This window comes from Shewanella algidipiscicola (assembly GCF_003605125.1).
GTDB lineage: Bacteria > Pseudomonadota > Gammaproteobacteria > Enterobacterales > Shewanellaceae > Shewanella > Shewanella algidipiscicola.
The window spans coordinates 57,672-115,342 of record NZ_QPQT01000002.1 but is presented as its reverse complement, the minus strand read 5'-3'; the positions used below and the strand labels follow the sequence as shown (position 1 = coordinate 115,342).

At 48.4% G+C, this 57,671-nt stretch carries 53 protein-coding genes (1 of these 53 only partly in view); 10 read left to right on the top strand and 43 right to left on the bottom strand.

The features are described from left to right. From arsB to pmbA, 3 genes are all read right to left on the bottom strand, one after another. Window positions 1-498 carry the start of an ACR3 family arsenite efflux transporter gene (arsB, locus tag DVO77_RS02635; protein ID WP_119977165.1) on the bottom strand. The gene continues 546 nt to the left of window position 1, outside the view, so 498 of the gene's 1,044 nt are visible here — the first part of the coding sequence; it begins with the start codon at window positions 496-498; the stop codon falls past the left edge of the window. Window positions 499-550: 52 nt separating this feature from the next. Beyond that, window positions 551-892 carry a metalloregulator ArsR/SmtB family transcription factor gene (locus DVO77_RS02630; RefSeq protein ID WP_119977164.1) on the bottom strand — a complete coding sequence of 114 codons (342 nt, stop codon included), beginning with the start codon at window positions 890-892 and terminating at the stop codon, window positions 551-553. A 169-nt stretch (window positions 893-1,061) separates the two neighbouring features. Next, window positions 1,062-2,402, bottom strand: a complete 1,341-nt coding sequence (gene pmbA / locus DVO77_RS02625; protein ID WP_119977163.1) for a metalloprotease PmbA — start codon at window positions 2,400-2,402, stop codon at window positions 1,062-1,064. A gap of 140 nt (window positions 2,403-2,542) precedes the next feature. Here pmbA and yjgA point away from each other — a divergent pair, with 140 nt between their 5' ends. Then, a complete protein-coding gene (gene yjgA / locus DVO77_RS02620) occupies window positions 2,543-3,082 on the top strand; it encodes a ribosome biogenesis factor YjgA (RefSeq protein ID WP_110455716.1) in 540 nt (179 codons plus the stop codon). Between the two features lie 134 nt (window positions 3,083-3,216). Here the strand turns inward: yjgA and DVO77_RS02615 are convergent, their stop codons facing one another. From DVO77_RS02615 to DVO77_RS02445, 35 genes are all read right to left on the bottom strand, one after another. Continuing rightward, entirely contained in the window at window positions 3,217-4,359 is a 1,143-nt protein-coding gene (locus tag DVO77_RS02615) for an ABC transporter permease (RefSeq protein ID WP_119977162.1), read from the bottom strand. Window position 4,360: 1 nt separating this feature from the next. Next, complete coding sequence (locus DVO77_RS02610) at window positions 4,361-5,533, bottom strand: ABC transporter permease (RefSeq protein WP_119977372.1); 1,173 nt, start codon at window positions 5,531-5,533, stop codon at window positions 4,361-4,363. Between the two features lie 5 nt (window positions 5,534-5,538). Beyond that, entirely contained in the window at window positions 5,539-6,510 is a 972-nt protein-coding gene (locus DVO77_RS02605) for an HlyD family secretion protein (protein ID WP_119977161.1), read from the bottom strand. 2 nt (window positions 6,511-6,512) lie between these two features. Further along, window positions 6,513-7,865: a TolC family protein gene (locus tag DVO77_RS02600; RefSeq protein WP_119977371.1), complete on the bottom strand. Its 1,353-nt coding sequence runs from the start codon at window positions 7,863-7,865 to the stop codon at window positions 6,513-6,515. A gap of 369 nt (window positions 7,866-8,234) precedes the next feature. Further along, entirely contained in the window at window positions 8,235-9,683 is a 1,449-nt protein-coding gene (gene tldD, locus DVO77_RS02595) for a metalloprotease TldD (RefSeq protein ID WP_110455713.1), read from the bottom strand. A 64-nt stretch (window positions 9,684-9,747) separates the two neighbouring features. After that, the gene (locus DVO77_RS02590) at window positions 9,748-10,578 is read right to left on the bottom strand and encodes a carbon-nitrogen hydrolase family protein (protein WP_110455712.1); all 831 of its coding nucleotides are present in this window, start codon (window positions 10,576-10,578) and stop codon (window positions 9,748-9,750) included. Then, the gene (locus DVO77_RS02585) at window positions 10,502-14,764 is read right to left on the bottom strand and encodes a YhdP family protein (RefSeq protein ID WP_119977160.1); all 4,263 of its coding nucleotides are present in this window, start codon (window positions 14,762-14,764) and stop codon (window positions 10,502-10,504) included. The genes DVO77_RS02590 and DVO77_RS02585 overlap by 77 nt, the downstream gene beginning before the upstream one ends. Further along, entirely contained in the window at window positions 14,764-16,266 is a 1,503-nt protein-coding gene (rng, locus tag DVO77_RS02580; protein WP_119977159.1) for a ribonuclease G, read from the bottom strand. The genes DVO77_RS02585 and rng overlap by 1 nt, the downstream gene beginning before the upstream one ends. Window positions 16,267-16,333: 67 nt before the next feature. After that, window positions 16,334-16,915, bottom strand: a complete 582-nt coding sequence (locus DVO77_RS02575) for a Maf family protein (protein WP_119977158.1) — start codon at window positions 16,913-16,915, stop codon at window positions 16,334-16,336. A 2-nt stretch (window positions 16,916-16,917) separates the two neighbouring features. Beyond that, window positions 16,918-17,406, bottom strand: coding sequence for a rod shape-determining protein MreD (gene mreD / locus DVO77_RS02570; protein WP_110455708.1), 489 nt, complete (start codon window positions 17,404-17,406; stop codon window positions 16,918-16,920). Beyond that, window positions 17,403-18,278 carry a rod shape-determining protein MreC gene (gene mreC / locus DVO77_RS02565; protein WP_119977157.1) on the bottom strand — a complete coding sequence of 292 codons (876 nt, stop codon included), beginning with the start codon at window positions 18,276-18,278 and terminating at the stop codon, window positions 17,403-17,405. Before mreC ends, mreD begins: the two co-directional genes overlap by 4 nt. A gap of 123 nt (window positions 18,279-18,401) precedes the next feature. Then, a complete protein-coding gene (locus DVO77_RS02560; RefSeq protein WP_110455707.1) occupies window positions 18,402-19,451 on the bottom strand; it encodes a rod shape-determining protein in 1,050 nt (349 codons plus the stop codon). A 220-nt stretch (window positions 19,452-19,671) separates the two neighbouring features. Continuing rightward, on the bottom strand, window positions 19,672-24,318 hold the full coding sequence (locus DVO77_RS02555; RefSeq protein WP_119977156.1) for a DUF6701 domain-containing protein: 4,647 nt from the start codon (window positions 24,316-24,318) through the stop codon (window positions 19,672-19,674). Then, window positions 24,311-24,739, bottom strand: a complete 429-nt coding sequence (locus tag DVO77_RS02550; protein WP_119977155.1) for an MSHA biogenesis protein MshP — start codon at window positions 24,737-24,739, stop codon at window positions 24,311-24,313. Before DVO77_RS02550 ends, DVO77_RS02555 begins: the two co-directional genes overlap by 8 nt. A gap of 61 nt (window positions 24,740-24,800) precedes the next feature. Continuing rightward, window positions 24,801-25,625, bottom strand: coding sequence for a PilW family protein (locus DVO77_RS02545; protein WP_119977154.1), 825 nt, complete (start codon window positions 25,623-25,625; stop codon window positions 24,801-24,803). Between the two features lie 19 nt (window positions 25,626-25,644). Next, window positions 25,645-26,163, bottom strand: coding sequence for a type II secretion system protein (locus DVO77_RS02540; protein ID WP_119977370.1), 519 nt, complete (start codon window positions 26,161-26,163; stop codon window positions 25,645-25,647). A gap of 121 nt (window positions 26,164-26,284) precedes the next feature. Then, on the bottom strand, window positions 26,285-26,731 hold the full coding sequence (locus DVO77_RS02535; RefSeq protein WP_119977153.1) for a pilus assembly FimT family protein: 447 nt from the start codon (window positions 26,729-26,731) through the stop codon (window positions 26,285-26,287). 173 nt (window positions 26,732-26,904) lie between these two features. Further along, window positions 26,905-27,435 carry a type II secretion system protein gene (locus DVO77_RS02530; RefSeq protein WP_119977152.1) on the bottom strand — a complete coding sequence of 177 codons (531 nt, stop codon included), beginning with the start codon at window positions 27,433-27,435 and terminating at the stop codon, window positions 26,905-26,907. A 17-nt stretch (window positions 27,436-27,452) separates the two neighbouring features. Beyond that, window positions 27,453-27,971, bottom strand: coding sequence for a prepilin-type N-terminal cleavage/methylation domain-containing protein (locus tag DVO77_RS02525; protein WP_119977151.1), 519 nt, complete (start codon window positions 27,969-27,971; stop codon window positions 27,453-27,455). Window positions 27,972-28,030: 59 nt separating this feature from the next. Next, window positions 28,031-28,663: a type II secretion system protein gene (locus DVO77_RS02520; RefSeq protein ID WP_211328753.1), complete on the bottom strand. Its 633-nt coding sequence runs from the start codon at window positions 28,661-28,663 to the stop codon at window positions 28,031-28,033. Between the two features lie 75 nt (window positions 28,664-28,738). Beyond that, complete coding sequence (locus tag DVO77_RS02515) at window positions 28,739-29,230, bottom strand: hypothetical protein (RefSeq protein WP_119977150.1); 492 nt, start codon at window positions 29,228-29,230, stop codon at window positions 28,739-28,741. Between the two features lie 48 nt (window positions 29,231-29,278). Then, window positions 29,279-30,496: a type II secretion system F family protein gene (locus DVO77_RS02510; protein WP_119977149.1), complete on the bottom strand. Its 1,218-nt coding sequence runs from the start codon at window positions 30,494-30,496 to the stop codon at window positions 29,279-29,281. Between the two features lie 2 nt (window positions 30,497-30,498). Beyond that, window positions 30,499-32,256: a GspE/PulE family protein gene (locus tag DVO77_RS02505; protein WP_119977148.1), complete on the bottom strand. Its 1,758-nt coding sequence runs from the start codon at window positions 32,254-32,256 to the stop codon at window positions 30,499-30,501. Then, complete coding sequence (locus tag DVO77_RS02500; protein ID WP_119977147.1) at window positions 32,253-33,437, bottom strand: tetratricopeptide repeat protein; 1,185 nt, start codon at window positions 33,435-33,437, stop codon at window positions 32,253-32,255. Before DVO77_RS02500 ends, DVO77_RS02505 begins: the two co-directional genes overlap by 4 nt. Further along, entirely contained in the window at window positions 33,434-34,342 is a 909-nt protein-coding gene (locus DVO77_RS02495) for an ExeA family protein (RefSeq protein WP_119977146.1), read from the bottom strand. Before DVO77_RS02495 ends, DVO77_RS02500 begins: the two co-directional genes overlap by 4 nt. Window positions 34,343-34,348: 6 nt before the next feature. Beyond that, window positions 34,349-36,034, bottom strand: coding sequence for a pilus (MSHA type) biogenesis protein MshL (gene mshL, locus DVO77_RS02490; protein ID WP_119977145.1), 1,686 nt, complete (start codon window positions 36,032-36,034; stop codon window positions 34,349-34,351). Beyond that, complete coding sequence (locus DVO77_RS02485) at window positions 36,035-36,376, bottom strand: MSHA biogenesis protein MshK (protein ID WP_308444025.1); 342 nt, start codon at window positions 36,374-36,376, stop codon at window positions 36,035-36,037. Then, the gene (locus DVO77_RS02480) at window positions 36,363-37,013 is read right to left on the bottom strand and encodes an MSHA biogenesis protein MshJ (RefSeq protein WP_110455692.1); all 651 of its coding nucleotides are present in this window, start codon (window positions 37,011-37,013) and stop codon (window positions 36,363-36,365) included. The genes DVO77_RS02485 and DVO77_RS02480 overlap by 14 nt, the downstream gene beginning before the upstream one ends. Next, the gene (locus DVO77_RS02475; protein ID WP_119977144.1) at window positions 37,010-37,615 is read right to left on the bottom strand and encodes a PilN domain-containing protein; all 606 of its coding nucleotides are present in this window, start codon (window positions 37,613-37,615) and stop codon (window positions 37,010-37,012) included. The genes DVO77_RS02480 and DVO77_RS02475 overlap by 4 nt, the downstream gene beginning before the upstream one ends. Continuing rightward, a complete protein-coding gene (locus DVO77_RS02470; RefSeq protein ID WP_119977143.1) occupies window positions 37,616-38,500 on the bottom strand; it encodes an MSHA biogenesis protein MshI in 885 nt (294 codons plus the stop codon). A 230-nt stretch (window positions 38,501-38,730) separates the two neighbouring features. Then, window positions 38,731-40,677 carry an RNase E specificity factor CsrD gene (csrD, locus tag DVO77_RS02465; protein WP_119977142.1) on the bottom strand — a complete coding sequence of 649 codons (1,947 nt, stop codon included), beginning with the start codon at window positions 40,675-40,677 and terminating at the stop codon, window positions 38,731-38,733. A gap of 228 nt (window positions 40,678-40,905) precedes the next feature. Next, complete coding sequence (locus tag DVO77_RS02460) at window positions 40,906-42,153, bottom strand: malic enzyme-like NAD(P)-binding protein (protein WP_110455688.1); 1,248 nt, start codon at window positions 42,151-42,153, stop codon at window positions 40,906-40,908. Window positions 42,154-42,332: 179 nt separating this feature from the next. After that, window positions 42,333-43,115, bottom strand: coding sequence for a thermonuclease family protein (locus tag DVO77_RS02455; protein ID WP_110455687.1), 783 nt, complete (start codon window positions 43,113-43,115; stop codon window positions 42,333-42,335). Between the two features lie 229 nt (window positions 43,116-43,344). Beyond that, the gene (rpmE, locus tag DVO77_RS02450; protein WP_110455686.1) at window positions 43,345-43,557 is read right to left on the bottom strand and encodes a 50S ribosomal protein L31; all 213 of its coding nucleotides are present in this window, start codon (window positions 43,555-43,557) and stop codon (window positions 43,345-43,347) included. Between the two features lie 235 nt (window positions 43,558-43,792). Continuing rightward, window positions 43,793-44,530 (bottom strand): FimV/HubP family polar landmark protein, encoded by a 738-nt coding sequence (locus DVO77_RS02445; RefSeq protein WP_119977141.1) that lies wholly within the window; start codon window positions 44,528-44,530, stop codon window positions 43,793-43,795. A gap of 204 nt (window positions 44,531-44,734) precedes the next feature. Here DVO77_RS02445 and priA point away from each other — a divergent pair, with 204 nt between their 5' ends. The 9 genes from priA (at window position 44,735) to tsgA (ending at window position 54,621) form a co-directional block, all read left to right on the top strand. Next, a complete protein-coding gene (gene priA, locus DVO77_RS02440) occupies window positions 44,735-46,930 on the top strand; it encodes a primosomal protein N' (protein ID WP_119977140.1) in 2,196 nt (731 codons plus the stop codon). 125 nt (window positions 46,931-47,055) lie between these two features. Further along, window positions 47,056-48,801, top strand: coding sequence for an arginine--tRNA ligase (argS, locus tag DVO77_RS02435; protein WP_119977139.1), 1,746 nt, complete (start codon window positions 47,056-47,058; stop codon window positions 48,799-48,801). A 14-nt stretch (window positions 48,802-48,815) separates the two neighbouring features. Beyond that, a complete protein-coding gene (locus DVO77_RS02430; RefSeq protein ID WP_110455682.1) occupies window positions 48,816-49,394 on the top strand; it encodes an SPOR domain-containing protein in 579 nt (192 codons plus the stop codon). Between the two features lie 221 nt (window positions 49,395-49,615). Further along, complete coding sequence (gene hslV / locus DVO77_RS02425) at window positions 49,616-50,140, top strand: ATP-dependent protease subunit HslV (RefSeq protein WP_110455681.1); 525 nt, start codon at window positions 49,616-49,618, stop codon at window positions 50,138-50,140. Window positions 50,141-50,194: 54 nt separating this feature from the next. Then, on the top strand, window positions 50,195-51,520 hold the full coding sequence (gene hslU, locus DVO77_RS02420) for an ATP-dependent protease ATPase subunit HslU (protein WP_119977138.1): 1,326 nt from the start codon (window positions 50,195-50,197) through the stop codon (window positions 51,518-51,520). Between the two features lie 88 nt (window positions 51,521-51,608). Then, the gene (locus tag DVO77_RS02415; protein ID WP_119977137.1) at window positions 51,609-51,998 is read left to right on the top strand and encodes a gamma-butyrobetaine hydroxylase family protein; all 390 of its coding nucleotides are present in this window, start codon (window positions 51,609-51,611) and stop codon (window positions 51,996-51,998) included. A gap of 45 nt (window positions 51,999-52,043) precedes the next feature. Continuing rightward, the gene (locus DVO77_RS02410) at window positions 52,044-52,478 is read left to right on the top strand and encodes a DUF3859 domain-containing protein (protein WP_110455678.1); all 435 of its coding nucleotides are present in this window, start codon (window positions 52,044-52,046) and stop codon (window positions 52,476-52,478) included. A gap of 188 nt (window positions 52,479-52,666) precedes the next feature. Then, the gene (gene deoD / locus DVO77_RS02405; RefSeq protein WP_119977136.1) at window positions 52,667-53,371 is read left to right on the top strand and encodes a purine-nucleoside phosphorylase; all 705 of its coding nucleotides are present in this window, start codon (window positions 52,667-52,669) and stop codon (window positions 53,369-53,371) included. A gap of 80 nt (window positions 53,372-53,451) precedes the next feature. Beyond that, window positions 53,452-54,621, top strand: coding sequence for an MFS transporter TsgA (gene tsgA / locus DVO77_RS02400; protein ID WP_119977135.1), 1,170 nt, complete (start codon window positions 53,452-53,454; stop codon window positions 54,619-54,621). Between the two features lie 52 nt (window positions 54,622-54,673). Here the strand turns inward: tsgA and DVO77_RS02395 are convergent, their stop codons facing one another. The 5 genes from DVO77_RS02395 to DVO77_RS02375 all read right to left on the bottom strand — a co-directional run bounded on the left by DVO77_RS02395 (window position 54,674) and on the right by DVO77_RS02375 (window position 57,587). Further along, window positions 54,674-55,345: a Crp/Fnr family transcriptional regulator gene (locus DVO77_RS02395; protein WP_119977134.1), complete on the bottom strand. Its 672-nt coding sequence runs from the start codon at window positions 55,343-55,345 to the stop codon at window positions 54,674-54,676. A 34-nt stretch (window positions 55,346-55,379) separates the two neighbouring features. Then, a complete protein-coding gene (locus DVO77_RS02390; RefSeq protein WP_211328751.1) occupies window positions 55,380-55,688 on the bottom strand; it encodes a monooxygenase in 309 nt (102 codons plus the stop codon). Between the two features lie 63 nt (window positions 55,689-55,751). Further along, a complete protein-coding gene (gene cyaB, locus DVO77_RS02385; RefSeq protein ID WP_119977132.1) occupies window positions 55,752-56,306 on the bottom strand; it encodes a class IV adenylate cyclase in 555 nt (184 codons plus the stop codon). A gap of 184 nt (window positions 56,307-56,490) precedes the next feature. Then, window positions 56,491-56,997, bottom strand: coding sequence for a GNAT family N-acetyltransferase (locus tag DVO77_RS02380; RefSeq protein WP_162924128.1), 507 nt, complete (start codon window positions 56,995-56,997; stop codon window positions 56,491-56,493). A 134-nt stretch (window positions 56,998-57,131) separates the two neighbouring features. Continuing rightward, window positions 57,132-57,587: a hypothetical protein gene (locus DVO77_RS02375; RefSeq protein ID WP_162924127.1), complete on the bottom strand. Its 456-nt coding sequence runs from the start codon at window positions 57,585-57,587 to the stop codon at window positions 57,132-57,134. Window positions 57,588-57,671 lie beyond the last annotated feature (84 nt).

Below are 57,671 nucleotides of genomic sequence, written 5' to 3'. Positions count from 1 at the left end.
CAGAAAAGCGCAGATGGGGGCAAAGGCAAATACCATAATAAGATCGTTAACCGATACCTGTACCAAGGTGTAGTTAGGATCGCCTTTGGTCAACTGGCTCCACACAAACACCATTGCCGTACAGGGTGCAACGCCGAGCAAAATCATGCCTGCGATATACTCGCTAGCAGTTTGCGCATCCACTAAACTGGCAAAGAAAACCTTAAAAAACAACCAGCCAAGTAGCGCCATGCTAAAGGGTTTTATCAGCCAGTTAATCACCAGCGTCAGCACCAATCCCTTAGGGCTCTTACCCACATTTTTGACTGCCGTAAAATCAATTTGCACCATCATGGGGTAAATCATCAACCAAATTAGCAGCGCGATCAGCAAGTTGACCCTGGCATATTCTAATGAAGCAATAAGGGCAAACAGCGCCGGAAAAAAATGGCCCAACACCACACCACATCCAATCGCTAAACCAACCCACACACTTAAGTAACGCTCAAAGAGTCCCATGCTGTTCACCTATCTTGCTGTATTTAATCTTAACTTGCCTGACTCAGCTGATTTAACAGCATGCCTTAATACGTTCAGGACGTTGCCCCATCGCATCTAGACGGGCCTGTGCCGCCGCCACTAAGCTAGGGTTACCCTGCCAAGTTTGCTCGATAACATTATGCACCCATGGCTGCAATGCCGGATTGATACGGTAAAACACCCACTGACCTTGGCGACGAGAACTCAACAGTTCGGCTTTACGCAACTGGGCAAGATGACGCGATATTTTGGGTTGGCTCAAATTCAATGCGCAGATTAACTCGCACACACACAGCTCACCCTGACTGTAAATCAGCAGCAGGCTGAGTAATCGAGTTTCATCGGACAGCGCTTTAAAAATCCCAGTGGCCATACACGGCTCCAACACAGACAAATTACATACGTACAAGCATATATATGGATTTTCATATATTCAAGTTGGCAGTCGATTTATTCTGCGTTAGGGCCCTTTAGGCCAAAAAAAAGCGAGTGCCTTGGCACTCGCTGATTAATCGCTTGGGGCGAAATGGGCTGCGGATAAACTAGTTACCAGCTACCTTCATTTCGTCGAGTAAGATACCGCCGGTGCGGATAGACGATCGCATATCGCGATCTTTAGCCACCGCCACTATATTGCGGTACATATCTTTGAGGTTACCCGCGATAGTGACCTCTTCTACTGGGTATTGCACCACCCCGTTTTCGACATAGAAGCCGGCCGCGCCGCGAGAATAATCGCCCGTCACGCCATTCACCCCTTGCCCCATCACTTCGGTCACGATTAAGCCTGTGTCCATCTGCTTAATGAGTTCATCGAAGGTTTGCCCTGTGTGCCCTAGAGTCCAGTTATAGATACCGCCCGCATGGCCGGTATTGGTTAAGCCGAGTTTACGCGCCGAATAGCTGGTCAGCAGGTAGGTGGATAAATTCCCCTGACTGATAATATTACGCTCAATGGTCGCCACGCCTTCACTGTCATAAAAAGCACTGGCCAGCGCCCCTTTTAGATGAGGTTGCTCGGCAATGTTAAACCAATCGGGAAAAATTTGTGTGTCGATGGCGTCTTGCAAGAAGCTTGATTTACGGTACAAGCTGCCGCCACTGATGGCTCCGATGAGATGGCCCATCAAGCCAGTTGCCACATCGGGGGCAAACAGAATCGGTAACTTGGTGGTCGCTATCTTACGTGCGCCCAGTCGGCTAACGGTTTTTTCTGCCGCTTTTAGCCCGACAGTTTCTGGCGTCCACAGGTCGCTGAACTTGCGCGCTATGGTGTAATCATAATCACGCTGCATCTGGCCATCTTGCTCGCCGATCACTACACAGCTTAGGCTGTAACGCGAGCTGACATAGCCATTTAAGAAACCGTGGCTATTGCCATACACTTTGGCGCCAGTATGGGCATTGGCGCTGGCCCCGTCGGAGTTTTTTATGCGAGCGTCAGCGCTTAATGCGGCTTCTTCGGCGCGCGCGGCGAGTAACTCAAGCTCTGCTGGGGGCGTGTCATGCGGATAGTACAACTCAAGATCGTCAATATGTTTAGCCATTAAGTCGGCATCGGCAAGGCCATTGAAAGGATCTTCTGAAGTAAATTTAGCAATATCATCGGCGGCTTTAACCGCGCGGCGAATCGCTTCTGGACTTAAATCTGACGTAGATGAGCTGCCTTTGCAGCCGCCCCTAAACAGGGTGATGCCCAAGGCGCCATCTTTATTAAACTCAACAGTTTCAACTTCTTTTAGACGAGTCGATACCGATAAGCCTTGCTGCTTACTAATCGCGACTTCGGCACCTGTGGTACCCAATGTAGCGGCATACTCTAATGCCATAGCAACGGCGTCTTTTAATGAATCCAGTTCAAGTTCAATGCTAGAAGAAGGCACAAATCTACTCTTTCGTTGTCAATAATGGCTGTAGCATAACAAACCCGCTGGGCTTTCACATTAAATAACTGCCGTCCCCAATAGGCGATATTCCAATGAAATGGTATTATTAAGGGAGTTTTTGTTAGAGATTTTTGATTATGAATATTGTTGGTGACTCAGAACATTTTAAACAGCCCTTTGACCATGACGAAGAATATGTCAGTAGAGCTGAAACCAAGCGAGAAATCGCGATTTACCAAGAGCTTGGCAAACAGTTAGTTGCACTCAGTAAGAGCCAGATTGATAAGCTGGATCTAGATGAGTTGCTATACGACAACGTGCTTAAGGCTAAAACCATCCGTATCAATACCGAAGCCTATCGTCGCCATCTGCAATACATTGGCAAGATAATGCGTAATATCGATATTAATGTGCTGCAAAGCGATCTAAAAAACGTGCTTAACCAAAACCGCAATGAGAGTTCAAAAATCAATGTGGCCGAAAAGCTAAAAGATCAGCTGTTAACTGGTGGCGATGACGCCATTCAAGCCCTAATCGAGCAGCATCCGACGCTAGAGCGACAAAAGCTGCGCCAATTAGTGAGGCAAGCAAACAAAGAGTTAGCAAAGCAACCAGAGCAAGCCTCAAAGTCAGCCCTTGAGCTAGTGAAATATATCAAGGCTGAAACCGCCGAATAAGGGTGCGGTTTTGCTGACGTTTATCGCTCAAGCTATCCATATATCTTGAGTTATCATAGCCATATCATCTCTAGACTGATAAGCCCGCTTACTCGCGGGCTTATTATTTTTTACCACAGCCTAAACGATTTAGCTCAGTGAGCCACAGCGCTATTGAGTCGATAACGCACCCCAACATAGGCGAGCAGTAGATACCCTAACGCCAGCGCCCACAGTTGCCACCACAGATGCACTATATCAGTCCAACTGGCACCCATTTGATTAAGCTGCAATAAACCTTGGATTGACGGCACCGCCGGGATCAATTGCGATAACCCAATCAGCGGTGCGGGGATCAGCTCCAGCGGCCAAATAAACCCAGACAAAAATAGGATCGGCATCGAGATGAGTAGTAACACTTGGGTGGGGAGATCTCGCCGAACAAACAGACAACTAAACGCGACGCCTGCCATGGCGGTAGACAGAATAAAGGGGATCAAAAACAACATAACTTGAAGCATGTCGCCCTGAACACTGACACCATACCAATAATTACAAAATCCCACATAAAAACAGGTAAACAGACTATAAAGCAAGGCAAACACCATGGATCTAGCCAAAATCAATTGCATCACTGAAGCCCGATTCCAATATCCTTCTCGCCCCCATTGCCCGGCACCTAAAATACCTATGCCAATCAACATAGTCTGGTGCAGCACCAACAATAGCACCCCAGGAACCACATAAGGGGTGTAACCTAAACTAGGATTGAAGGCGGGTACACTATTGAGTTTAATCGGCTCTAAATCATGTTTAACCTGCTCGGCAGAGTTTCCCCTAGCGAGCAGACCATTAAATTGCACATATTTGCCCGCATCAATACCGACAGACATCAAGCCTTCGATAACGGCGGAATAGATAAGAAAATAATTAGCATCACCGGCATAAGCTAAAGTCACCCCCTCTTGACGGATTAAGTCACGCCTAAATCCGTCAGGAATAACCATTAATCCATGCGCTTTACCCGACTCAATCCAATGTTGTCCCTGCTCTATGGTGGCAAGCTCACTTACCACATCGAGCTTAGGGCTGGCATTGATATGACGTATCACTTGCCGACTTAGACTCGAATGATCACCGTCGATAACGACAATTTGTTGCTTGGTTGGCACTTCATTTAGGTACGGCAAAGGATAGAGCACAGAGTAAAACAACACGCCACCAAATATCGTTACTGCAATGGCCTTATCTGTCAGTATTGATTTTAGATCTGCCATCATTAAAGACCAAAAACTCATGCTAATTAACCTCGCTGCACTGTGTTTTACTTAACACAACTTGCGTATCACGTTTAACCTTACGAGCTAAAAATACGATAATAGGTATTAAGAATAAAAAGCCCCAATAACTGACAATTTGTTGAGTAAACGCGCTAAAGCTCTGCCCATAACTGACCACGCCGACATGGGTATCAATATAATGACTCGATGGCATCAACAACCGCCACCACTGAGCAAGTAAAGGCATTTCTTGAGTCGGAAACGTGATCCCCATAAAAGGAAAGGCGGGGGCAAACAATGCGGTACAAAAACTGATAACCCTTGCACTGTCTTGTAGTAAGAAAAATATCGTTAGCACCAACAACCATACCGCTAACAACATCACCACCTGAGCCAGTAACAATTGTCCAAACTGGCCTGCTAGTGGAAGCCCCAAGTATTGATAAAGCAGAGTTAAAATTAATCGGCCCTGTAACACGATTAAGGGGGTATAAACCAATATCTTGGCAAATAGTACACGCCGAGTACCTAGGGAAAACCACTCCTGTAAGGTATTGAGTCTGAGCTCTCGATTAAGGGAGTTAGCAAACACTAACATGGCTAAGAGCTGCCCTAGCGCCAACAAGACTGGCGGAAGTAAAAAAACAATATAATTACTATTGGCGTTATAAAGGGCGCTGATTTGTGTTTGAACTGGATTAATATTAACTTTCGCCTGAGCCATAGGTACGCCAGATGCAAGCTGCTTAATCAACGCTTTATGCTTTAATCCATCGGCCAAACTCAACTGGATCTGACTCGACAACAACTTACCAACCAATAAATATTGCGCGTTATAACGTATATCGATAATGGGTTGATGCCCCGTTAGCAAGTCGCGGTTTAATTGAAAGGGTAATACGACCACCGCATACGTTTCCGCCTTTTCCATCGATGCTTTGGCGCTACCCACATCCTGATAATGAATTGGCGAAATAACCGCATTGGCTTGTAGTTGCCTCACCAACATGCGGCTAAGCTGGCTTTTATCTTGGTCGACAATTGCCACGGGCAGTTCGCGTGGTAAGCCGGCGTTAAATAGCCACCACAAACTAAAAATCCCTATCAGTGGGATATAGCTGATCAGCGCCAGCTGCCATGGTTCATGCCACAGCGCATTTAACTCTCGTTGTAAAAGCTGCCTAAACGACATCACACTTAACGCGCCAACAGGGTGGTCATACCGACGCGCAAATCGGCAATCGGCTCAGTGGGTCGCAACTCCATTTCGAAGGTGCGCATATCAAAATCATGGCCACTCTCGGTCGAGCGCCACGTGGCAAAATGGCCCAGCACACTAATGTGATCCACAGTAAAGGGATAACTTGCCCCTAGCGCCGGGATCTGCACCTCTAGCTGTTGGCCGACTTTATAATCTTTGAGTTGATCTTCACGTACCTGAAAAATCGCCCACACATCTTGCATGTCGATAATGCTGACCACAGGAAAACCGCTAGGGGCCAGCTCGCCACTGTGCAGTAAGACCTCGCTGACTTCACCCGTCTTGGGTGAACGCATCTGGCTATCGGCTAAAATGGCACTCACCTCATTAACCGCCCCTTGGGCCATCCGCGCGTTGCCTTCGGCGGCCGCTTTGATCTCTTCACGCGCCCCTTCATCGGTCATCTGGTACATGGCATAAGCCGCTTGTTCGGTATACTTTGCCGCCTGCCACTGAGTAAAGGCTTCGTCACGTTTTTGTCGAGCCAATACGCCTTCGACAAACAGGGCTTCTACACGTTGATAAGTGGTTTGAGCGAGCGTTGCGGCGGCCTTGGCTTTAAGCCATTGCTCTTTAGCCGCGGTAATTTGCTGCTTACGTGCACCATTATCGGCTTCTTGCTGCTTAGCCTTAGCGGCATCGCGTCCACCTTGCGCCTGCATCAACTTGGCGTTGAGTTCTGGACTATCGATGGCAAACAATAGATCGCCGCTAGCCACCTTATCACCCCGGCGCACTAACACCTGTGACACTCGGCCCGGAACCTTAGAGGAGATATTGTATTCACGCGCCTCAATTTGTCCCTGCAAGCGCTCTGGCACTGGCGTATAAGCCAAGATCAATCCGTAAGCTAAAATAGCCACCAAGACCACTAACGCCACAATGGCTAAAATTCGATTGGTGCGCATGTTTATTTCTCCTGTGCGCCGCGTGCGCGACCGATAAATTCATCTAACTGACCACTGACCGCCATGAGCTTGGCATAGGCAACCACATAACGATAACGCGCCGCTAATTGCTGGGTGGCTACGGCGCTAAGCTTTAACTCGGCATCGACCTTTTCAATGGAGGTAGATAATCCTTGGCTAAAGGCTAAATCACGTAAGCGTTTATTTTCGTGCGCTAAAGACAAAGACAGATCTAAAGACTTCACCTCCTCTTCAGCCTGTTGCAGTTGACGATAGCTCTGGTCGAGCAGCAAGCTCAAATCTTGTTGCGTCTGTGCCTTGGTATAGCGCGCCTGTAATAGTGCGCTCTTGGCGGCTTCCACCTTGCCACTGCGACCATCACGGCTTAATAGCGGCACCTTCACCCCGACACCCACCATCCAGTCGGGTTCCACCTTGGCAAACAGGCTGTCATCTTCATACAGGGTGTAGTTACCGTACAAAAACACCGTTGGCCGATAGCCGCCTTTTTCCACATCGATAAGCCCTTGGGCCTGTGCTTCTTTGGCTTCGAGTAACTTCAGCGCCGGATGCTGAGTCAGCATCAGTTGACTTAATTGCGGTAAAGAGGGTGGCGTTGGCAGTAAAAACAAGGGCGATGCGGTATCGACCGAGGCCTGATGTAGCATGCGCGACAAGGCAATTTGGGTCATCTCTAACTGACGCCGAGCACTGGCGTGATCGACCTTGGCATTTTCTAATGCCACCTGGGCATTAAGGCGCTCAACCTTAGCAATTTGTCCTTGCTGCTCCAGCTTAATCGCATGATCAGCATGCTCGGTGAGCGACTCAACCAACTGCGCTTTAGTACTGGCTAACGCGTGGCTAACCGACACGGCGTAATAACGTTCCACCAGCTGCACAAACAGATCGCGAGTCGACAGTTGGTGCTGCTGCTGTTTTTCTATCACATGAGCAGCTTGAATCGCTTGCGCCGCACTGATGCGCCCACCGGTATAAATAGGCCACATCGCCTGTAGGCTAGCGCGAAAAATATCTTGTTCGGTAAAGGGGGTCACAAACAAAGAGCCGGGAATGGCACCGATCGCCCCGCCTAAGGCTGGCGGCAAACTGCCGGGGTCGAGGCTGGCCAGCGGATTAAGATCGCGCAAATCCAGTTCAATAGGTTGCTCTAACCGGGTATAGCTACCGTTAACAGAGAGGGAGGGAAAGTTCAGTGATTCTGTGGCGCTTTGCTGCGCGGTGGCGCGATTCACCTCTTGAACACTGGCTTGTAGCTTGTCGCTGACATTTAATAGCTGCTGCCACGCATCGGCGAATTTAAGCGCTGTGGTGCCGTCAACTTGGGTCGCCATTGGCTGAGGTGTGTGAGTTGGTGTAGTTTGAGTAAGTATAGCTCGAGCGGCAGCGTCTGACACTGAGCGCTCGGCTTGTGCCATAACGCTACTGCTCACGCACAGCGATAACAAGATAGTCGTAAAATATTTCATTGGCCCCTCTAGAGTTACAACTCTAATCCTTGGCAGATGTTAACACCCATCTCTTATAAGTAGTAGTGAGATGGGCACAAAGCGCGGTCGATAATACCCGTATCTGTGCTATCGCGTCATACTACGTATGACGCAGTATGAAGCAAAGCACAGAGTGTATTACGCTTTATCTATCCGATTGACCGGCTTGTGTTACTTGATGGCCAGACCCAAATAGCTCGCTTGGGTCATACCTTACGCGGTTCCCCCAACCGTTAACCGGTCGAGTTTAAGGCTAGGCTGCCCCACCCCGACGGGCACGCTTTGGCCATCTTTACCACACACGCCAACCCCTTTATCAAGGGCCAAATCATTACCGACCATAGAGATTTGCCCCATGGCCTCTGGCCCATTACCGATCAAGGTTGCGCCTTTAATCGCCTGAGTTATCTCACCATTTTCAATGAGATAAGCTTCAGAAGCCGAGAAAACAAATTTACCCGATGTGATATCCACCTGACCACCGCCAAAGTTAGGCGCATAGATGCCCTTTTTTACCGACTTAATGATATCGCTCGGATCGGACTCACCCGCTTCCATATAAGTGTTCGTCATACGCGGCATAGGCAGATGGGCATAAGACTCGCGGCGACCGTTGCCCGTCGATTGCTCGCCCATTAGGCGCGCATTGAGCTTGTCTTGCATATAGCCCTTTAAGATACCGTTTTCGATCAATACCGTCTTTTGGGTCGCCACGCCTTCATCGTCAATACTCAGTGAGCCACGACGATTAGCTATGGTGCCATCATCCACCACAGTCACTAGGCTAGATGCCACCTGCTGCCCCACTTTACCACTAAAGGCACTGCTGCCCTTGCGGTTAAAGTCACCCTCTAGGCCGTGGCCTACCGCTTCATGCAGTAATACGCCTGGCCAGCCTGCACCCAACACCACCGGCATCTCACCAGCAGGGGCATCGATGGCGGTTAGGTTCACCGAGGCTTGGCGCACCGCTTCGCGAGCAAACGCAAAACAGTAAGGTAAGCCGGTCTCATCGGCATCAAATAACACCTGATAATCATGACGTCCACCGCCGCCACTGGCACCGCGTTCGCGTTTACCGTCTTGCTCTAAAATCACACTACAGTTGAAGCGCACCAAGGGGCGGATATCGGCTGCAAGCGTGCCATCACTGGCGGCAACTAAGATCTCCTCATGGACGCCAGAGAGGCTAATGACCACCTGGATAATGCGACTGTCTAAGCTGCGTACATAGGCATCGGCTTGTTTGAGTAAGGCAATTTTCTTGACCTCTTCCATCGATGCGATTGGGTCAGCGCTTTGATACAAGGAGTGCACCTGCTGTCGTTTCCAAGCGTTAACTTGGCCACTGTTGCCCGCTGCCGAAATACCGCGCGCCGCTTCAACGGCCGCATTTAAGGCGTTAGGGGTAATTTCATCGGCGTAAGCAAAACCGGTTTTTTCACCTGAAATCGCCCGCACACCTACGCCGCGTTCGATATGGAAACTACCGTCCTTGACGATACCATCTTCTAATACCCAAGATTCGTGACGACTGCCTTGAAAATAGAGATCAGAAAAATCGACCTGATGCTGATGGATGCTATTTAAATAGCCCTGCAACTGATCAAGTGACAATCCATCTTGCAATAAGCTCTGTTCTACTTGGGTTAAAAATGGCATTAATACTCTCTCTTTAGCTCGCCTTGTGCGAGTTATTTCATGATTCATTCAATACCCAGATCGCTTAAGATCTGAGCTTAGGCACGCTAAACCGATTATGTTTAGCCACTGGTATGGCGCGGCGAATGGGCGCTAGTTCATCCAGTTCGATAGTCGTTGACAGCCAACCGATTTGCTCATTTTTCTGTGCCACTATGTCGCCCCATGGGTTTATCACACAACTGTGGCCCCAGGTTTCGCGACTGCCCTGATTGTGTTGCCCCCACTGCGCCGCAGCCAAGACAAAACATTGGGTTTCTATCGCCCGTGCCTGCAGCAAAGGTTGCCAGTGTGCCTTACCCGTGACGCTAGTGAACGCCGCCGGAAGCACAATAATCTCGGCGCCCATCTCTCGCATGGCACGAAACAGATCGGCAAATCTAAGGTCGTAGCATATCGCCATACCGACTTTACCGAAAGGTGTATCAACCACAGTGATACGCTCTCCCGGGCAAAAAGTCTCACTCTCGCGATAGGTTTTAGTGCCATCGGCCACATCCACATCAAACAGGTGCAGCTTGTCATAGTGGCCTAACGTAGCGCCCTTATCATCGAACAGATAACTGCGGCTGTAGATCCGTCCATCGTCGGCTAAAATCGGTATCGTGCCGGCCACCAGATAAACCCCATATTGCGCCGCCTTTTGTGATAACGCCTGCTTCAGTGGGCTGTGCAGATCACCACTTGCATAGGCGAGCTGCTGGCTTTCATGGCCGCCAAACAACAAACAGCACTCGGGGAGCACCACCAGATGTGGCTGCTCGGTCGGCGCTAATAGCTTAAGCTGCTCGTCGATAAATTGAAGATTCTCGCTGACATCGCGACTGCTTTGACATTGTAATAAGCTGACCTGCATACACTGGCTCCTTGTTATCACGGGTCGAATGAGCACTAGGGAGTTTGCCCTGCTGTTTTATCGGTTTGGGCGACTCATCAAACTCTGGCCGCACCTCAACCGCGGGCTGTGGGATCTCAACCCCTGCGGCGTTGGTTTCAACCGCAGTTTCGCCTTGATTGAGCGTTGGCGATGCGCTTGGTGATGCCTCTTTTGGCACTAAGGGCTTTTGTGATGCGGGTGGTGTTGACGCGGGCACCACTTGCTTACGCAGGTGTTCTGGCAGCACAGATTCTGGGATCTCTATCTCTTTACTCTTACGCTCGAGTTCTTCGAGCTTAGGCTCTGACATAGTGCCGGTTAACCTAAAGCGAATTTCGGAAATCACCTCAATCACAGGCTCAAGCACCTTAGTCAAGGCAAATGCCCCCAAGCCTAAGGTCCAACCGCCAGTGCTCAGTAATACCACAGTCGGTACACTGGAGGCCAGTTGCGGTACGAAGCGAATATCATAATTTAAGCTTTCGGTGGTCAAGTCGGTATAACCACGTACACGCATATTACCGGCCACGGCATCCATCTCCGAGTCTGTGGTTTTAACCACGCCATTATCGATCTTTAATGTGCCTGTAAACGAATTAAAATAGAGGCCTTTACCAAACACATCGGAAAAATCCAGCGACAGCTTTCTTAGCAAAGAGTCTAAACTAAACAGCGAGAAAATCCGCGCCCCCTTGTCACTGACTTGCGACAGATGCCCTTTACCTAGCTGATAGTTAACTTGGCCATTTAAGGTTTCTAACGAAAATGCATAGGGCGCCCCAACCCAAGATAATTGGGCTTGCAGCGCCACGGGCGATTCTTTAAGCCCTGCATCTATGCCTAAACGTTCTGACACCTCATCAAAGGTGCTAGCCTTAAGATCTAAATCAAACTCGGTGCGATTTTGCTGTTGGCTATTCAGCCAAGCGCCTTTCCCCTTAAAGGTGATCCCCTCAGTCGTGAGCGAGATAGTCTGAATGTGATAATCGCCATTTTCGGGTGAGGCTTGCAATACTAGATGACCTAAGGGCTTTTCAAAAAAACTAAACTCATCGATATCAATAGCTAAAGGGGGTAAATGACTCAAGACTTTGGCTTGAGCAAAATGTGCAGCCGAGGGATCGGTTTGAGTCGCGACCGCAAAATCGAAATGGCTAGCAACCACCTTGATACCTTGGGTGGCCCAATCGGGATAAAAATCGATGCGACCTAAAAACTCTTTGGCTTGTGCCTCAAAACGCCAGCCATGCTCTGTGGTGTGGCCTTGCAACGCCAATTCGGTCAGCGGTTGACCAAATAACAGTAATTTATCTATGTTGCCATCGAGAGAGATTAACGCGGGGAAGAACCCGCGATTCACCGATTCATCCTCGACACCATCGACACCATCTGGGGATGCGGCGGCTGGCGTTAAGGCCTTGGCCATGGCCGTTTCTATGTCATCGGTACTGGCAGGAACATCCGCTATCAATCCTTGGATGATGGGTAGCCACTGCACAAAATCAGTCTCGGGCAGATCCAGTTGCAGATGGCCTTTATTACGACGTAATTCGTCTCCAGGTTTAAAGGTGCGTCCCAGCAGCAGATCAAAGTGGGCTAACTGGCCGGCCGATTGTTCATTGAAGCCGCCCCAAAACTCTAGTTTATCCCCCAATTTAGCCCCAAGCGACGATTGCTTATTATCGCCGATAAGTTCAATCGATAATGCTCTCTTACTCTGGGCACTTTTCGAAAAGTCACCCGGCAACGTCAGGCTAACCCCCTGTAGATCGCTGGTGACTTGCGCCTGCATACGATAACCCAAGGGGTCGAAAATCAATGTTAACGCGCCCTGCCAATCGAGGTCCCCCTGATAATAATCACTCAGAGGATTATCTAGCATCGGCGATAGGCCATCGAGCTGCCATCTGCCTTGCATATCCAAATTTAAACCGTAATTATGGTTAAGCTCGCCAGTATCGAAAGTCAAAGAGACGGGTTGGTCGAAGAGCTGCGCCGTGATGGCCTCGCCCGTGACCACCTCATTAACGAAATATATGTTACCAGTCACATCATTCAGTTGTACGCCGGGCTGAGTGACATACACAGGCGTCTGATTAAAGGTTACGCTGCCACGAATCTCTTCTTGACCGCCATCATACAAGGGAATGGTCAGATCCAGCTTAGCGTCGACCTCTCCTTGCACTTGCACCACCTCAAGCGTGGCGCCAACACTGTCTCTTAACGGCGACTGTAACAACACGGCTTTGGCCGCATCGCCATGGGTATGCAGATCACTTTTCACCGTTAATACGGTGTTATCACCCATACGAGCAATGCCCACATGGGTGCCGTCGGCGACAACATCGAGTAGTTTGCCCTTCTCGACCCAGATATCCATGGCCGCATTTTCAAATAGCGCGCTTAAGCTCAAGGCATCCACTTCGGGCCACTCGGGTACAAATTGATAACGCGCCTGCTGCAGGGAAAACCCCGCCTGAAATACACCACTGTTATCGTCATAGGGAAAGTTGGATAAGGCGCCACGCCATAACACCTTGGCATCATCACTGCGACCAGCTTTGATGGCGCCAGTCAGGTAGTCGATTAAGGCATTACTCATACCATGTTGTGGAAAGTAGCGCTGTGCATTGGCGGCATCTTTCACGACCACATCGGCCAGCAGGCTCAAGTGCGCCTGCTCAGCAAACTGCATTTTTAGGGCGGCGTCGAGACTTAAATCGGCATTAGCAAACTGTACACGCGGAGCAATGAGCGCCGCCTGATCCATATCATACTTAAGCGCTATAGGCTCACCACTTAATGTCAGCGGCTCAGCAAAGCCGCTATCAAAATCGATACGGTAATCTTGCTGAGGTAACGACACATACAGGTCATCGCCATTAAGCCCAAGTGCGACATCAATTGGACCACTGCCCGGGATCCCTTGTGCGTATTGCCAGGCCAACTGCTGCCCCTTGGCAGAGAAACGTAGCGCAGGCGCATCTTGATTGAGCTCATATTCAAAACGCGCATCGACAATGGTTCCACTGGGTGACATCGCTTGCCAGGTATGCAGCCCAACCAACTCCATGCCTGGCAATAAAGGAAGTAGCGGCAGCAATACACTGGTGTCGAGCCGGTTTATCGTCCCTTGCAGACGCTCGCCACGCTGACTCAAGCTGACATGTAACTGAGGCCACGGCCGCTGATTTGTGACAAAGGCTAAATCGCTACTCGATAGGTGCCAACCTTGGTCTGTGGGCAACCAGTTAAATCGTCCCGCTTGGATCTCAAATTTTTGCTGCTCCCCTTTGAGCTGCCATTGCAGCCAACTTGGGTTAAACGCCACTGTGGCCGACGTGATTTGCCGCTGCGCAAAACTAGCCCACGCCTGCAAATTTACCACTCCCTCTAACGGCAAAGCATGGCTTTTATCGTAAGGGTTAACTTGTCTTGAAGCCCACTCGCCAAGATCTAACGAGTTGGCGGCTAAATAGATTTGGCCAAGGAGTGTTTCGGGATGTTCCCCGTCACCATTAACCTCGACACTGAGCGATAAACGTTCAACCTCGGATGCACCGCTGTCGAGAAACAATTGACCTTGGCCGCGATGAGAGTCGCCACGATTGCGCCAGCGTAAATTATTGATATGAATAGGCGGATATTGATGCCCATCGCTGAGCAGCTGCACTTTAACATCTGTAATGGCAAACCTATCGAGCTGCTCTAACAGCAACTTATATACCCAATCGGTATTGGGGCGCGGCCCGCTCGGCTCGGCAGCCGCCGCATTTAATCGGTCAAGATCGAGCGCGACTTGCACCCCTTCAAAAATCACATTCTCAATTTGTGGTGAGGCCGACATTAGGCTTTGCCAAAAGTCGAGTTTCACATTCACATCATTGATGATTAAGGTAAAGGGTAAATTGCCTTGCGGTGGAAGCACCAAGTTTTTAACCGTCATCGCCGGCCCAAACGCTTGCCATTCGGCGGTGAGTTCGGTCACGTTAACTAAGACTTGGTATTCTTGTTCGATATAGCTGACCAGCTGCTGACGCACCTGATCAAGCTTTGGCAGCAAGCCTCGAAATAAGCTTACGCCAAGGGCAAACACCACTAAAATAATCGCTAGCGTCTGCCAGCATAAACGACCAAAGGTGCGGGGACAAAATGAACGTGACACTACATTATCACCACATCAAATTTATTCTGAGCATACATAGGCTCGCTCTGCAAACGTAATCGTTTACCGATATAGGCGCCCAATTCAGCCACTAAATGACTCTCTTCACCGGTTAAACTGGCGTGCACGGCTGGTGAGCAATAGACTAAAAACTCATCCACATCATAGCCACGATTGAGGCGAATGATCTCACGGAAAATTTCATAAGAGACGGTTTCCACCGTCTTTAAGGTCCCTTTACCTAAACAAACCGGGCACTCGCCACACAGCACATGTTCTAAACTTTCACGGGTACGCTTACGGGTCATCTCGACTAGGCCAAGACCAGAAAAACCACTGATATTGGTTTTTACTCTATCGGTCGCTAGGGCGGCTTCTAGGGTCGTTAATACCCGTTTTTTGTGATCTTCATTAAGCATATCGATAAAGTCGATAATGATAATGCCCCCTAAATTACGCAGCCGCAGTTGGCGGGCAATGGCATGGGTGGCTTCGAGGTTAGTGTTAAAGATGGTTTCTTCAAGATTACGATGGCCGACAAACGCGCCGGTATTGATATCGACCGTAGTCATGGCTTCGGTTTGATCTATGATCAAGTAGCCACCAGACTTTAACTCGACCTTGCGCCCAAGGGCGCGCTGCACCTCATTTTCGACATCATAAAGATCGAAAATAGGTACTCGACCCGAATAGTGCTCAATCTTATCGGCTATCTCCGGCATAAACTCTTGGGCAAATTGCAGCAACTCTTCATAAGTCTGACCCGAATCCACCTGAATTTGATCCAGTTCGGTGCCGACAAAATCACGCACAATGCGTACCGGTAACGCTAAATCTTGATACAACAGGGCCACACCTGGACGTTTACGGCGCTCGCTGACCTTACCCCACACTCGGCGCAGGAAGGCGGCATCTTGTACTAGCTCTTGCTCGCCCGCATTTTCGGCGGCGGTGCGGATAATAAAACCGCCATCTTCATCGACAAAAGGCTCGGTTAACCCTTTTAGGCGCGCGCGCACCTCTTCAGTCTCGATGCGCTGCGACACCCCAATGTGGCTTGAACCCGGCATGAAAACTAAATAACGCGAAGGCAGGGTGATATCTGTAGTTAAACGCGCCCCCTTGGTGCCCAAGGGATCTTTCACCACTTGCACCATAATATCTTGCCCCTGACGAACAAGCTCACCAATGTCGCGCACCACAAAGTTGCCTTTTTCAACATCGGCTACACATTCGGTATGGGGAACGATATCAGAGGCATGCAAGAAGGCGGCTTTATCTAAGCCAATATCGACAAAAGCGGCTTGCATACCGGGTAATACACGGCTAACTTTGCCTTTGTAGATATTGCCAACCAAGCCGCGTTTCATCCGTCGCTCGATATGCACCTCTTGCAAGATACCGTATTCGACGAGGGCGACTCGGGCTTCGGTCGGCGTCACATTGATCAATAACTCAGAACCAATCTTACGCTGCACTCTGTTTTTGACAATGTGGCTCATGACTACTCACTTACTCTTGATTAAGGCGTTAGCGTTATTCTCAACACTACAGCTAATTAGTTCAAAATTATAATACCTGCATCTTGCGCAGCAGGGCTTTGGTTTCCACTAAGGGCAAGCCAACAACCGCCGAATAGCTGCCTTGTATCGCTTCGACAAAACACCCACCTAGGCCCTGTATGCCATAGGCTCCGGCCTTATCCATCGGCTCTTGGGTGGCAATATACGCGAGGATATCTTGTTGTGTTAGGCCACAAAATTGCACTTTAGTTTCAACGAGGCTCGCTAGCGTCTTAGCCCCATCGGTCACGGCGACCGCCGTCATCACGCTATGCTCGCGTCCTGACAACTGTTGCAGCATCTGCTCGGCATCGGCTTCATCTACCGGTTTACCTAAGATCTGTCCATCGAGCACGACTATGGTATCAGAGCCCAATACCACTGCGGGTGACTGGCCATAAAGTGCCAAACCAGCTTGAGCCTTCTCCACCGCGAGACGCTGTACAAACTGGGCAGCAGTTTCACTTGCTTGGTGACTCTCGTCGATATCGGCGGCTAATACTTCAAAACGAAATTCGGGATCGGCCATGCCAATTTGGGCTAATAATTCGCGACGACGCGGAGAAGCTGAGGCTAATACTAATGTCATATTTATCTCACTTTATAGATACGCCGCACCCGTCTGAGCACCCAAAAGACCCAAGGCCAAATGATTAAACTCGATACGGCAGGTAAAAACAGGCTGACATCGAAACTGGCCACATCAACCACAAACTCGACCCAAAATACCACCAGATGGTGCAAACAGACCAAACAGGCAATCACTAGGGCTTGTTGCCACATGGGGAAGGTGCGCAGGCGCTGAAAATTCAATACCACCACATAGATAACTAATGACATCGACAAGGCTCGAATACCCAAATGTGCCCCGAGTAAAATATCCAGCAGTACGCCTAAGATCCACGCAGATAAGATATTGTATCTATGGGGCAACGCCATCACCCAATAGATCATTACCAGCAAGATCCAATCGGGTCGCCAGGCCTCTACTATGTTAGGTAACGGCATGATTTGAAACAGCATCGCCACCAAAAAACTTAACCATACGACCCAGCGGCCGTTGGGAACATGCATACTCATGGAGTTACCTCTACCGCAGCGGCGTCAGGCTTGCCGAGTTCAACGCTGCTGAGCGCGGCGTTACCATCGGGCCACAGCAACAGTAAATAACGGATCCTATCTAATGCCGCCAGAGGCTGAGCGGTGACGGTGGCATAGCTCTGGCCATCGTCATTATCGACGCTAATAATCCGTGCGACTGGGTATCCTTCGGGAAAACGCTTACCTAAGCCGGATGACACTAAGAGATCGCCAACTCTAAGATCGGTACTCTTAGCGACGTGGCGTAACTCCAGTTCGTCAATTTCCCCCGTGCCTTGTACCATCAGGCGTACATCATTGCGAGTCACTCGCACCGGGATGGCGTGGGTGGCATCAGAGATCAATAACACTCGGCTAGTGAGTTCGCTAATCTCCACCACTTGACCCACGACCCCGTGAGCGTCCACCACGGGCTGTCCGACAAACACGCCACTGCGAGCACCGTGATTTAATACTACATAATGGCGATAAGGGTCGCTGGCCACTTCCATCACCTCTGCGACCACCTTTTTGGCATCCATATGCACAGGAGACCCCAGCAGGGAGCGCAGGCGATCATTTTCTTGGCGCAGGTGTTCAAAGCGTTGCAGACGTTCACTCATTAACAGTTGTTGGCGTAACAACTCTTTGTTTTGTTTAGCCAACATATTGCGGGTCGCTAAGCTCTCTGCCGACCAGTCGAGTAGCACACCTGGAATGTTAGCTATGTATTGTAAAGGGCTTAAAATGGAAGAGATGGATTGACGTACAGGTTCTAGCCTGTCGTTAGCCACCAGCAGCATCACCGACAAGATGATTGCCAATGTTAGCCTGAATTGATTTGAAATACCGCGCGCAAAAATGGGTTTCATAACACACTTAAGGCAGCTAGCTGCTACAACCTGAACAACGACGCAAATCGAGCCATGTGGTTAAATGGCGAAGAAACTCACCTAACCGGGTTGCCAGCATTAAGCTGCCTGTATTAAATCGAATTAACTTTCTTCTGAAAAGAGATCGCCGCCATGCATATCGATCATCTCTAATGCTTTTCCGCCACCACGAGCGACACACGTTAGTGGATCATCGGCAAGCATCACTGGGATTCCGGTTTCTTGCATCAATAAGCGGTCAAGATCACGCAGCAGTGAACCACCACCGGTAAGCACCATGCCGCGCTCAGAGATATCTGATGCCAATTCAGGAGGCGACTGCTCTAGCGCCACCATGACAGCACTCACTATGCCAGATAGCGGCTCTTGCAACGCTTCTAAAATCTCGTTGCTGTTAAGTGTAAAGCTGCGCGGAACCCCTTCAGCAAGGTTACGGCCACGCACTTCAATTTCCAGCACTTCATCACCAGGGTAGGCGGTACCAATGGTGTGCTTGATCCGCTCTGCGGTAGCTTCGCCAATGAGACTGCCATAGTTTCGACGCACATAGTTGATGATGGCATCATCAAACTTATCACCACCAATACGCACAGAAGAGGAGTACACCACGCCATTTAGCGAGATAATCGCCACTTCGGTAGTACCACCACCAATGTCGATAACCATAGAACCTGTGGCTTCCGATACCGGAAGGCCGGCACCAATTGCCGCCGCCATAGGCTCTTCAATTAAGTAAACTTCACGAGCACCCGCCCCCATCGCCGATTCACGAATAGCTCGACGCTCCACCTGAGTCGCGCCAACAGGTACGCATACCAACACTCGTGGACTTGGACGGAAAACACTGTTGTTATGCACTTGCTTAATGAAATGCTGCAGCATTTTCTCAGTGACATAAAAATCGGCAATCACACCATCTTTCATTGGTCTAATGGCCTGAATATTACCCGGTGTACGGCCCAGCATCTGCTTGGCTTCTGTGCCTACCGCAGCAACAGACTTTTGCCCACTGCTGCCGCGTTCGCCACGAATAGCCACTACCGAAGGCTCGTTTAACACTATGCCCTCTTCGCGAACGTAAATTAAGGTGTTAGCCGTACCCAAATCGATCGAAAGATCGTTAGAAAAAATGCCACGCAGCTTCTTGAACATGTAACCAGCCTGTCTCAGTGGAGTCGGAAAAAGAAAAATCAGGTAACTTTATCAATCGCCCCCCGATTCCACAAGGATATTATGCGGATCCCACCATAAATATCTGTTCATCTGCGAGGTTTGCATTATAAGTGACGTTAGCGGCAGAATTACGCGCCTTATTGCGGCCATTTATGCCTGTACAGTGCACAACGACAGCCGTTACCCAGTGGCCATGAGCTTAATGCACTTCACGCCAAAATATCACCTTATCGTGACCCCGATAAGTGCCAAAGTAAGCGCTTGCGCGTGGGTCGTACAAGTTACTTGGCAAAACACCATCGTAATCCCAAAACCATTTTAACCAAGGCTCAACATGCTGCTTTAGCGGCACCTCACCCGTTTTGTTTGGAATAGAAAAATAGATAAAGCCATTGCCTAGCCTGAGCTGAGTGTTCTGTATGGTTAAGCCTGAACTGGTGTAGCCATTCAGCTCAGGAAAGCCCGTCGGTGGCTGCATATATAAGCCAGTCGTTGACACCTCGCTCACATCAGCTGAGGTTTGAGTATTATAGATAGAGCAGTTATCTAAATTGTTGGTCACCCAAGTAGCCTCTCCTGTTGGCGCAACGCTGCTGACATACTCGGCGCGCAGCGGCAAACGTAGGCTCTCCGACTCAGGACCATAGCCATTATCTAGCACCATACGGCCATAACGTAATTGCACCTCATCATTGAGACCGATGTCATCAAAGTTGATACCGCTACAACTGGTGCTCGCGTTGGTTTGATAGCAAATATTATCGCTATCTTTAACATCATCGCTTGATAGTTGTAGCTCTAGCAAAGCATCGAACGGCGCAATCGGCGTTGGGCTACGATTATAGCTGAGCGAGCTGTTGAGCAAGTAAGCCGAACGCGCAATATTGCTATTGCCTGGCAAGTAACGCACCTCTCCAGCATTGACCTCGGCTAAGGGCGGTAACGATGAGCCTGCGGTATTGCTAAATATCCGCTTATCCCAATTATTAGAGTATTTCCACCAATCACCAATCTGATAGTTTTTGGTTTCATTACCTTGCTTATCTTTACCGATAACCAATAAACGCGGTTCTAGCCCAGCCTTAAAGCCAAACGGTTGATCCATATAGGTGAAACTGCCACAAGCACTCTGTAATGATGGCTCCACTGGGGTGGCGGTTAAATAGTAAGGTGTAAAGCGACCCATGTTGCCGCTCGTCGCGCCAGGGGTACTATAGCCAAAATAGCTGTTAGGTTTAGGTGTCACCGAAAACTTGAATACTCCGACTTCAGAAACTGACTGTTTAATAGTCTGCTTTCCAGTTTTTTGCTCATACTCATCCAATCCCAATGAGCCTTTCTCACCACCATCTGCAATGGTAGGAAGCACTAACTCATGGGTTAGTGTTATCCCCTTTAAGGTGAAGTTAGGCGTCAGCGCATTGCCGCTACAAATATCGCCATCGCTGTCAGACTCCCATGCCATTGCCTTTACTGTCATATCAAACTCTTCACCAGCTTTTTTATATACAGGCCCAGATACACTGCAATCGCTGCACACCTCTGAATCGATACATAAACCCACAGGACGACGGACAAACTTGTTACTGCCGTTCATCACTAACCCCTGTTCGTCGCCACTGCCTATATATCGGGCATTTAGTTGCATCTCACCGGCATCGGCATAGTTGACATCAATAATCGCTTGCCCTTTGTCATCAAAGCTAAGCGTCAGCTCTTTTGCTTTATCAACCGACTTACCGACTGGACTTTCAATACCCGCGACAGTTACTTTTACAGGCAAGAAACCATTGTTTGGAGTAATATAATCGCTCCAAAAATCAACGGTTTTACCTCCTGTAAAAGCGGGGACACATTGCAAACTTTCACCATCTTTCTTAACTGCTTTAACTAAAATATTGGTTGAAGGCTTATTAGAGAGTTCATCTGGCACGTCAAAGACAAAGCCACTCTCGGCGAAGCTCAGCGTACAACTTGCGATATCTAAATCTCCACTTCCTTTACGGCAAAGAGTATTGCTGCCCGCAATGGTTGATGGCGACGAACTACTGACGCCAATGGTGACTGGAACTGTGGTATTGGATCTTAAGCTAACAGTGCCAATTCCATTGCTTATAGTGACAATATTGCCACCGACCCACCCACCATTAGTCATATTGGCAGGTAAAAGAGTCGCTGTAACCGGATTGGTAAATAGATCGCATTGGGCATTGCGACATGCCCGAATCGTCATCGACTCAGGATTACAAGTTAATGGATTACTCGAGTAATCAAACTCAAAATGATGCACCTGCTGACCCACAGGTCGAGAATCAAGAGCACAAACCTCAAAATTATCAATCTCATGATTGTTATTAGCGCCACCAGTTGACCCCGTAATAGACAGATAAAAATCTGCAGGGACACCGCCTTGACCATTAATGTTTCTCGCATCAAATTGAGGAACTAATACCTGAAAGCCATTACCATCTTTAATGTCCCGTTCGACCAGAACCAGTGCCTTGTCAGCCTGCCTAGAATCAACCGTAATTCGATATCTATGATTAGGCTTAGCGCTATTGGTTCCTCTCACATCAATTGTTGGGGATATATTGGCTCTAGTCCCCGCTAAGTACATATAACCACTATTATTTGAACCACGTATAGCAACTGCCTGCTGCCTAAACCCGGGGCCACCACGTTTACCTTCATTAGGATTAGAGAAATTGCCATACTCATCTAGTCCAATGCCTATCCAGCCCCCTGCAAATCCGGGGGTTCCGTCATCTCTTTGTGCGTATCCTAACGAACCGCCAAAGCTGCCAGGTTGAGGTGTAATAGCAGCGTCAGACAAAATAATGGCTACACCATCACCGCCGGTACCTGATGAAGGTGACCAAGCAAAATAATCAAATTCAACTTGAACTAAGTTGTTTTCTGCCGGGAATAACCGCTGAAAAGTACTCGATGTTGCCTGATTGCCACTCGCTGGAGTAATCCTCATCCGCTGTGAATTGATCGCAGGCGGCACCGAACTACCTAGTGTTTTAATTGCCCAATCACTGCCGAGATCTTGGCGATTAAAATCATCTTTAAAGCACCCAAGCTGGGGAGTATCGTCAATGACTTCCAATGCCACAAAACCATATCTTTCAGCTATATGGTTGCGCTCACTATCTTGATACTGATCCTCATCTGTTACCATGCTGACTTGAGTATTGGTTAATTGACAGCGCCTCAACCAGCCACCATTATTACCATTACGAGAATGTTTTCCTGCAACTACGGTTGGTTCATTTTCGAATCCAATCAATGATGTAAGGTAGTTACATTGTATTGCCAAATCGACCGTACTATTTAAATTAATCGTTTGAGCATCCGAACCAAACTGATAACGAACATTTTTCCCACCTAACTCAATAATACCGTTGCCAGTTTTAAGGGCTAAATAAGCCACTCTCTCAGCATTAAGCTTATTGAGCTGAATATTTTCAGGCTGACATCGTTTATTTCCAAAGCCATTACCACTACCCGCATTAACGACTTCAGATACATCAATACCGACAGAGATACTGCTGTTGTTCCATTTCGCCGTACTCGTCAACCAGCAATTATTTTGAGTAGATTGAATTTGATTGAGTACTACATCATACGGTCTGCTCATCGATACTTGTTGATAATTCTCTGAGTTTCCATAAGAAGGAGTGCTAACATTGACAATACCAGCCTCAATGTAGCTCCCATCAGATAATTGATGTTCACCCGCAGTAACGGCGATCCAATGAACCTCCGTCATCTGCTGAGATATTTGTTTTGAGCCAACAGGCTGCCTTTGTTGCCAAGTAAATCCACTACTGGTTACTTGAGTTACAAAAACCGATGCTGGGCCGTCATTTTGGGGGGCATTGCCATCAATCATAGGCATTACAAAAATAAGAGGAGTCACTCCTGACTCAAACGGAGTGTCAAAAACAACATTTGTAGAGGTAGCTTTACCGAATTGTAATTGAGAAGAAGCAGCTTTAATCCCTGCGTTGATCGTGCCACCATTCATCCTTAAATAGCGGCTAGTAACCGCACCGTTAATAGTCGATGACCCATTTACCGTGACGATATCATCACTATAAAGTTTCCCATTTAATAAAGTGCCGCTATTAAGCGTAAAATCATCATAGGCAACTATAGTCAAAGCAGCACCGTTGGCTTCATTAACCTTCGCACCATTTAACTGCGATGAGTTACCGATAAATAAACGCGCATTACCTTGGAGGATAAGCTCGGCATTTTGATTTAATTGTAAATTTTCAATCCAATAGTCTCCTGCAGGAATAATGAGTTTGGCACCATTACCCATGGCGATGTTAGCCAAACGATATTCAGATTGAGACGCTGATAAGGTCAATGTACATTGAGAATATAGAGAAACTGAACCGAACTGCGATTGACCGTCAAAACCTAAGCTTAGCTGATCGCCATTTTTACAATAACCTAAGCCATTAACACCATTACTATATCGAAAGCGATTGGAACCGCTCATCTTCAAGCCACGAATATCGGTTCCATCAATGGTACACTTCCTATCGTCGCCCACGCTGTCGTCACAACTTTGAAAGGATAAACCTGAGCCATCGTTAACAGAGCAATAATCAAGTGATGCACCACCTGTGCCATTAATCTTACCCGTACCATTTATACTCAGCTGATAGCCAGTAATTTGATGGCATAAGTTATTATTACTACCGTGATGCCCCTGAGCTACGCTGGGGAAAACAACGCTTTCGTCAATAACATCGAATGCCAACGACGAAAAACTCACAAGCACTAAAATTATGTAACCTAAAGCCGCTAACAGATATTTATTAATCACGGGCCTCGACCTCCACTTTACGGTTAACTCTCATGCAATTATCGCCGTCGCAATTACCGACTAAGCAGGTTGCCTCGCTGGTGAGCAGGTACTGAGTCACACCAGCAACTTCAGTCCCATTACAGGTCAAGTTGACAGAGCAGCCATGGAAGCCGACAACATCAGGCGGTGTCCATGTACTGTTAGTAGCGCATACTCGATCAACTGCTAATCCACTTAGCGGAAATAACTTCGCTAAGGCCACATCTGCGCCGCTATTAGCCGTAGCAAATGCCCGTGTGCCCAATACTTCTAAATTCACCTGCTCATCGGCGTCGCTCAAAATATTGATCAATGCCGCTGCCATTAAAAACATCACAGTGATGATAAAGATACCTATCACTAGCGCGCTGCCTTTTTGACTCGCCTTTATGCTAACCATAGGCAGAGCTCGAATCGTTCGACTATTCATTCGGCTAGGGGTTGTGAGTGAGCGATGAAAGTTAAGGGACATTGATCACCTGCACTTGATGCTGATATTGAAACGACTGACCATTCACCTCAAAAAGTGGTGACAACTGCACCACAGCATTATTGATCAGCGTTCCAGGGGTATAGCTGATAGCTGGCTGGTTCTGCAAATTATTGGTGACATTTTCCGCCATCAACACGCCTGTTCCCATCTGACTTGGAGTTGGCTGCGCCGACGTCAAATTATAACCGCCATAACGCCGCACTTCTCCAGAGGCTAAGAAACAGTAACTCACGGCGCCATTAACCATAAAATAGCGCTGCTGCGGCGATGCCTGGGCAAAGCGAACGGCGCGGTCAAACTCAACGTCATTTCCCGTCACCTGCTTAATGTCGAAAATATGTCCTTCGCTGCCCGTTGCAGTACCACCATATATTTGAGTGGGGGTTAATGGGTAAACCACCATTTGATCACTCTCGTCGATAGCGGTCGATGGCAGCATGATCAACCCACTGCTGGCTGCGACGTTTGGCGCAATAGGCAACTCAAGGTAACTGGCGCTGCTTTTTATAGGGATAAATTCAATGCATTGATAGGATAGCGGTGATGTTTTAACCCGAATACTGTTAGGCAACGCATTACGCAGCTCACGGGTCATACGCTCGATGGCAAAGCGGCTCTGGCTCAAGACTTGATCGACCGATGTCGACTCAATAAAAATACGAGTGCCGAGAATAACAAAACTGCTGACTCCCACCACTAAAATGCCGAGAATGATGATAACCGTAACCATCTCAACTAAGGTAAAACCTAAGTTTTGGCTGCGCGCTTTAAGGCCACTGAAACGATTATTCATCGCCTGTTATCCGCATTCATTAATAGTTACTCCGCAGCGCATTGTAAGTGATCACTTCACCATTTGGAGTAGTCACATTTATCGTAACCAGCTTGCTATTTTTATCACTATAAGGATAAGTCACGCTGACCGACAGCTGGTAGTTGAGGTACTCCTCGGCATAGGTTCGAGAGGAGTTCAGCATCTGGCTTGATTGAGTCAAGCCATGATAATCGTCGACATCGCGATAAGCATTTCGCGCTAAGCCTGCTGCGCCAAAATCAACTTCGTCGGTACATGCATCCCCAGCAGGAAGGCCTAAATCGGAACGTGCAGCGGCGCCGCATGCTGGCACGCCGCCATTAGGGTTGGTATTCTGATCATAACGCTTACCCCAAATCTCATTTAACAGCGAATGGGCCAATTCGGCGGAGCGTACGCGGTGCAAGGTTTCGGCAGCGCGATCGGCTTGGGGAAACAGCATGGTCGACAACATCACTAAGGCAATGCCCAGTACCAACATGCCAACGACAAGTTCGATCAGGGTAAAGCCTTGCATCCGGTGCTGAGCAGCGTGGCGACTATAGCTTACGCTTTCACTGTTAGCGATAACAGGCTTGGCGCTTTGGCCCATAGAGGGTTCAGGATTAACCTCGTTCAAGTGAGTAATCACCTTAATATCAACGCCCATGGATATAGCCCTGACCTTCGATAGTAATGTTTAAGGTGTCATCGGCGCTAACCTTGATGACACATCCCAGCCCGCAAGCTGTCACGCCACCGTCACGGTTAAACACTAATGAAAAATCACTACTATCATTGAGATTAATTGATGTATTGCTAGGAAGCTTTTGTGCTGTGCCAGTAACAATCACTGAGCTGCAGTCTGTTTGATAGATCATCATACGATAATCACTGGCCGTCACATCAACGCCATGACAACGGTCTTGATTATTTATCGCCATCAACTGTACTCGTCTCAGCTCGCCAATAAACTCATCACGCAGGGTAAAGGCACTATAACTGGAACCAGTAAAAAAACGCGGCAAGACCACCACAGACAAGATGGCAATTAACATGATGGTGGTCACTAGCTCTACAAGGGTAATGCCTTGCTGTTTTCCCATTGATATTCCGCCCACAAGCCGCTGATAGCGTTATATTTTCTAACAACTTAATCAGTATGGCAAATAATGCCGCCCATTTCAGATTTTTCTAGCACAGCTTGGTAAAAATGATGCGCATAAAAAAACAGTGACAAAAAAGGCCTGCTAAGCAGGCCTTTTCATTGGGTGTTTTATTAACAACCCGTGGTCACACTGGTGATGGCTAAGGTGCCGTCAGTATCTGTTACGCTGTTTTCATATTGGACGTAACAAGCGCCTGTATCCGGTGCATCTGCTTTAGGGTTGTCTTGCCCTTGAGGGTAAAAGTAGATGCTCTTTTCTGCACCGACTTCCAAATAAACCCACTCAGTCGTCTCATCGGTAGGTGACTCCGCAGAGGCATCAATATCCAAAACATGCTCTAAGCTGCCGGTCCATACTGGAGTAGGGTGGCCGAAGTTCAAGTTTACCTCTTTATTTTTTGCAACGGTAACTTTAGGCGCAGGGGTCTCAGTACTGGCTAAAGCTTCATTCCCGGCAATCAGCGACTTGGAATAGACAAGGCTATCGCCCCCTTTCAGCGCCGCCTCTAAGCCGGCGATGGTCGATGCGCGCGCATCACTCTGCAAGTTGATAAACTTAGGCGCGGCGGTGACCGCTAAAATACCTAAGATAATAATCACCACCACTAATTCAATCAGGGTAAAACCTTTTTGCTTGTTCATTATCTGTAATTCCTTAATTAACAACCTGAATCTTCAACTTTATAGGTAGGCGCTGCACCCTTAGCTGCGGGGTGCTTGTATTCAACCCAACATTTTACTGTGGCTGATGGAGTTTTGTCACCTGGGTGGATGATTATCGCATCCTCAATCTCGGTTGTAACGTTAGGAGAGTCAACAATGACCCATTCAGGCGATGTTGAAGTGGTATCAATATCGAGCACCTCAACGAGATCGGCTGATGCATTATTTACGTAGCCGTATACCGCATTCACCTTAATATCGTTATCTGCATCAGTATCACCTTTATCATCAATAATTACCTCAGCAGTAGGCTTAGACTCTTTGCCCTGAATCGCAGCCTTAGAGTAGACTAAGGCATTCGCCCCTTGCAGTGCACCTTTTACCCCTTCTAATGTCGAGGCGCGTGCATCACTTTGCAAGTTGATAAACTTAGGCGCGGCGGTAACCGCCAAGATACCCAAAATGATAATCACGACGACAAGCTCAATAAGCGTAAAGCCTTGTTGTTTTTTCATACTACGTTTCCTTTGTTCAAAAAATAATAAACTGATATAAACGGCTTAGCTTAATGGTATTAACGAGTGAAACTCACCACCGCACCTGTAGCGGGGTTATAAGTGATCCCTTTACCCACATCTAAATCTGGAGCTGGGGTCGCTATACCCGTGGTTTGATCCAAAGCCAATGAATTGACCTGATGATAGACACACACATCTATATTGCTGACCGCGTCACCATTGAGATCGACCGCATTGCCACCACTACCGTCTAGCACTCTCACGGTAAATCTTTGATTACGTGCATCTTGGGTATAAAGCACATTACGCGGTGGGCTTTGTAATATGGCTTTAAACACCCCTTGGCAACTGGCATCGCTCATCTGGGTGACGTCGGTAACATCGGAGGTGCTAGACGTTGTGCCGGTTGGGAAACCAAAGCGTGGGTCTACTGAAATAGTGGTACCATCGAGCACTACACTGTTCACATTACGACCATCGACTTCCCACTGTGAACGCACAAAACTCACCGCGGTGGCAAGCCCACCAGCGACACCGTCGACACTGGCATCTTCGGCATCATCGGTCACATTAAGAAAGCGCGGGATGGCGGTTGCCGCTAAAATGCCCAGGATCACGATGACAATAACTAACTCAATAAGCGAGAATCCTTGCTGTTTTAGTCGTCCCATCTTGGTGGTCATATTCATATTTATTGCCTCTATGGTATATGGCGCTAATTCTAACAGTTACTCAAAAATTAGAAACCATGGATATCTCGATATTTAGTCATTATTTCTCCAGCTTACTCGTCCGCTATTGAGCTGATAACTTAACTTGTCACCATTGCCGCTAACATACTCACATGCTGGTCCATTATCGGTTGTCACAACTATCACATCGACCCGGTTAGGTTTGGGCCCCAGCAGTTGCAACCACAACTGCCAACATCCCGCCTCGTCAGCGTGTTTAAGCGTTGGCAACCCCTGCCTATTTAGCAGTAGCGGCTCCAGCTTAACGCTAGGGCTCGCCTCACCTGTCGACCAGTTCAGCAACAAACTGTCGGGTCGGCCTTGGCTTAACCATTGGGAACGCACCATAGCAAGCACATTCACTAATCGGGTATGTTCAACTTTCAGCCCTTGGCTAGAGACTTGCTCAACACCGCCCATAAAGCGAAAGGCTAATACGGTTAAGATGATCAACACCACCACTATGGCGATTATCTTGCCATAAAGCTGTATTAGTTCACTATCGGCGAGCTGTTGGCGCTGCATCTAATACCGACCCAATGCCTGCCGAATATAGGTCCGTTGCCTCATTTTTCAACCCCCTTTGACCGCATTGAGCATGTCCCACATCGGCAAGTAAATTCCTAGCGCCAAAATTAAGACTATGACTGCGACAATCCCAATCAAAATAGGTTCTAATTTTGCGGTGAGATTTTTGAGATCATAATCGACCTCCCCTTCATAAAAATCGGCGGCATCGTTTAGGAGCTGATCGATTTGTCCTGTCTCTTCACCCACCGCCACCATTTGTAACACTAGCGGGGTAAACAACTGGCTCTGATTAGACACCCGCAGCATAGAGTCCCCCGACTCAATACCGCGACGCATCGCCACTATGCGGTCATGCATATAGGCGTTATCGACCGCATCGGCAACTAAACTGAGCGCTTGGGTCATAGGCACACCAGCACTGAGCATCATCGAGAAACTGCGGCAGTAACGTGACAGCGTCGAACGCTCGATAATGCTGCCCACCGCGGGGATGTTGAGCTTCCATCTATCCCATTGCTTCTCACCCTTTTCACTGTTATGCCAATAGCGGATCCCAACAAAACCCAGTAGGAGTCCCAGCAATAATACATACCAATAATTGACAAAAAAGTTCGAGGTAGCGATCAGCAATTTGGTCGCCCAGGGCAGATCGGCACCAAAACGAGAGAACATCTCGGCAAACTTAGGGATCACCATAATATTAAGCACCACCATGGCTAACGCTACGGCGATTAACACAAAAATGGGATAACGCATCGCGGCTTTAATCCGGCGGCGGGTCTCTTGTTCGCGCTCGATATAACCTGAGAGCTGAATAAAAGCATCTTCGAGCTTACCCGTGTTTTCTCCCACATGGATCATCGACACAAACAGCGCATCAAAGACATCAGGATGATGATTCATCGCCGACGACAGGGGGCGACCGGCGGTCAACTGCTCTGAAATGTCCTTTAACGCCACTTTCATCCGCTGTGAATGGCTACTCTCTGACAGACCCGCGATGGCGCGCAAGATGGGGATCCCCGAGCGGGTTAATGAATACATCTGCCGAGTAAAGATTTGTAACTCATCTAGCCCTACCTTGCCTTTAAACAGGGTTCCTAAATTAAAGTCACGCTTAGGTTTAGTTTCAATCAGCTCTAGAGGGATCACCGCGCGCGACATTAATTGGTCGGCCGCAGCGCTCGCCGACACGGCGTCGAGTAGTCCCGTCACCGCCTTGCCTTGGGCGTCTCTCCCACGATACTGATAAACTGGCATGGTTACACCCTATCCTGATGGCTATGCACTTCACTCGCCAGCGGCATTCTGGTCTCGGATGCCTCCTCGACCAACTTAGCCACCTCTTCTATGGTGGTGATCCCTTGGGCAAGATAATCAAAGGCCGATTCGGCCAGCGGCGTAAAGTTAGGGCTAAGATAAGCTGCAGCAGCAAAATCTTGCGGATTACCACGGCGCATCGCCTCAATCATGGCATCATCGAGCTCTAAAATTTCAAACACCCCCACGCGGCCACGATAACCGCTGCCACCACAGCTTTGACAACCTGTACCAATACGCAAATTTACTTGGGAGAAGTCACGTCGGCTTACCGAATTAAGCCAAACTTTATCTTGAGCGTTCATATCAAAGGGCTGCGCGCAATGCTCGCACACTCGGCGTACCAAACGCTGAGCAATAATGACCCGCAGAGCGCTGGCCACCAAGTAACTGGCGGCCCCCATGTCGAGTAAGCGCAGCGCACTAGTGACCGCATCGTTAGTGTGCAAGGTCGATAACACCAAGTGACCGGTAAGTGCGCCTCGCAGGCCAATTTCGACCGTTTCTTGGTCACGCATCTCGCCCACCATGATGATATCGGGATCTTGGCGTAACGTGGTGCGCAATACATTAGAAAAATCGAGGCCAATTTTATGATTCACCTGCACCTGATTGATGCGAGGCAATTGGTATTCAACCGGATCTTCAACAGTAATAATTTTACGGTCGGCGGTGTTTAGCTCACTTAAGATGCCATACAAGGTCGTGGTTTTACCGCTACCTGTTGGCCCCGTCACCAGCAACATACCATGGGGACGTTTAATCTGTTGCCTTACCCGAGCCAGCATCGCGGGCGGCATGCCGGTTTCATTAAGCGTTAACAACCCTGCGGATTGGTCAAGCAAACGCATTACCACAGATTCGCCATGATAAATGGGCATAGTCGACATACGTACATCAATCTTATGGCCCTTGACCTCCATATGAAAACGCCCATCCTGGGGCAAGCGTTTCTCAGAAATATCCAACCCGGCCATCAACTTAAGGCGCAGCACTAAAGCCGAAGCAATATTGACCTCTGGTAGAGTATGCTCTTGTAACTGACCGTCGATACGCTGACGAATGCGCAGTACTTTATCACCGGGCTCGATATGAATATCCGAGGCCCGCATCTGCACCGCGTCCTTAAAAATAGACTGTAACAGTTTAACCACAGTGGTTTCATTATCACTGTCGTCATCGGTCAAGCTGGCCAGATTAAATTGATCATCGGCGGCATATTCTTCATCTAACTTGCCCGCAATCTGGTCAATTTCACCAGTACGACGATACAGGTTATCGAATGCGTGCAACAGTTGAGTTTCGGTCACTACCGCAATTTGGATCGTTTTCGGGGCAAGCAACACCTCTATGTTGTCCATCGACTGCAGATCGGCCGGATCGCTCATGGCTACCAATACGCTATCACCATGATCTTCAACGACCAAAGCACGATAACGGCGCGCCTGAACCTCAGGCAATAAATTGATCACTTGCGGGGCGATCGCCCGGCGGCTGATATCCAAAAAGGGAATATTAAGCTGTTGAGATAAAAACCTCAGCAGCTGCTCTTCACTGATATAAGCCAAGTCGATTAAGGTGCGCCCCAGTTTTTTACCTGTCTTTTTTTGCTCCGCCAAGGCCTGTATTAGCTGCTCTTCACTAATAATGTGTTCTTGTACCAACAGGTCGCCTAAGCGCATTTTTAACTTGGGTTTCACTCAACATCTCCTAACTGCGCTAAACGCTGGTCGATAAATGCAATGGCAGAGGCCGATAGGCCATTGAGTGCCAACGCCTGACGATACGCCTGTTTAGCCAATAAAAATTCTTGCTGAGAGTCGAGTGCATAGGCCAGCCCCATCCACCATTTTGCTTGATTAGGTTCGACTCTCGCCAACTGGCGATAACTCTGTTCGGCCAACGTAAACTGTTGTACTTGCTGCGCTAAATGACTCTGCATAGTCCACTTTTGCACCGCGAGTTCATGCTCATCCGGGATAGTGGTTAACACAGCTAATGCCTTATCTATTGCCCCCGACGCCTCATACACTCTGGCTTGCAGCAGGGCATAATCAACATGCTCAGGATATAAGACTCGTCCTTGCGCTAACGTATCGTCGGCATCGCCGAGCCGCCCTTGGCCATAGTAGAGCGCTGCTAAATGTTGCCGAGCTTGATGCAGGCTAGGGTCGAGGCGAATCGCCTCAGAAAAATACTCTTGCGCCTGCGCAAGCTGCCCCTCATTTTGGGCCGTTTGTCCTAAAGCAAAACGCTTTTGTGCCAGCGCCGCTGGCGTTAGCTTAACCTCTGTGACGGCCATCGCTCCTGCAATTGGGCTGGGGTCTGCCTCTGTAGACTGGCGCGCACCGCCATCACTCACATCTCTGGTGGTTAGGGTGTTTTTGAGCTCTGTGTTTTTAATATCAGCATTCATGCCTGCATCGTCGCCATTAGCGGCTGCTGAACTGATGTTTGTCTTGGCATGGGTAGAGGCATTAGCCGTCAATAAAGAGGGATTTATCTCCGCGGTGGCCACTTCAGACTGCTGCGACAATGGCTTTTCTGCTGCCACGTTTTGATAGTTTGTGAGCACTGGCTCAACTGACTGAATTAATGCACGCTCTTGTGCCACTACCTCTGTTGTCGACCGCTGAGCTTGTTGTAAGTCTTGCTCAAGCTGGGTCTTATCTTGAGCTAATACAATCAGCTTCTGCCACGCGATAGTGGCGCCTATCATGCCGCACACAGACAACAGCAGGAGTAAAACCCAAGGTAATAGACGTGAAAAGCCATTCGGTGCTGCCGCAACATACTGCATGTCAGGTACAGGTAACGTATCTAGCGAATGAGCTTGCTGGCGCTTATCGAGATCTTTGAGCATGGTATTAATCACACTCATACTAATGCCCCACTCAACCAGCTCCACACAGCGATAGACAGTACTGATAAGGTGGCAACACCCGCCAACCACCAGCGTGGGCTGCGCAGCTCAGATCCCGCATCTTCAGTATCATTAATGGCGGCGCGAATATGACGAGGCTGCACTTGTGACGCCCCTTCACCAAAGGCCAATAACAGCGCCTTATGAGACAAAATATTGATCAATCTAGGGATCCCTCGTGCCGCTTTGGCAATACGCCGACAGCCACTGGGTGAAAATAACGCGGTGCCTTGATAGCCCGCAATGTGCAACCTATGGGTGAGATAAGCGGCTGTTTCGTCGATGGTTAATGGCCTTAAACGATAACTAAAAGTGATCCGCTGCCTTAACTGACGAAACTGCTTCAAGCTCAAACGCTCATCTAATTCTGGTTGAGCGAATAACACTACCTGTAATAACTTGCGGCTTTCGGTTTCGAGATTAGTAAATAACCGCAGCGCCTCCAGACTGTCATCAGGCAGTGCCTGAGCCTCATCTAACACCAGTATTATCGAATGACCATGGGCGGATAACGCAATCAACTGTTGCTGAATTAAGCTAGTCAGCTGCTGTTGATCGATATTGGCTGAATATTTCAGCCCTAGCTCTAAGGCGACAGCCCAACGCAGCTCAGCGGGCGTGAGATAAGGGTTAGGCAGATATGCGCAATGGAACCTAGCAGGAATATCATTAAGCAACTTACGGCAGATAAGAGTCTTACCTGTGCCGACCTCACCAATCACCTTGATAAAGCCTTCGCCGGTTTGCAACGCCGTTTGCAGCACTTGCAGCGCCTCAACATGAGGCGCTAACCCAAAGAAAAACTCCGTATTGGGCGTTAATGAAAAGGGGGTCTGCGCCATGCCAAAGTGCTGCCGATACAAGTGACGCTACTCCTTTACAGGCTCAGGATACCAGCGGTCGAGCAAGGCTTTTGAGCGTTCAAGCTCAGCTTTCCAAGTATCGGCACCGACTACGGTAGGTTTGAGTAGAATCACCAGCTCGGTTTTCTTTAAAGAATTTACCCGATTAGTAAAGGCTTCACCCAGAAAAGGAATATCCCCAAGCAATGGCACTTTAGAGACCAGTTCAAGGGTTTCACTCTTCATCAAACCACCGATCACCACCACATCACCAGTGCGGGCCTTAATCACAGTATCGGACTCGCGGATCTCACTTTTGGCCAGCGGCAGCTCTAGGGTATTGTTAGATATTTTAATGGATTTGTTTTGCTCTTTAATATCGATAACTGAGGGGTGAATATGCAGCAGCACATTACCTTCGGCATCGATTTGCGGCGTAACATCCAAGGCGATACCCGAGAAAAATGGCGTCAATTCTACCTCGGGGGTGGTCACAGGCGTAGTGCCAGCCACGGTAGTTGAAGAGACGTCGGTGACAAAATACTCGTCGCTACCCACTTTGATCACCGCCTTTTGGTTATTCGAGGCGGTCACCCTTGGGCTAGAGAGCACATCGACATCGCCTTGGGTATCGAGCAGTGTGATCATACTGGCAAAATCACTGCCAGTGATTTGTAATGAGGTCACACCTCCTAAAGCGGCGGTGATCTGATCACCAAACGTGCCCGCCGAGGTTCCAAAATTAACCTTGGTATTACCATTGGCTAAAGCGGAACCCACGACATTTTGCCACTGGATCCCCTGTTGATAGTCGTCCGACAGGGTCACTTCTAAAATTTTGGCCTCTAGGATCACTTGGCGTTGTAGGTGACTCTCGGCCGTTTGCAAGAAGGTTTTCACCTGACGCAACTCATTAGGAAAGGCACGAATCGTCACTAAGCCGGCTTGCGGGGTAATAACGACTTGGCGACCATTACCAGTCTCGCCAACAATCGACACTAAGGTCTCTTTCAAGTCGCCCCAAAAATCACTTTTGGTGGTCGAACGGATAAAGGTACCATTGGTGGTGTCGTTACTGTTGTTATTACTGTTATTGCTCGAATCGTTATTGGAACCCAAGTTACCGTTATTATTGTTACTGCTGTTATTGCTATTGCTGTTTGAATTATTGGTATCGGAGATCCGCCCCGAGTTGACTGAGGTTAGTGAGAGGCCATTGCGCTCCATGTGCAGGTAATTGAGCGCGAAAGTTTCGGTGCGCATCCCCGCAGGATAGACGCGTAAAATACGCCCATCACGGCTTACTTCATAACCATAAATATCTTCCACGACTTGCAAGGCTTCACTCAGGGTCACCCCTTTTAGTGACAGTGAAATCGAGCCACTGACATTAGGATGTACCGCCACGCTCAGCGGCGTGCCTTGCACTAAGCTTGGGAAAAACACCTTTGCATCAACATCACTGGCAGACACATCAAAGCGCCGCTCTGGAGGCATCATGGGGGCCACGCTGCCCAGCATTGACGCTGAAGCGAGCTCACGCTGCACAGAATCGGGCATCTTAGCTGCAGGTGGTATCTCCGCCTGAACTTGCTGCTGAGCTATGGAGCTTGATAATGCCGATTTGGCTTCTACAGGCTGCGGACGGTCCGTTGTCTGACATGCCGCTAATAGCAGCACCAGTAATGGCGTTATGGTTCTTACTGCGGTCATTTATTGTCCCTTAGTCTCTGTTACGGCTTGGTACAAGGTGAAGTGTCGGCCATCGGCTAACCACACGCCGCTGGCATTAATGCGCACTATTTTGACCCCTTGTACCCGGTCACCTAGGGTGAACATCTTGTTATTAAAAATCGCTGTCGCGCTGTTATCCGATATCAATACACTGTTTAATTTGAGCGTGTCAGTACCTTGTTGCTGACTGACTGAGTTCGACACTGCACCGACCCCAGGTTGAGTGGGATCCCGTAACGATTGCGCCTGTACCGTGATGATCAGCATACCGGCACAAGTGATCAACAAGGTCAAGCCAGATTTCATCTTATTTAGCAACACTGATAAAGTCCTTATTGATACTTAAGGTGTATAACTCCAAAACCACATTGGCCTTCGGGTATTCATCAACGGTGTAATCTAGCTGCTTCCAATAAAGCTTATTCGGCATATTTTCCACCGCCTGAATAAATTTAAGGGTGGAAAAATAGTCGCCAACAAAGGTGAGTTTGATGCCATGGCTGTACAAATTCAGCTTATCTTTGTCAGCTACCGCCAGTAAAGGTTGTGGTGCGAGTGTATCGAACGAGTGTAATTTCACTCCTTTGATCTGCCCCAGCAATCGGCTCAACATCGCCGGCATATGTTCGGCAGGCACCATGTCTACCATCTGAAACGACAGCTGTTGGTCGATATCCGCCAGTTGTTGCTCTAACGTGGTTAATCGTTGCCGATATTCTTTGTCGGGGTCTTGGGTTAATCGCTGCTGATAGAGATCAATTTGTTGTATTGATATCTTATTTTCAGAGGCTAGGGTACTCACTTGCCGCTGCAGTGCATCACGTTTGAGTAATAATGACTCTAATGGAAAATAGAGTAGCACACCTATGATGGCAATCGTGGCACTTACAATCATCACCCGCTCGCGCTGGGTGAGTTGGTTAAACTGCGCCCCCCATTGGGACCATAATGGCTTCATTGGTTCGGCTCCTTCGAGGCTTCACTGCGAAGCACAAATGACAACGGCTCTTCTTCACCCCGATTGATGGTCAAGGTGCTAAAGGCTTGGCCTTTTAAGGTGTCGACCCGTTTTAGACGCTCAACCCAACGTGGCACATCCTGCGGCGCGCTACTGTAGCCTTCAAATATAAATTGTTTTTCCATAACCTGAATTCGCGTCAGCCAAGTGCTACTGTCTGCTACGCTAGCCAAGTCAGTTAATAAGGAGGAATAACCGTGACTGGTCAGCGCTTGCACATGGCCGAGCTCTCCCAGTAATTTGCGTTTCAGCTCAAGCTGCTGGGTCACCAAATCCACCCGAGCCACCAAATTCGATGACGCGCTGCGCGCGGCTATCTGCTGCTCTAACTGCGCTTTTTGACGGTCGTAGTCTACCTTTTGGCCACTTAATTGCGCATGCTGCTGTTGCAAATGGTCGACGCTCCAATAGGTGATACCACTGGCGAGCAATAGCAAGCATGCCAACACTAACGTCACTTGGCATAAACGTGTGAAAGAGAGCCGTAATTGATGCGGTAACAGCGAGGGATGAAATAAGTTAACCCTGAGTTTTTGCGTCATCTACGCCTCCTCCGGTTGAGCATTACGGCTAAACTCGGCATATGCAAACTCAGCCAGTTTGTCTGCCACGCGCTCACAGGGGATCACCTCGACTTTTTGATCAAAGTTTGCCGATAACAGGTGAGCTAACTCATTACGATCGCCCTCCATTAGCAGGTCGATCGAGGCGACCGGCGCTTGACGGAATTGGCTTTCAAAATAATCCATCGAGCGTTGCAGCTCGATACTGAGGTTATCGGCAATCTCTAAGCGCAGATCGGCCGCCGATACTGTATTGATCTGATTAAAGCCTCTGACGCTGCGCTGCATAAACAGTTGCCCCTGCTTAATCACGGCCAGCATCAAATCACTGTTGGGCGTATGGCACAACACTAGTCTCGCTTGGCTGTCACTGACTTGATAATTACTGATAGCTATCTCTTCTATACCGATCCCGGCAATAGTGATCTCATGCTGCTTAGCGGCCAACGCCAACGCGCTGATCATGGCACGCTCGACCACCACCACAGTCAACTTGTTGCTTCGCGATTGTGGCGCTTCAAAATAATCTAAGTGCAGCTCGTTAACAGGCTTGGCCACCATATCTTTAACTGACCACAATAGGGCTTGGCCCATCTCCTCATCCGCAACTGGTGGCTTGTCGACCAATAGCAATTGGTAATAGCAATCGCTGAGTACTATGTGTAGGTTGGCACGCGAGATCTGTGCAGCAAGCGTCGCGAAGGCAAGCTGCCAATCTTGTTTAATCAAGGGGATTTTTATCAAGCTAGGCGATTCTCCTCCCTGATAAGCCGTGATCTCATCGGCATCAATATAGATACCGACCTTAGCGCTAGAATGTGATTTTTGCCAAAAGGCCAGCTTACTCAAAAAACGTTGTTGCATTAAGGTACGCCCACTATTTTATACTCAATCTGAGTTACATGACCCAAACCACCGAATAATCTAATCACAACTCAATATTAAATCTAAGGTCAGTTTTAAAACATCGTAAATACTGTGGTTATTGTAACGACTAATTTCTTAATTTTATAGAAAAAACCATAGCCATCGAGTGCTATAATTTTACCTTGCTCTAGCATACCTGACTTAAGCGACTCTGCTGGCTATTAGCATCATATTTCTTGCACCGGATCGCTAAACAGGCTCCCCTGCCCGGCACTGACCCCGAGAATTTTGAGCGTTTGCCACTCTTCAAATGATTCTATTGCTTCGGCAAACACTTGCACTTCAGAGCGATACAAACCACCGATAAGGCTTCTTACAAAAAGTTGATTTTCTTGGCGTAAATGAATTTGTCGCACAATAGAGCGGTGCAATTTAATGATATCGAATTTACAGCTGGTAATGTATTGCATGCTCACCACCTGTTGTCCTACTCGGTCAACACACAGGCTGGCGCCCATTTTACTGATCATATTCAGCGTAGGGGTTAACTGCTCGATATTATTGACCACAATATCTTCATTGACCTCAATAATCAGTTTTGGTGCCAGGTTACGGTATTCGAGCAAGGTGGTTTTAAACCAACGAATAAACGCGCGGCTGGTCAGGGTATCGAGACTGAGATTAATACTGTAACGCTGAGTATTTTGAGGATTACTACCCAGTAGATCAAATAATACCGCCTCTATCACCTGACGCTCAATTTGAGGGGTGAGGCCACACTTAATCGCCATAGGTAAAAACAGGGTGGCACGAACCAAATTGCCCTTACTGTCTCGTAGCCTACTCGACACCTCTCTGTGGTGCTCTACCCCATCACTGTCTAGCACTGCTTGTGAATAGATAACCACCCGCTTGTTAACTAGCGCATACTCTAAAAAGCTGCGCCAACGCACCGAACCTCGGGCAAACTCTTCATCGACAGCACCTTTATCATACATAAACCAGCCGCTAGCGCCCTGAAATTGCGCCGCACGTAACGCCATCTCCGCCTCTTCAATCAACTGTTCTTTACTGTCGCCGACCTTGAAATACGCCACGCCAATGTGGAAAAAATCATCACGATTAACCAATCCCTCCAGAGGCTGTGCCAAACAAACTTTCAGCAATTTCGCCACTAGCTTTTCGACATCGGCCAAGGAGATTTGAGGAACCACAATGGCAAACTGGTTATAGGAGCGGCGTGAAAAAATACTGTTGGCGTAATTGTTGAGCAACTGATTAATATCATTAATGGTGTGGCTCAGCATCTCTTGAACGGCTAACTCATCGTGTTCTTGCTGTAATAGGTCTAGATCTTCCATCTCTAATAACAGCAGCACCCCAGGAGCAAACATCCCTTGGTTGTTACTTAACGCATCGAGACGGTTTTTCAAAAATAGCCGATTTCCTATGCCTGTGGCGGGATCGAGAAAGGTGTTAGAGCGAATCACTTGATCGAAACGCGATCGCTGTTTTTGCGCATCATCGAGCTCCAGCAGCAACTGTGTCAAGGCACGATTGATCAACCTTGGTCGCCCATGACCACGTTCCGCCAAGGCCTTGTCATAATCGCCAGATAAGATGAGATGGCTGCGTTTAGCTAAATCTTCAACGCCTTCAAGTTGTTGGGCTAACCAGAGGTAGCCCCAACGCACAAAGATCGCGATAGCCGTTAAGCCTAGCAGCAAAATCAACCCGCCATAACCACTGATCTGATTGAATTGCAGCGGACGGGGCAAACTGAGCTCAAACCTAAGTTCTGCTTGATCGCTTGTAGCCGACAAACTTGTTATTGGCGTAGCAGGTAAGATGGCACGCCCATAACGAATAACGCGCCGCTCTGGCAGAGGATTATCGTAGCGGTAAAGCACGTCATTTTGACGTGTTAACACAAACTGCTGTGCCTGATAGGCCCACAAGAGTTGTGGTAGCCAAAGATCGAGCTGTTGTAATTGCGCTGGCGTTTGATGCTGAGACAAAATAGCGCTGAGTTGCGAAACTTGCTGTTGCTGTTGTTTATAGGTCAGTTGCATGACACTAAACACTGCGGTCAGCAGAAAAATAAAAGCCATCGCCACTAGCGATAGCAGCCAGAAACCGGTGAGCTTTTTGGTTAATAGTACAGTTGCTTTCATGTCGCTTCCTGCAGAATTATTGTTATATTTTTTTGCTGCTATTGGCTTTATACCAATAAAATTAAATAGTTAATTTATTAATGCGACGAAGATTCATCTACAGTCGTTAGCCAATGGCTAATGTAGATCTGATAAAATCAAAATCAGCTTAATTACCATACAAACAAACCTTATTGGGCACAAATAAAAAAGGGCCCTCAGGCCCTTAATCAATCAGCGGGATATCGCTTACGCCATATAATGTTCAGGCAAGGTCTGTATCGCCGCCACGCCCGAGTCGATAGCCGCTTGCGCTACCGCCTTGGCCACGTTTGATAATAAACGTGTATCCATGGGTTTAGGAATGACATACTCAGGGCCAAATCTTAATTCTGATACATCTGGATAAGCGGCCAATACGCTGGCGGGGACTGGCTCCTTTGCCAATGCCGCGATCGCATGCACTGCTGCAATTTTCATTTCATCGTTAATTTGTGAGGCGCGCACATCGAGAGCACCACGGAAAATAAACGGGAAACACAAGACATTATTAACTTGGTTTGGATAATCACTGCGGCCCGTTCCCATGATCAGATCTTTGCGCACATCATGGGCAAGATCGGGTCTAATCTCAGGATCAGGATTAGAACAAGCAAAAATCACCGGCTTATCGGCCATCAACAAGACATCGTCAGCCGTTAATACATCAGGGCCAGATAGGCCTAAAAACGCATCGGCACCTTTGATCACATCTTGTAAGGTACGTTTGTCGGTGTTGTTGGCAAACAGAGCTTTGTACTCGTTAATATCTTCACGACGAGTGTGGATAACACCTTTACGGTCGAGCATATAAACGTTTTCACGCTGCACGCCACACTTAACGAGCATGGTCATACAGGCAATCGCGGCAGCGCCGGCGCCCATACAAACAAAGACCGCTTCTTCCAGTTTTTTACCTTGGATCTCAAGCGCGTTGATCATCCCCGCCGCGGTAACTATGGCTGTACCGTGCTGGTCATCATGAAATACCGGTACGTTACAACGCTCGATCAGGGCCTTTTCAATTTCAAAACACTCAGGAGCCTTGATATCTTCAAGGTTTATACCACCAAAAGTATCGGCAATGGCCTCTACCGTGTTGATAAACTCTTCTGTTGTGCGATGTTTTACTTCGATATCTGTCGCATCGATATTGGCAAAATGTTTGAACAATAATGCCTTGCCTTCCATCACAGGCTTAGATGCCAATGGACCAAGGTTACCCAGACCCAAAATGGCTGTCCCGTTAGAGATCACTGCAACCGTGTTACCTTTAGCGGTATAGCGATAGGCGTTATCAGGATTGGCTGCAATTTCACGGACAGGCTCCGCGACACCTGGGCTATACGCCAGCGCCAAGTCCATACTGGTTTCAGCGGGCTTGGTCAGGCTAACTGCAGTTTTACCTGGAACGGGGAACTCATGGTAGTCAAGGGCTTGTTGACGAAAATCGGCCATCTTAATAATCCTGAAAAATGCGACAAGTTAAATCTTAGAGTGAGGTCTTAACGCCCTACTATCTCAGCCTGAGTCAAACAGAGCTAAGCTGTAGCGTCGTTAGAGGCTAAGATACTCGAATCAACACACTTTTTAAACAAGATATTAGAAAATTTCAGTTTATTATGCCATTAAACAAACTAAGGCTCATTTTGCAAACTTATCTGTGATGGATGATAACTTATCATCTGCCATTTTTTGTAGGAATAATACAACTCCCCGCGCACAATTACGCGGCTTTGCAGCAAATCTAAGGTCAAAATGTTGTTAAATTTACCAGATTCTGCTCTAAGTATGCCCACGTAAAATTTTTCATCGATAATGATCCATAAATACTGCCCCTTTCTTTCAAAGCCGGTCACAGTCCCCTCTACCTCTCGCCAACGGTTCAAATCGTCTCGGTTAAGTTGGTCGACTCGCTTCGGTTGATAACTAAGATGGCTCCATAATCCCTGTTTTGTTGCTCTTGATCGGCGCTCTAATGCTTCGAAACATTGCCAGAAGTAATCATTGTGATACACCCGACTTTTAGCATAGCCATGATTCAGCAGCAGCTCTTGTAAATGCTCACCCGCTTGAGTGAAAACATAGGCTAAGGTTCTACCGTGGGGATCTAAGCGTTTGCGATCGAACGCTAATTGTAACGTTTGTCCGGCCTGAAGCTGTTGCTGTACAAACTGACGCGCCTGATTGGCAAACGGCTCGGACAACTCTGGATATTGCGAGTCAATCTCTGGTGCATCGACGCCAATAAGCCGCACCCGGCGATCATCACTGAGGACTAACGTATCACCATCAATCACATAACTGAGGGTCACGGTCTCATCGAAGTGGGTGGGCACACAGACACTGGGCTGAGCTGCAAAACAATAGCAGGGTAATAAACCGAATAAGGTGAGTACGTATCTGCTATATCTGCTCATCTATAATCATATCCTTCGATTAGCGGCTTACTTAGATAGCCTGAACTTTTAGCATAATGATTCAGTGAAATAGTTACTGACACAGGCTGTGTTACATCAAATCTAGCTTACATACTGTCAGGGTTTCGCTTACACCACAATCAATAATGTGCCCTGAATAACACCCACCGCAGGCAACAAAAAAGGCGCCATAAGGCACCTTTTTTCACGTTCATTGCAAAAGTAATAATTACTTCTTGCCAAGAGCGCCGAAACGCTTGTTGAACTTGTCGATACGTCCGCCAGTATCCATAACTTTCTGGGTACCAGTGTAGAATGGGTGACATGCACCACATACGTCCAAATGCAGTGGCTTACCTGCAGTTGAGTTTACTTTGATAACGTTGCCACAAGTACAAGTTGCAGTGATTTCTGCATAATCAGGATGAATGCCTGGTTTCATTGGGATTACCTCAAGTTAAAGGCCATGTCGCTCTTCCAACCCGAAGTCGGACACCACATGCAGTTAATAGAATATTCAGGCGCGAGATAGTACAGGATACAAGCAAGAGATACAAGCATGGGCCGCACCTAACTGAGTAATTCTCATCGCCAATATATTGCCCCCCTCTTACAGATCTCGCCCATTAAACTCTCAACGACGCTTACCTAGGCTCAAGCTATCTGTATAGCTTAGCTTACATAGACTCAAACAACTGCTGAGCCTGCTTGGCATCACGATAGCGCTCCTTCACACTCAGTGATGGGCAACGCAACACCACATCGGCACGCAGACCATGGATTTCACCTTGATTAAATGCCTTGGGGTTAGCATCGAAAATTGCCAACATGGCGCCATAAGGGCTAAGTTGCCATGACTTGGCATAGGCACTGCCGATACGCCATAGGGTTTGCTGCGCCTCGTAGTTTAACTCACAATCGGCCTGCACCAAATCCGCTGCCACATCCCCTTGTGGAGCCTTTTGCTGCTCTTTTAAAGGCTTTGGCGATTCACTGCTTAGCGTATTGCTTGCCACCAGCGGCTTGGCCGTGATGCTTGGCTTAGGCTTGGTAGGTACCCGCGCTGCGTGAGTCGCATCAAACAGTGTAATCCGCTTAACCTCACGCCATTGGTTAACATGGTACTCCTGCACAATTAACTCGGCATTGGCGTCTGTTACATCCTCAAGGCCGGTAAGCTGCAACATAAAATTATTCACCGGTGTGACCATTAAACGCTCTTGACCACTTTGTTGCGCCACCACAAACTGCAATTTATCGACACTCGGTTGGTCGGTCACAATATTGAGCTTGAGCTTAGGGTTTAATCCGAGGTGAAATTGCATTTGATTAATGCTCACATGAGTCACTGCCGCCCAGCTAAAGTGACTCAGCGATAGCAGCAGGAGTAATAAGGGATATACCAGAGTTTTCATAGCCGCATTCTTATCGTCATAACCGTACAACTATTAAGCACAAATCCTGCTAACGATTCAATCTATTTATCCCCAGCAACAGGGACCACAACGCCACTAAGCTCCCGAAAATAGGGTAAAACCGTCGCCTATAAAAGATAGTGGTAGCCCTAACGATGTACGCTGGTTACACTTGCTCTACCTTAAGTTTGCTTGTCTGGTTTTATGTCTTTGTTTGTCGAAGTTGCCCTGCCCGTCCCGCTACGCCAAAACTTTAGTTATCGCGTCAAAGAGAGCGACAGCCATCTGGCGGTCAAAGGCGTGCGCGTGAAAGTTCCTTTCGGTCGTCAGCAACTTATTGGCTTGGTGACCGGGAGCACTGACACCTGTGACTTAGCGCCACAGCAGATAAAATCGGTAAGCGAATTTTTAGATACTGAGCCACTGCTGCCCGACTCTTTATATCAACTGACTCAATGGGCGGCGCGCTACTATTTTTGCAGTGTGGGCCAAATGCTCTCCCAAGCTCTGCCAGTCGCCCTACGTAAAGGCGCACAGGTTAGCGCCGAAAGCACCCGTTTTTGGTGTTTAACCAGCGCAGGGCACGCTGCCGATCTCGACACCTTAAAGCGCGCGCCAGCCCAACGCAAAGTGATGCAACATTTGCTGCAAGGTGAGCTGACTCAAGAAGAATTAAACGCGCTCGAACTGAGTAAACCCGCGCTAAAAGCATTGCAGGAGCGTGGCTGGATAACCCACCAAGACAGAGCCAATCAACTCGACCTTAGCTGGCGCGACAACTTAACCCTAGATGAAGAGCCCCATAGGCTCAATCCAGAACAGGCCATTGCGGTGGCCACCCTCAATCAGCAAACAGGCTATCACTGCACCTTACTCGAAGGGATCACCGGCTCGGGCAAGACAGAGGTGTATTTGGCCTTACTAGAAACCGTGCTCAAACAGGGGAAGCAAGCACTCATTTTGGTGCCTGAAATTGGCCTAACACCGCAAACCATCAGCCGGTTTAAGCAACGTTTTAAGGTGCAGGTCGCGGTGATCCACTCTGGACTAACCGATAATCAGCGCCTTAGCGCCTGGCGGCAGGCGCGCGCCGGCGAAGCGGCTATTATTATTGGCACGCGCTCGGCGCTGTTCACCCCGATGCGTTATCCCGGCATTATCATCTTAGATGAAGAGCACGATAGCAGCTTTAAACAGCAAGAGGGGGTGGGCTATCACGCCCGCGATTTAGCCGTGATGCGCGGCCATTTAGAAAAAATTCCCGTATTACTGGGCAGCGCCACGCCGTCACTGGAAACCCTGCAAAATGCCCTCAGCGGTCGCTACCAACACCTAAGTTTAGGGGAGCGCGCGGGCGCGGCCGAAAAAGTGCGTCAAGGCATTATCGATATTCGTAATCAGCCGCTCAAAAATGGGCTGTCTCATGCCCTACTCAATGAGATGCGTATTCACCTCGATGCGGGCAATCAGGTGCTGCTGTTTCTCAATCGCCGTGGATTCGCCCCCGCCCTGTTGTGCCACGAATGTGGCCACCTGCATGAGTGTGACCGTTGTGATGCCTTTTTTACTGTGCATCAATCATTGGGCGAAATTCGCTGTCATCATTGTGGCAACCAGTACGCCATACCGCGCCAGTGCCACCAATGTGGTAGCACCATGTTAATGGGTCAAGGGGTGGGCACAGAACAATTAGCCGAGGCATTAGCGAAAGAGTTCCCCCAATATCCTGTGGTGCGCATCGACCGTGACACCACCAGCCGCAAAGGGGCGCTCGAAGGACATCTCAACGCCATCCACAAGGGGGAGTATAAAATTCTGGTCGGCACTCAGATGCTGGCAAAAGGGCATCATTTTCCCGATGTCACCTTAGTGGGGCTGCTAGACGTAGACGGCGCCCTCTTTAGCGCCGATTTTCGCGCGCCAGAGCGCTTTGGCCAGTTGTATACCCAAGTATCGGGACGCGCAGGGCGAGCCAGTAAAGCCGGCACGGTATTATTACAGACCCATCAGTGCGATAATCCCATCTTGCGCGAGCTGATGCACAAAGGTTACGGTGAGTTTGCTCGGGGTCAATTAGAGGAGCGAAAACAAGCCTTGTTGCCACCCGCATGGCACATGTTGCTGCTGCGCGCCGAAGCCCATCGCGCCGAAGATGCTGACGAGTTTTTACAGCAGATTGCCGCTATCTTGCCACAAAATGAGCAGTGTGAGGTGATAGGCCCCATGCCTGCGCCCATGGACAAGAAAGCCGGCAAGTTTCGCCGCCAATTGATGTTTCAAACCCAAGAGCGCAGCCTACTACAAAAATCGTTTGAGGCCGCGCTGCCACAAATCGAAGCCTTACCCTTGGCCAAAAAGTGCCGCTGGAGCTTAGATCGCGACCCGCAAGATCTGTTGTAATAAAAAATATGCCAAATAGCATATAAAATTCATGCCAGAGGATAGCAATTAGCCACCACTAGCGGCTAAAATGTACGGTTATCCCTGAATCTTTTTATCTTTAAGTAACTGTCGATTAAACGCCAATGAAATCACATATTCAATCTTTGCTCGAACAAGCCATTCAGACCCTAAAGCAGCAGGAGATCGTGCCTGCCGATTTTGAAGCGCGCATTCAAGTCGACCGAACTAAAGACAAAACCCACGGTGATTTTGCCACTAACTTAGCCATGATGTTGACTAAAGTGGCGCGCAAAAATCCGCGTGAGTTGGCCCAGCTGATCATCGACAGTTTGCCGCAAGACAGCCAAGTGGCTAAAGTGGAAATTGCAGGGCCAGGCTTTATCAACTTTTTTATTGATGACAATGCCTTAGCCACACAGCTAATGACAGCGCTCAAAGACGATCGCCTCGGTGTCGTACTCCCCACACCGCAAACTGTGGTGGTTGACTACTCGTCGCCCAACCTTGCCAAAGAGATGCACGTAGGTCACCTACGTTCAACCATCATTGGTGACAGTGTGGTACGCGCGCTGGAATTTCAAGGGCACAAAGTGATCCGTCAAAACCATGTGGGCGATTGGGGCACCCAGTTCGGCATGTTGCTGGCTTACATGGAAGAGCTGCGCGCCGCGAAAGGCGAGCAAGCCAAAATGGAACTGTCAGATCTTGAAAGTTTCTACCGCGCCGCCAAAGTGCGCTTCGATGAGTCAGAAGAGTTTGCCACCCGCGCCCGTAAATTGGTGGTTGAACTGCAATCAGGCGATGAGTACTGCAACAAATTATGGCGCGAGTTTAACGACATATCCTTAAGCCACTGCCATCAAGTGTATGAGCGTTTAGGCGTGAGCCTGACCCGCGCAGATGTGCGCGGTGAAAGTGCTTACAACGACGATTTAGCCCAAGTGGTGGCCGACCTTGATGCACAAGGCCTATTGTCTGAAAGCAATGGCGCTAAAGTGGTGTTCCAAGACGAATTTAAAACCAAAGAGGGTGAGCCGCTGCCGGTTATCATCCAAAAAGCCGATGGCGGTTATCTGTACGCCACCAGTGATTTGGCGGCGATGCGTTATCGCTCAAATGTGCTTAAAGCCGATCGCGCGCTCTACTTTGTCGATCTACGCCAAGGGCTACACTTCCAGCAAGTGTTTAATTTAGCGCGCAAAGCCAACTTTGTGAATCTGAACATGAGCTTAGAGCATATGGGCTTTGGTACCATGAACGGCGAAGATGGCCGACCATTCAAGACCCGCTCGGGTGGCGTCGTGAAACTGGTGGATCTACTCAGCGAAGCTGAAACGCGCGCATTAGAATTAGTGCGCAGCAAAAACCCAGATATGGATCAAGCCGAGCTAGAGCAGATCGCTAAAGTCGTGGGCATAAGCTCGGTCAAATATGCCGACCTGTCGAAAAACCGCACCAGCGATTACATCTTCAGCTTTGAGCAGATGCTCAGCTTCGAAGGCAATACCGCACCTTACCTGCTTTATGCCTATACCCGCATCGCGGGGATATTCAAGCGTGCGGCAGATGTCGATTTAAGCGATGCCAGCATCACTCTTGAGCATGACAAAGAGAAAGAGTTAGGCACTAAATTGGCTCAGTTTGGCGAAGTGCTTAATCGCATGGTCGACAAAGGTCAACCTCATGCCTTATGTGGTTACCTATTTGAACTTGCGGGGGCATTCTCTAGCTTTTATGAGGCCTGCCCAGTACTCGCCGCCGATTCAGAGGCCGAGAAGAAGAGCCGTTTGCTCTTATCGCAACTGACCGCCAACACATTGAAGCAAGGTCTAGACCTACTCGGTATCGACACCTTAGAGCGCATGTAACGTAAGGCGGTAACATGAGCAATCGCGACTACGCCAACAGAAAGCCGGCCAATAAAAGCCGGCCCCGAGGTGGTAGAGGGAAATCTGCCGCCCAAGCGCCACGACGCTTCCCGATACTGCTGACCTTAGTGACAGTCGCCCTGCTGGGCGGCTTTGGTTATTTTCTCTGGAGCATTAACGATAGCGCCGACGAACAAGTACCAGCCCCTGCGGCTAAGCCAGTAGTGCAACCTAAGGTTGAAAAACGTGACCCTAACGCGCTACCGCCCAAACCCAAAGAGGAGTGGACTTATCAGCGCGAGCTCGAAAATAAGCGCGTCGAAGTCGATATTCCAGAGCAGACCCAACCGACCCGTCCCTATCAGATGCAGTGCGGATCCTTTAGAAAAGAATCCCAAGCCAATGAGATGAAAGCCATGATTGCCTTTCAAGGACTCGAAGCTCAAGTGCGAAAAGTTCAAGGCACCAAAGGCATGTGGTACAAGGTGGTACTCGGCCCTTACGAGCGTAAACGCGTGGCCGAAAGACAGCGCCATGTGCTACAACGCGGTGGTCTCAATGGCTGCCAAATTTGGTTTTGGGAAGGTGACTAAGCCTTTTCTCACAAAAACGGGCCTCAGCCCGTTTTTGTTATCCTTCTTCCTTGGTAAGTAATGCTGAAAAATGCCGCAACCGACCCAGCTTTCACATTAAAAAACGCCAAACGCTAACAACGACCACTCACTTGCCTTGAATTTTTAACGGCTGTCCCCCATATCTTAAATATTGTCCACCGAAGGGTTTCCTACCCCTCGGCTAGAGAAGAGGAAATATCGTGACCACAATCGTTTCAGTACGTCGCAACAATCAAGTTGTCATTGCCGGTGATGGCCAAGTCTCACTGGGAAATACAGTGATGAAAGGAAACGCAAAAAAGGTTCGACGCCTTTACCACAATAAAGTACTCGCCGGATTTGCTGGCGGTACTGCCGATGCATTTACCCTGTTTGAGCGCTTCGAAGCAAAGTTAGAGATGCACCAAGGACAACTGATGCGCGCCGCGGTCGAAATGGCCAAAGATTGGCGTTCAGACAAGGTGCTACGCAAGCTCGAAGCCCTATTAGCCGTAGCCGATAGCGAATGCTCGTTGATCATCACAGGTAACGGTGACGTAGTGCAACCAGAGAACGATCTTATCGCCATAGGCTCAGGGGGCAACTTTGCCCAAGCCGCGGCCACTGCACTGCTTGAGAATACCGAGCTCAGCGCGAAAGAGATCGCCGAGAAATCGTTAACTATTGCTGGTGATATCTGCGTGTTCACCAACCAATTCAAAACGATAGAAGAACTGAATTACTGATCTTGAGCTCAGCTCGAGATCAATAACCTATGCAGCATGCATTAAGGGAAAACTATGTCTGAGATGACTCCTAGAGAGATTGTTCACGAACTGGACAGTCATATCATTGGCCAACAAGCGGCAAAACGCTCTGTCGCCATCGCCCTGCGTAATCGCTGGCGCCGTATGCAGCTTAATGAAGATCTGCGCCAAGAGGTCACCCCCAAGAATATTCTGATGATCGGCCCTACCGGTGTCGGTAAAACTGAAATTGCTCGCCGTTTAGCCAAGCTGGCCAAGGCGCCTTTTATCAAAGTCGAAGCGACCAAGTTCACCGAAGTGGGCTATGTCGGTAAAGAAGTTGAGCAGATCATTCGCGATCTTACCGATGCCGCCATAAAGCTGACCCGCGAAGAGCAGATGATCAAATGCAAATTCAGAGCCGAAGAAGCGGCTGAAGAGCGTATTCTCGATGCATTACTGCCTAAGCCTAAAGAAGATTGGGACAGCGAAAGTAAAGATGACTCGGCCACGCGTCAGGTCTTTCGTAAGAAGTTACGCGAAGGCCAGCTAGACGATAAAGAGATTGAAATTGACATCTCGGCGCCGCAAGTGGGTATCGAAATCATGTCGCCTCCCGGCATGGAAGAGATGACCAATCAGCTACAAAGCCTGTTCCAAAACATGGGCCCAGGCGCCAGTAAGCGCCGCAAGATGCCCATCAAGGAAGCTTACAAGCTGCTTATCGAAGAGGAAGCCGCTAAGCTGGTGAATCAGGATGACCTAAAAGAGCAAGCCATTGAGTTGGTTGAGCAGCACGGCATCGTGTTTCTTGATGAGATTGACAAAATTTGTAAGCGCGGCGAGTCATCAGGTCCTGATGTCTCACGCGAAGGGGTACAACGTGACCTACTGCCGCTGGTTGAGGGCTGCACTGTCACCACTAAACATGGCATGGTAAAAACCGACCATATTTTGTTTATCGCCTCTGGTGCATTCCAGATGTCTAAACCGTCAGATTTGATCCCAGAGCTGCAGGGGCGTCTGCCGATCCGCGTCGAACTACAAGCGCTATCGGCCGATGATTTTAAACGCATTTTGACCGAGCCGCACGCCTCGCTCACCGAGCAATACGTAGCGCTCATGGCAACCGAAGGCGTTAAGATTGAGTTTACCGAATCGGGCATAGAGCGCATAGCTCAAGCTGCATGGCAGGTTAACGAGCGCACCGAAAACATCGGCGCACGTCGTCTACACACTGTGATGGAGCGCCTAATGGAAGAGCTCTCTTTTGAAGCGTCGGATAAATCGGGTAGCAGCACCATTATCGACGCTGACTACGTTAATGCACACCTAGATAACTTGGTACAAGACGAAGACTTAAGCCGCTTTATCTTGTAATACTTAGGGGCCTAGGCGGTATCACCTAGGCCCCCTTTGTATCAATTAAGTATTATTGCTCTTTACCTCACATAACAAGGCCAATCAGATGTCAGTTGAAAGCCCCAAGGTCACAGGACTAAAACTCAAGCGCAAGTCTCGCCTATTAGAAGTCAGTTTCGATGATGGCAACACTTACGCGTTAAGCTGTGAACTACTACGAGTGTACTCGCCATCGGCAGAGGTCCATGGCCACGGTAATCCTGTACTGGTCACCCATAAGAAAAACGTCAATATCGATGCTATCACCCCCGTGGGGAACTATGCGGTAAAATTAGTGTTTGATGATGGTCACGATACCGGCTTGTTCTCTTGGAAAGTCTTGTATGACTTAGCCACCAATCAGGTCGAATTGTGGGAAAAGTATCTTGCTAGGTTACGCGCGGCTAAGGCGAGCCGTGAGCCTATGATCGATATGGCGGTTAAGTACCATAACTAGAGTCTGTTGACCCTAGTTTCAATCTAAGCAAGGGAAACCCGCTGCGTGTCAAAACTCAAAGCCGATGTGTCTATCATCCAAGCAGGCATTTTCAGTCAATGGGATGATGAGAGCGATGCCCTGCCTAAATTTATGAAAGCCACCGTACATGTGCCTGCCATCCTAGATATCGAATTTGGCTTTGTGGCGCAAATAAAAAAAGCCAAGAATCAAAAACTCAGATATTGCATATATCACCCCGATATTCCTGACGATAAGGGAGAGGTTAGGCCACCTTTTGAGGGCGACGTCTTCGTCGAATCTAACGACTGGCGATTCTACCTCGGTGATACTATCTGGGCGCCTGAACACAACAAAGTGGGCAAGTGGCGCATGACCTTAGCACTAAAAGATAAGGTGGTGGCCGACAAGACATTTCACGTCCACTTACATGATGAACAGAGTCAAGTCAGTGCCTTTTGGAAACATCGCGGCTATTAATTCACGCTGAGATTATCGTTAACGCCCACCCCAAAACGCCTATTTCAGTGATCTTAGAGCCATAACCCCGCTTATTTTGTGAGCCAGGCGGATATTTGGCACATATTGCCGCCAATGCGGACTTATGTCCTCTAGCCATTTTAAAGCCACCATTACTATCGAGAATAATCATTTACAGAGGATTATTCATGACCGCACATATCAATGGCAAAGCGGGCGACTTTGCCGAAACCATCATCATGCCTGGCGACCCACTGCGCGCTAAATATATCGCCGAACACTACCTCGATGACGCCAAAGAGATCACCAACATTCGTAATATGTTGGGCTATACCGGATTTTATAAAGGCCAGCGTATTTCCGTCATGGGACACGGCATGGGCATCCCCTCAATGGTGCTTTACGCCCATGAACTGATCGCCGAATTTAATGTTAAACGCATTATTCGTGTCGGTAGCCTAGGAGCAACGCAACACCACGTTAAGATTAACGATGTGATCCTAGCGCAAGCAGCAGGCACTGACTCACCCACCAATGCCAAGCGTAGCAGCGGCTATCAAATGGCGACCTCAGCCACATTCGACTTACTGCATAAAGCCTACACTATCGCCCAAGAGAAACAGATCAGTGTGAAGGTGGGCAACATTTTCAGTGGTGACATGTATTACGACCCAGATGAAGACATGATCCCTGCCCTAGAACGTTTTGGGGTACTGGGCGTCGATATGGAAGTGGCCGGTTTATATGGCTTAGCGCATCACAAAGGCATCGAATCATTGGCGATTTTAACGGTATCCGATCACTGCTTAACCGGTGAAGAGACCACTGCCGAGGCGCGCCAACTGACATTTAATCAAATGATTGAGCTGGCATTAGCAACCGCTCATCAGTAACACCACTCGGCATGAAGGTGAGCTTCATGCCATTTAGGCGCGCTCATGATGAGCAGCATCAGCAAATTAGGACGTAAAAAATGAAAAATAAAATATCCTTAACCTTGCTCAGCTTTTTAGCCAATTTTGTCATGGCAGGCTTCGCAACCCAATTTGGTATGTTGATAGAACCGATAGCCAATAAATTCTCAGCTAACGTTAACGAAGTCGCCTCTATTTTCTCCCTGCTCAATGGCGGCGCCCTCGCCGGCACCATAGCCGCCTTTTTCTTAATTGAAAAAATAGGTGTCAAACGCATCACCTTAATCAGCTATGTCACCATTGCGGCCAGTGCCGCGGCCATGCACTTCACCACCTCATTGAGCGTCGTCATGCTTGCCATGACTCTGATTGGGTTATGCGGTGGTGTAGGACTATGTATTGCCGGCACCATTGTGGTCTCGGTTTGGAAAGATAAAATCCAAAGCACCATGCTTGTGGTGCAAGATGCCACCTTTAACGTGGCGGGGGTGGTGTTTCCGATGATCACCACTTACGCATTGAGCAATGCGTTATCCTGGAGTTACAGCTACCTTGCCGTCGGTATTGTCGCCCTGAGTACCGCAGGTGTGGCCTTGTTAACCAACTTTTCATTGTGTGAAAGCAGCAATGAAACCACTGGGGCTAAAGATGAGTCCGAATGGAACCTTGGTATCATCAGTGGTGGCGTAGGCTTGTTCCTTGGCATGTTGGCGCTGTACACCTTCCTGACGTGGGCGCCAATGTTTGTCAAAACCAAGTTCGACATCCCCTTCGAAGACGCTGGCAATATCATCACGCAATATTGGTCTGCCGCACTGGTTGGTGCCTTGGTCTCAACTGTGATTGTGTCGCGCGTCAAGATCCAACATTTCGTGACGGGGATGATAAGCCTCGCCTTGATCATCACCAGTTTGATTGTGACCACAGACAACGTGGAGTCGATTGGCTACCTAACTTATGGTTACGGCTTTGCCTGCGCCGCCTTGTATAACGCCTTTATTGCTTATGGCGTGTCGTTTGTTAAAACCGCCAGTAGCCGCAATGTGTCATACATTTTAATCAGCGGTAGCGCCGGTGCCATGTTTAGCCCCGCCATTAGCTCGCTATTTGAGAGTGTTATCGGCCTGCAAACCGTGATGTATGCGATTCCGGTGATTTACGCCTTAATCATCGCCATGCTAGTGGTTTCTAATCGCCAGCAAGTCAGGTTAACTGCCCAAACGCATTAATCTTAAGCCGTACTTAATGGTAAACTTAGGCCCCGAATAGGTTATTTGGGGCCTATTCAATAAAGGCTTTAAGACCCGCTAGATCACAGATCATTAAGCCCTCTTTATCCCGTTTAATCAGCCCTAAATCTTCAAGGCTTTTCACCGCGCGGCGATACACTCTATCTGTGGTAGCAAAACGCTCGGCCTCTAAATAACACTTAGTGAACCCTTCTACTGGTTGGTCTTGTAAATGTTGATGATAAAGATCATAGGCGATGTTATACGCGATGGGATAGAGCATTCTACGCGTAAAAATGTCCACCGTATCTTGATAATCGATGGCGATGGCACTGGCAAAAAACAGCGCAAATTTAGGCGTTTTAAGCAAAGCGTGCTGCAGCTTATCACCATTGATAATCGCGATTTCTAAAGGCTCTTCGGCGATAATGTCTAGCTGGCACAAGTAGTTAGTAAAAAACTCCATTTCACCAAACAACTGCGAATCACAGTTCATGGTTCCCAGCTGAAAACTCCGGCCATTTCGGGCGGTATACCCCATAGAAATACGCCCATGAGGCACCAAAATCAGTGCATCGACCTGCTGGCCTTGCTGCATTAACTTATGCTGCCCCGCCACGGTTTTGGTGTCGGTAATACACTCTCTCATTACCCGTTCAATGGCATCATGTTCCTGTTGCCACATCGGCTGGAAACGGCCTTTAGCCAGCGGTTTTAGCTGCATAATGGTATCGATAATAGGTTAAATTTAACGGTGATTAGGCGATCGGCGCCTTGTTGATCAGCGACAGAGGCGTATTAATATCAAAAATAATACCGCGCACCTCAGTAATCCCCATCGCCTGCAACCGAGCCGTGTGCATGGTTAAATAGGCGCTAGCCGATGTTTCATCCTCAAACAGGTAAATACCGCCGCCGAGTTTATTGGCTGCGCTCTCGGTCCAAATTTTCCAGATTAGCCCGGGTTCGTTATTGATCGACTCGGCTAACCCTTGCAATGCTCGTGACATCTCCTCGCCAAATGGACCCGAAAAATCAAAATCAACTTGCAGTAACTTGCTCATCATCACGCTCCAACAGTCTGGCCTACATCAAGGGCAGGCTCAACACCTGCCAAAAAGGAGATCAATTTACGCCTTTCGCACCTGACTTTGCAAGGTACGATAAGCACGATGCTCGCGATCTTGCTCACTTAAGCCAAATTGCATGGCCAAGTTCAGTAGCTGCAATCGATAATCATCAAGCAAGCTGACCTCATCTGTCATAATGGCAAATTCGGCAAAATCCCCCACCCCCTCCAGATGATCGACTGTGATGTGAAAATCACCAACAAAATAGATGCTACGAACCTTATTTATCTGCTGCACTTTCACATATCCTAGCGTCTGCAACATGCTAATGGCTTTAGATACATCGCTAATATTGGTGGCTTCACAACGGTCGGCCTCGGGGCCTTTGACTATCCAAAGTTTGATACCCGAAGGCTGCATATCTCGAATGCAGAGACTTTTATGTTGCGCTAATAGATGCCGCTCAGGCGTATCGAAATAGGTGTCTGATTCAAGGTTATCTTGCAGCATCATCTCATGGGGCATACTGCCTAATTTTGCTAGAAATGTGCTTTTAGATGGGATGCGGTACTTTAATTCGACCTCGAATTTACCTTCAAAATGCTGCTGACTCACAACGTCTACTCACTGCTCAATACATGCCGATAGCATAACATGAGGCGATGCAATAAGGCCGATTGACTGTGTAATAAACAACGCAAGCATCGACAATAGTAATACCGAGGACGTTCAGCTAACGCCCCCCATTATTATAATGTGGACGTTGCTAAAACCGGGGGATTATTCTGACTCCCCCAGATTAGCCTTGGGCTGAAAATGCTTCATGGTACGACACCTCGCCATGGGGAAATGTACCTTTAAACGACAGCGCCTGAAAGTATTCAGCAGGTACACCGGGGAGAGTCAGTCCATCGACAACCTTGAATCCGAAACGGCAATAAAAACTTGGATCGCCAAGAACTACACAGCCAGAGGCTGCCATTAATTCGAGTGCAGCGAGAGAGTGATTCATTAAGCGAGAACCCACACCTTGACCTTGAAATTCGGGCAGGACAGATATAGGCCCAAGTCCGTACCAGTGAGTTGCACCATTTGAAAGCGTAACTGGAGAAATCGCAACATGTCCAATAATCTCTCCGTCAGCTTTAGCAACCAGCGAGATGGTCAGCATACCTGCGCGGCGAAGCGCATCAACGATAAACTGCTCAGTGTGATCGGTATGTGGAGCATTTAAAAACGCCTGCTCCGTAAGTTGATGTATTTTAGCCGCATCGGCAGGACTTTCATGACTTATTTGAATGTTCAATTTTGATCTCCTAACAGCTTAACGATATACCGCACCTCATGACGAGTAGACTAATTATGGGCGACAAAATCTAATAAAAAATAGGCCACTGGATTACAGTGGCCGCGCGTTAGACATCAAACCGACGACATTGGTTATGCTTCGAGATACTTTCCAATACCAGGCCAATTATCCCTATCTTTAAAGTCATTAATTTTGTAACCACTACCATTGGTAAAAGTGTCACGCACTTCGTCTAACAGCAAACAACACCATGAAAATGTATTTTTAGGATTACCAAGGCAATTATGACGAAACACCGATGTATGAGTGATAACATTTGAGTCAATCATGCTGGCATGAATCTTTTCAATAATGCTTAACATCGTATTATGTGTACAGTCGATAGACATAAAATACAGATTATTCGAAATTGGTATACTGGTCTTTTCGTAGGTTTTTTCGGCATCAACAACTGACTCGATAGCGCCTAAAAGTGATCCTATATCTTGCTCAACATGCACTAAAACAAAACAGGGATCATCATAATCATCCATACTTTGTAGATATTGGCCTATTGAATCTGGGATTTCCTTTAATAACTTACTCATTAATTACTACCTACAATTAATAATATTGGCACTTAATGCCACATGAAGATATAAACGATGCTAGGGCCTGTTGATCTTTCAAGC

Bases quoted from the DNA above. Each gene is read 5' to 3' on its own strand.
- DVO77_RS02630 (WP_119977164.1), bottom strand. From the start codon at position 892: ATGGCCACTGGGATTTTTAAAGCGCTGTCCGATGAAACTCGATTACTC.
- yjgA (WP_110455716.1), top strand. From the start codon at position 2,543: ATGAATATTGTTGGTGACTCAGAACATTTTAAACAGCCCTTTGACCAT.
- DVO77_RS02615 (WP_119977162.1), bottom strand. From the start codon at position 4,359: ATGAGTTTTTGGTCTTTAATGATGGCAGATCTAAAATCAATACTGACA.
- DVO77_RS02610 (WP_119977372.1), bottom strand. From the start codon at position 5,533: ATGTCGTTTAGGCAGCTTTTACAACGAGAGTTAAATGCGCTGTGGCAT.
- DVO77_RS02605 (WP_119977161.1), bottom strand. From the start codon at position 6,510: ATGCGCACCAATCGAATTTTAGCCATTGTGGCGTTAGTGGTCTTGGTG.
- DVO77_RS02600 (WP_119977371.1), bottom strand. From the start codon at position 7,865: ATGGCGACCCAAGTTGACGGCACCACAGCGCTTAAATTCGCCGATGCG.
- tldD (WP_110455713.1), bottom strand. From the start codon at position 9,683: ATGCCATTTTTAACCCAAGTAGAACAGAGCTTATTGCAAGATGGATTG.
- DVO77_RS02590 (WP_110455712.1), bottom strand. From the start codon at position 10,578: ATGCAGGTCAGCTTATTACAATGTCAAAGCAGTCGCGATGTCAGCGAG.
- rng (WP_119977159.1), bottom strand. From the start codon at position 16,266: ATGAGCCACATTGTCAAAAACAGAGTGCAGCGTAAGATTGGTTCTGAG.
- DVO77_RS02575 (WP_119977158.1), bottom strand. From the start codon at position 16,915: ATGACATTAGTATTAGCCTCAGCTTCTCCGCGTCGTCGCGAATTATTA.
- mreD (WP_110455708.1), bottom strand. From the start codon at position 17,406: ATGAGTATGCATGTTCCCAACGGCCGCTGGGTCGTATGGTTAAGTTTT.
- mreC (WP_119977157.1), bottom strand. From the start codon at position 18,278: ATGAAACCCATTTTTGCGCGCGGTATTTCAAATCAATTCAGGCTAACA.
- DVO77_RS02560 (WP_110455707.1), bottom strand. From the start codon at position 19,451: ATGTTCAAGAAGCTGCGTGGCATTTTTTCTAACGATCTTTCGATCGAT.
- DVO77_RS02550 (WP_119977155.1), bottom strand. From the start codon at position 24,739: ATGGTTAGCATAAAGGCGAGTCAAAAAGGCAGCGCGCTAGTGATAGGT.
- DVO77_RS02545 (WP_119977154.1), bottom strand. From the start codon at position 25,625: ATGAATAATCGTTTCAGTGGCCTTAAAGCGCGCAGCCAAAACTTAGGT.
- DVO77_RS02540 (WP_119977370.1), bottom strand. From the start codon at position 26,163: ATGCAAGGCTTTACCCTGATCGAACTTGTCGTTGGCATGTTGGTACTG.
- DVO77_RS02535 (WP_119977153.1), bottom strand. From the start codon at position 26,731: ATGGGAAAACAGCAAGGCATTACCCTTGTAGAGCTAGTGACCACCATC.
- DVO77_RS02530 (WP_119977152.1), bottom strand. From the start codon at position 27,435: ATGAACAAGCAAAAAGGTTTTACCCTGATTGAATTAGTGGTGGTGATT.
- DVO77_RS02525 (WP_119977151.1), bottom strand. From the start codon at position 27,971: ATGAAAAAACAACAAGGCTTTACGCTTATTGAGCTTGTCGTCGTGATT.
- DVO77_RS02520 (WP_211328753.1), bottom strand. From the start codon at position 28,663: ATGAATATGACCACCAAGATGGGACGACTAAAACAGCAAGGATTCTCG.
- DVO77_RS02515 (WP_119977150.1), bottom strand. From the start codon at position 29,230: ATGCAGCGCCAACAGCTCGCCGATAGTGAACTAATACAGCTTTATGGC.
- DVO77_RS02510 (WP_119977149.1), bottom strand. From the start codon at position 30,496: ATGCCAGTTTATCAGTATCGTGGGAGAGACGCCCAAGGCAAGGCGGTG.
- DVO77_RS02500 (WP_119977147.1), bottom strand. From the start codon at position 33,437: ATGAGTGTGATTAATACCATGCTCAAAGATCTCGATAAGCGCCAGCAA.
- mshL (WP_119977145.1), bottom strand. From the start codon at position 36,034: ATGACCGCAGTAAGAACCATAACGCCATTACTGGTGCTGCTATTAGCG.
- DVO77_RS02480 (WP_110455692.1), bottom strand. From the start codon at position 37,013: ATGAAGCCATTATGGTCCCAATGGGGGGCGCAGTTTAACCAACTCACC.
- DVO77_RS02475 (WP_119977144.1), bottom strand. From the start codon at position 37,615: ATGACGCAAAAACTCAGGGTTAACTTATTTCATCCCTCGCTGTTACCG.
- DVO77_RS02470 (WP_119977143.1), bottom strand. From the start codon at position 38,500: ATGCAACAACGTTTTTTGAGTAAGCTGGCCTTTTGGCAAAAATCACAT.
- csrD (WP_119977142.1), bottom strand. From the start codon at position 40,677: ATGAAAGCAACTGTACTATTAACCAAAAAGCTCACCGGTTTCTGGCTG.
- DVO77_RS02460 (WP_110455688.1), bottom strand. From the start codon at position 42,153: ATGGCCGATTTTCGTCAACAAGCCCTTGACTACCATGAGTTCCCCGTT.
- DVO77_RS02455 (WP_110455687.1), bottom strand. From the start codon at position 43,115: ATGAGCAGATATAGCAGATACGTACTCACCTTATTCGGTTTATTACCC.
- rpmE (WP_110455686.1), bottom strand. From the start codon at position 43,557: ATGAAACCAGGCATTCATCCTGATTATGCAGAAATCACTGCAACTTGT.
- DVO77_RS02445 (WP_119977141.1), bottom strand. From the start codon at position 44,530: ATGAAAACTCTGGTATATCCCTTATTACTCCTGCTGCTATCGCTGAGT.
- priA (WP_119977140.1), top strand. From the start codon at position 44,735: ATGTCTTTGTTTGTCGAAGTTGCCCTGCCCGTCCCGCTACGCCAAAAC.
- argS (WP_119977139.1), top strand. From the start codon at position 47,056: ATGAAATCACATATTCAATCTTTGCTCGAACAAGCCATTCAGACCCTA.
- DVO77_RS02430 (WP_110455682.1), top strand. From the start codon at position 48,816: ATGAGCAATCGCGACTACGCCAACAGAAAGCCGGCCAATAAAAGCCGG.
- hslU (WP_119977138.1), top strand. From the start codon at position 50,195: ATGTCTGAGATGACTCCTAGAGAGATTGTTCACGAACTGGACAGTCAT.
- DVO77_RS02415 (WP_119977137.1), top strand. From the start codon at position 51,609: ATGTCAGTTGAAAGCCCCAAGGTCACAGGACTAAAACTCAAGCGCAAG.
- deoD (WP_119977136.1), top strand. From the start codon at position 52,667: ATGACCGCACATATCAATGGCAAAGCGGGCGACTTTGCCGAAACCATC.
- tsgA (WP_119977135.1), top strand. From the start codon at position 53,452: ATGAAAAATAAAATATCCTTAACCTTGCTCAGCTTTTTAGCCAATTTT.
- DVO77_RS02395 (WP_119977134.1), bottom strand. From the start codon at position 55,345: ATGCAGCTAAAACCGCTGGCTAAAGGCCGTTTCCAGCCGATGTGGCAA.
- DVO77_RS02390 (WP_211328751.1), bottom strand. From the start codon at position 55,688: ATGATGAGCAAGTTACTGCAAGTTGATTTTGATTTTTCGGGTCCATTT.
- DVO77_RS02375 (WP_162924127.1), bottom strand. From the start codon at position 57,587: ATGAGTAAGTTATTAAAGGAAATCCCAGATTCAATAGGCCAATATCTA.